Raw genomic sequence first — 57,671 nt, forward strand, 5'->3', positions numbered from 1 at the left:
TCCATTAATAACGTTTAGCACGCCAGCAGGAATCCCCGCTTCGTTTGCTAAACGACCCAGCTCGGTGGTTGCTAAAGGTGTTTCTTGGGTAGGTTTTAATACAATAGAGTTACCTGTAATCAACGCAGGTCCAATTTTACGACCAGCCAATGCCAGCGGAAAATTCCACGCAGTAATACCAACAACTACGCCACGCGGCACTTTATGAATGTATATTTTTTCATCTTCGTTATCTGAAGGTAAAATATCGCCTTCAATAGTAAGTGCATGGTCGCATGCATAGTCAATAAAAGTCGCTGTTACGTCGACTTCCATTTGTGCAACTGATAGCAATTTACCTTGCTCTGCAACAAGCATTGGTGCAAGAATATCTTTATTTTCACGAATTTTATTAGCAAACACGCGCAATATATTTTGACGTGTGCGAGCTGTCAATTTAGCCCACTTTTTCTGGCCTACATTCGCTGACTCAAGTGCATACTGCGCATCTTCTATACAGCCTTTTGGTATTTCACCAATTTTTTTACCCGTAGAGGGGCTTAGTATTTCAATGATGCCGCTCGCTTTAGACGCAACATATTCACCGTTTATAAAATTTACATTATTATGGAAGTTCATTGAACTATCTCCCCATCCATCCGCCATCAACCAATAAAATAGCGCCGTTTACATAACTAGCAGCCTCAGAAGCCAAGAACACTGCGGGCCCTTTAAAGTCTTCAGGATTTCCCCATCGACCTTGTGGAATGCGCGCTAAGATGGCTGCATTACGCTCTTTGTCATTGCGTAATGCTTCAGTGTTATCGGTATCAATGTAACCTGGCGCAATGGCATTTACATTAATGCCTTTACCTGCCCATTCGTTAGAAAGCGCCATAACCAATTGCCCAATAGCACCTTTACTAGCTGCGTAACCTGGTACTGTAATACCACCTTGAAAGGTAAGCAAAGAAGCTGTAAAAATAACTTTACCCTCGCCATGTTCTATCATTTGTTTGCCTATTTCGCGGCTTAAAATAAATTGAGCATTTAAGTTAACTTCAATCACTTTATCCCATAAATCATCTCCATGCTCAGCCGCAGGAGCACGTAGGATTGTACCTGCATTATTGACTAAAATATCAATTTTAGGAAAATCGCTTTTAACATCATTAATAAAAGAATAAAGCGCATCACGATCACCAAAGTCACATTGATAGGCTTTAAAGTTTCGGCCAAGAGCTTTAACTTCTTTTTCTACTTCTGAGCCTTCAAGCTCTAAGCTTGCAGACACACCAATAATATCAGCGCCAGCCTGTGCTAAACCTAGTGCAATACCTTTACCAATACCGCGCTTACAACCTGTAACAAGGGCTACTTTGCCTTCTAAGCTAAATTTTTCTAACATATTATTCATTTTAATACCTTTATAATTTTTATTATTGTGGATTACATTCAACAAGCGCTTTCATGCCTTCTGGATTTCCATCCATACTCGAAAATGCACTACCAATATCAGTTAACGAACTAACCGAACTAATAAAAGGTTTAAGATCTATTTGGCCCGATGAAATTAACTCTATTGCCCAATCAAAATCTGCCGCTTCGTATACGCGCGCACCTAATAACTCCAACTCTTTCCAAAAGAATTGAAATAAATCGATTTCAGGTTTAACACTGTGAATAGCCACCATGACTATACGACCCCGACGCCCTGATATTTCGGTCATAGCCTCTATTGCGGGTTTTACGCCTGATACTTCAAATACAACATCTGCACCTTTTGTTTGCGTCCAGCTATCTACATAGGCAGCTAAATCTTCTTCAATGGGATTAACCGATTTAACACCTAGCTCATTGGCAAAAGCACGGCGGCTTTCGTTAGGCTCAGACACGAGCACTTCTGCACCAACACTTTTAGCAACCGCAGCAACTAATTGCCCAATTGGCCCGCCACCAAGTACAACCACTTTCTCACCCGCTTGTAAGCGCGAGCGTCGTACATCATGGCACGCAACCGATAACGGCTCTATTAATGCGCCTTGTTTTAAATCAACGCCTGCTGGTAATTTATGCAAAGTACGCGCTTTAACTGTCCAGCTTGACTGAAAAGCACCTGGCGTATCTATTCCCATAAACTTTAAGTTTTGACAAATATGCGTATGCCCTGCATTACACGTAGGACAATCGCCACACCAATCTAATGGACGTACTACCACGTTTTCGCCTACAGCAAAGCCTTCAACGCCTTCACCTATTTCTGCAACAACACCTGATATTTCATGGCCAATTGTTTGCGGAATAGACACTCGTTGATCCATTACGCCGTGGTATATGTGCATATCTGTACCGCAAATACCAACGTATCCAACACTCAATCTAATCTCACCCGCTTTAGGTTTAATAGATGTGCCTTCAACAATGTTAAATGACTTGTTACCTATATATTGTGCAGCTTGCATATTTTTATACCTTCAAGAATGTTTAATTAAATAGTAACCAAGTAAAGCATCATTAAAACAATGCCGATACGAGGAATATCAAAGTGAACTATCATACCTTGATATGGTTTATTGTTAACAATCTACACCTAGGTATGTTGTTTGTAAAGCCACTATCAAAATTTAATATAACTTTAGAGCGCAAAAGCCAATACGTTAAAAAGCATTAAGAATAGTTATTAAAATTTACTTGTATGTTTTAATATCAACATATATTGTCAACAATTAACACAGTGTAAAGAGGGACAATAATGATTAAAAACAAAAAATCTGCGCTTAGCGTAGTGATTATCAGCGCTCTAAACTTAGCGGGATGCAGTCAAAACATACAAACACACACGCCCAGTAGTAAAACAAATAACAACGTAGTCTTTTCTGACGTATCTGAACAAGCAGGTTTAATAACACAAAAAAACTGGAAGTATGGCGGCCCTACCATTGCCGATATAAACAGTGATGGTCATTATGATCTGCTGCTAACAAATCACGACACCACCCCTATTCGTTTATTTATGGCAAATGGAGATGGCACATACACACTACAAAACGATATTTTTCCACGAGCAGATCTACACGGTATGTCGGCCGGTGATTACGACAACGATGGCGATCTCGATGTACTTATTGCACTAGGCGGTGGAAATGGCACCACACCTCAACCCCAGCGACTACTTAAGAACAATAATGGTAAATTTGAAGATAAAACTGTTGAAGCTGGCTTATCTAAAATGGGGGCTCGCGGGCGCTCTGTGCGCTGGGTTGATGTAGATGCCGATGGTGATCTTGATTTTATACAAGTAAACGCCGAAAAATTAATTCACGAAAACTCACCACGCAATATCATTTTTGAAAATCTCGGTAATGGAAAGTTTACTTATCACCCATCAGCTACTTTTGAAAATATAAAAGCCGAGCGTGTATTATTAACCGATTACAATAACGATGACATACTCGATATTTTTGCTTTTGATGGATACAACGATTTAACTATTTATCAAGGTAATAACGACTTTACCTTTGCCAATGTTACTAAAGATCTATTAGGTGCAAATAGTGAAGCCTACAAAGGCACGCTCGCAGTTGCACAAGCTGATATAGATAACGACGGCGATATGGACTACTACCTTGCTCGCGGAAAGCTAAGCTACGCTATCGCTAATAACAGTCTATCGTTTAATAAAGGCAGCAAACGGCTAGACCTGCGTGATGAAGGTAATAAAAGCCACGATGGCATAACACTCATTACCGACAACACAAACTCAGGAAGTCTTATACTAAGTGACTTTTATCACTTCCCGCGTGCCAAGCTATTAAGCCAAATGGATGTATACATAGGTGAGAAAAAAGAACTAATAAATACACCTAGTAAAAACACCACCATTAGCCAGAAAAAAGCGCAAGGGTTTCCAACTAAGCTTGATAAAACCGGCTGGTACATTGGGTATTTAGGGAATAATAAATGGCGAGTGGAATGGGTACTTACCGACAACCTTGCATGGGATGTACGCGCATCATTCAAAAATGTAAAAAACTATCAAAGCGATTGGCAACCACAAAATCTCGCCCTTCCTGATGTATTACTACGTAACGATAATGGTAAGCTGGTTGATATTTCATCTAAATTAGATGCATTAACAAACAGTAATAACTGGGGAGTTGTACCCGGCGATTTTAATAACGACACAAAAATAGACTTTATGGTCTATCGCTTTGGCGAACTAAAAGAGCGAGTTGCTGATGTTTTACTCATTAACCAAGGTGATTACAAATTTAAAGCAACAATCACTCACAACGCTGATACCGAACGTGGCTTAGACTCACACGGCGATATGGGAGCCGCATTTGACTTTAACCTAGATGGAAAACTCGACCTACTAAGCGGAGATGAAGATAACGGCCAATGGCATTTATATAAAAATACCACTGAGTTAAGTCACGCCCACTTCACCCTTATTAGAGTTGGATACTCAAAAAGTGGGGTTGATCCGTATGGTGCAAAAGTACAAATTAAAACAGCAACTGCGAACCAATATCAAGTTATTGGCTCACAAAGTGCTACTCACTCGCAAAGCTTACTTAATATTGTGCATTTTGGATTAGCACAAGCTGATACGCTTTCATCAGTTGTAATTACATGGCGAGATGGCAGCCAAAAAACGCTCACTAATGTTAAGGTAGACTCACTAATAAAAGTGGGAGAATTTAAGTAAGTCCTGTTTAATATGTACTAGCTCAGGCTTGATCTGACAGTTACCCATTTTTCTAATGATGACTGTTAGTTTAGATTTGAGCTAAATTATTTTCTGCCCAAACCGTTTTTCCATCCAGTGATGTTTTAAGTGGTGTTCGACCGCAACATACTTTCCCTTGATGAGTCCGATCATTGTTGTAGTAATCCATCCATTCGTCCAGATCTTTTTATAGTTCTTCCTTAAGCGTATAGCTAACAATTGAACGAACACCACTACCTGAAAAAAACACGCCTAATTTACGAAGCTCATTGCTGCTTCTATGATGGCCGTGAGCAGGATAGTCAACTGCATATTTAATGACGGCTTGCTCTGTTTCTTCGTCAACGCGATTCTTTATATTTAGTGTACGGTGGTTCTTTTCGATTAACGCATCAATCCCCCCTCATTAACGAGTTCTTGATAACGATAAAATGTATCTCGTGATACGCCCATGACTTTACAGGCTCTTGATACATTGCCTAGTTCTTCAGCAAGGTTAAGTAAACCGGCTTTGTGTTTTATGGTTGGGTTGTTAGTGTGCAACATGAGAGTTACCTTTTTGTTTGTTTTGATTTAAAGATTCGACACCTTTATCAAAACGGGTAACTCTCACTTTTTCAAGTTGAATTGTCAGATATTGTCTGAACTAATACATATAAGTTAACTTAATATATTTTTGCCTTTATTCTCTTGTTGATGAATAGTTACTGGCCATCCTGGATACTGATTACTTGCTTTACCATCGGCTATATCTATTAAAAACTTATATGCTTCCATTGTGTATGTCAGCTTTTCAGAATCAAATGTAATAAAGCCAAAACCACTCCCTTTCTCATGTGCCTTTACATAACGATTACTGGATTTACCAACCTGTGGATTTCCTACCGCATAGACATAAATCTTATTACCGAAAGTGTCATTATATTCGCCAGTTTCGCCAAGGCCGTGTGCTGGCCGGTTTTGGTAAGGCATGCTCATCGAATCAGGTTTCCACCATCTTGGCCAACCGGCAGAAATAGCTGGCGTACAAAAAGCCCAATTGCTATCTCTTTGCTGGTTTACGCCATATTGCGATAAAGAACCTAAATGGGTATCTCCACAAATATGTAACGCCATAGAGTCACGCATTGCGTCAATTGCACGGTTACGTGCAGATGCAGGCCAACCACTCGAATCAAAATCATATTTCAAGAAGCGATCAGGTAGGGGCTGATGAGTAGAAATAGCAGCAAACACCGTTTGACTTAATACCGCTTTTAATTTATGCCCACGCCAATCATTACCCCACTTTATAAGAAAGTTCTCTTGGCGGTTTCCTAACAGGTCTAAGCCGGGGGGATTGAATATAGGATTATAAAAAAGTGGGTCTTCATCTTGTCCCGTTTCGCCAACCGCAACATTAATACGCTCTGGGCCACTTTTCCATTGTCTGTCGGCAAGAATCGCAAAACCGACACCGCCATATAGCATAGTGCCATAATACGAGCTAATACCATTAGTTGGCGTTGGATCATAAGGATCTGGATTATGGTTGAGAGTGGTTTTATGTATCATATTTATCACGCGTGCAGAATCAATATAACCACCTAATGCACTTGCTGAAGGGTCTTTGGAAATGTTTTCCATCCTTGCACCACCTTCCCCCCACAAATTACCTTGGAGTACATCATGATCATCGGGCAAACAAATTGTCGGTTGATTACGCATTACCTCTTTGAAAGCCAAGCCAAACTGATAGAATTTGCGTAAGTAATTTAAAATCGCTAAATTATCTGGAGTACGAATTACACCAAATCCGCCATGACTTTCATAAATTTGATCACCAGAAAAGAACACCAAATCGGGGTTTAGTTTTTCGACATTTTGAGCAACAGGTTGGTACGGAAAACCATAATCATTTTGACACGTGAGCGCGGCCATTCGTAATTTTTCACTCGCTGGGTTCGCTTTTATAATCCCTGAATATATATCTGGGGTTTGTGTACCATCTGTGTGTTTTTCACGGTATACAACCCGAAAAGGCGTATCGCGTGTTTCATCCCAATTAGCAATACGAAAGGTCGCCAACCAGCCATCATGGTCTATGACTTGCGAATCAATAGCGAGCCACTGATCATCACGCTGTATTTGTAGTTCTATTTGCTGATTATCTTGTTCACCTATAGGCCCTGTGTAAGCACTCAACTTCATCACAAAGCCTTCATCACTCAATGTATCGTTTAACGAATACATAGTCCAAAGTATCGGACCAAACGCTTGTTCATCTATTACTGAAAATGCTTCACCTTGCATGGTCCAATTACTAAATTTATATCGTGCGCCCAACTTGTCTTCAGGTGCATTTTCATATGTGACGGATGGAATCGAAAAGTTACTCACCAACGCCACATTGCCTAATAATTCAGTGGCTGCAGCCAAATGAGTGAGAGTACCTATCACTTTTCCTGACGACGTTAAACTAACCGTTAACTCTAAAGCCATGGCACCTGATTGAGGTGTTCCAGTCAGCGTTAAAGTAACAGCTTGATCCTCTATCGGAATCGATATAGGCACGGTGTTATTGCCTAACACTAAATCGTTGTTTTTAATACCAAGGTCATAACCCTGCTGTACAAAACAATTACTACGGTATTCATTTAATTCACTTTTAGCACCAAGACGAATACCCGCGCCACCATCGTTGCTGTTTTGCTCTAAGCGAGACACTTGCACCGACATTGTAAAAGATTGGTCAAGATGCGCTATTTGGTGAGTGAGTGAATGAACACTACGATTACCACCTCTACTTCTACATTCAGCAGCACCATTAACTACGCGCCAATCCTCCATTGGATTAGCCCAATATTGTTTTCCAAGCCATACTCTATCATACGTTTTATACCAATTATCATGATGAGATTTAGTACCGCGGGTAGTTGTTGAAGCCACTGTCCCAAAACTGCTAGTGCAACCAGAAATTCCTGTAGCAGCAACACCAGCAGCAAGCATTTTGAGGACTGAACGACGAGATATGTTTTTGTTCATAGTTTTAATCTCACAAATCAAATATTGTTAACAGTAAACAAACTATATTTGATTTTTTACTAAAGATCAGCATTTTTTTTTTCTAAAAACGGTTACAAATTGATAAAAGTTAATTGCAAGTATTATCAGAGATGTTTACCTAGACACTAAATATTTTAGCTAGCTTGTTATAAAAAGGTATTATTGCAGATAGTTTTCTTAACCCGCCCTATATAAAGCTTTGTTTAGATAACCGATTAGAGCTTCCCACTATGAGAAAACTACAGTAACAATTTCTAAAATGAGATAGATTCTCCACTTTCAGTTAATAAATTTTTTGGGCTTGTTTATAAGTCATATCGCCTTTTTCTACAGCGTCGACAACTTGCAATTTAAAGCCTAATGAATAATCTCGTGTGTTCTTTTAATCGGTGTGTTCTTTTAATCGGTGTATTATTTGACTTGGTCATAATAAGTCCTAAATGTGTAAACACATTTCAGGACGAGACAAGTAACAAAAGCCAAAAAGCCCGCAGAAATGCTGCGGGCTTTTTATTAGATTAAAAATTTAGAAATTAATACGGGTATTAAGTCTCAATGTCCGGCCTGTTTTATATGCGTAAACAGTACGTGATTTAGTTGCATCGCCTTCAAGCGGGCTGCCTTCAGAAAACGTTTGGCCACCAGCATTTAAGAAACGACTGGTAAAGTATTGTCTTACGCCTTCGTCGGTTACATTGGCAACTTGTAGTGATACCGTCATGTAGTTATTTACTTTATAACTTGCAGAAAAGTCGAGCGTTTTACGTCCCTCTTCCCACAGCGATCCGTTTTCCCATGAGCGTTGTACTAGCTGATCGGTTGTCCCTTGGTAAGATAGACGTAATTGATGACCATCTTTTTCCCAAAAACCCGTTACGTTGTAGCTATGCTCTGGCGTATAGGCAACCGCCAATGAAGGAATTTTTACATTATTATCAATCGATGATACTTCTTGATCGTACTTACTGTCTTGATATGTATAGTTAGCCTGCAAGCCAAGGCCGGACCAAATACCCGGTAAGTTATCGTAGGTTTGCATGTATTGAAGCTCTAACCCTTTAATACTTGCCCCTTTACCATTTTTAATTCGGGTGGTGTTAAATTTGGCACACATTTGCTCTAAGTCGCCCGAATACATCCACTCTTTTTGATAATCCTGGCCACCTTGAAAACGCTTAGGCATACATTTTTCTAAGCTATCTTGGCCTGCAATAAGTACTAAATCGTCTGGGTTATAAGATTCGCCCTCTTCGAGTCCCACTCCACGTAGGTCATCCATGTAGGTAACAATCGTTTCAGACTCTTCAAAGTTTGTCATGTCTTTATAAAATAATGATGCTGCTAATAATCCCGAATCGTTGAAATACCATTCATATGATAAATCAAGGTTTATTGATTCAAGTGGATCGAGTTTAGGATTGGTAAGCGTAATTGAGTTGTTACGGTTTTCACCGCCCCATTGTGTTTCTCTTACTTTAAAACCAGGGCGAAGCGAGTCAATTTGCGGGCGTGCCATTGTTTTAGATGCTGCAAAACGAATAATGGTGTCTTCACTTTGCAAGTAGTTAATATTGATACTGGGTAAAAACAAATCGTAGTCGTGCTCACCAGTTACTGCAAACGAGCGTAAGCTTCTGTCTTCTGTTGGTAATAAGTTTCCATTTGCATCAAATTTACGCTCGCCATATATCCAGTTTTTTTCGGTTGATACATCAGAATGGCGCCATAACCACCACTCAGATTCATTTGGATTACCACGTACAGCGTTAGGATCATGACACGCGCCTTGAGCAGGAATAGCCACATCGTCTGATTTATCAATAGTGCCTTTTGTGTCGTAGCCTAGACCATCGGTTCTCGACCAGCGTATTTCTTCGTTGTAATCTGCACCATAAAATTGCGTTGCAGCACACAGTGGTAAGCTAGTATCACGCAACTCTGCTAATTTAAATGGGTCCATTAAACGAGCATTATTTGAAGGGTCAAATGCAAACTGTACACCCGATGCACCTTGCACTTCTACAGTCGTTTTTACATAACGCACACCCACATCACCTGTAACACGTCCATCTGCTAATTCAAAATTTAGCTTGGTGTAAAATGCTAAGTTATCTAGCTCTGTATTGCGAGTGTTTGAATCGTCTGTGGCAAAAGCAACTTCTGGACTCCCTAAAGCTACTTCAAATGCTTTAAAAGCCGAAAATCGATTCCACCCATCGGTTACATTGTCGCGGCCATAACCTAAATCAGCCATAAAATCGTCAACAGGAAACCCTTCACCGTTGGTTATTAAATCACCAGAAATATCTCTTAAACCGCTACCAAGTACTGCAGGTTGGCCTGTTGCAGGGTTTATAACTACAACCCCCTCGCCTACACTATTAAAGGCACCTTGCTGAGCATCTACATATTTTGTACGTTTTGACCATTTTGCACCAAATTCAATTGAGCGTACATAGCTTGTGTCAAGCACGTAATCAAAATCGACAAAGAGCGATTTTTGTTCATCTTCGACTTCGTTGAGGGTTCTGCCCATGTACGATAAATGCTGCGCTTTTAGCTCATCCGGATTAAATCCCGTGGTGCTGTAGTTATCCCATAGATTTGTTGGGTCACCAAAAGTGTCGTTTTCGCCGTAATCAATTAAGCCGGTGCCTGTAACTAATTTACACGGACCGCCTGCTGTACAGTCATAACCAACAGGCTCCATATCCTCTGGTGGCACATTTACTAAGCTCCATGCACTAATATTGGCAAAATTTTGCAGTGCAACGTACACTGAGTTTTCTGGTATTTGCTGCGTTTTAGAGTACCCAACGCCAGCTTCCATCGAAAATGAGTCACTAAAACCGTGATTCATATCAAGTGAGTAAACTTGGTTTTTATTTTCAAATTCACCTTCTGACTGCACTAAACCACCGTTACCAAAGCGGTTGATAAATTTAGTAAATGTATTCGTTTTTAAATCAATGGTACGCCAGCTAGCTTCAGGATCAGTAAATTTAGCTGTCACGCCAGAAAGGCCTGGGTCTTCACCTTCAACTAAGTTTTTAGTTTCCATTGAGCGCGTATTAATACCATGCATTGAGTTATTAACATCTTGTTTTGCAAGGTTTGCGTTAAAGTTAAACTCTGTGTTTTCACTTGCTCGCCACTGCAAACCTAAGTTAATACTGGTGCGGTCATTTTGACTATCAAAAAGCTGATAATTAACTAAACGAGGTGTAATACCTACCGCATTTTCAACAACGTTGCCATTTGTATCTGTTGCTAAAGGCGACTGAACTGCTGTCCACTCTGTAGCAGAGTATTGGTCTTTTCGGTATTCGTTAGTCTCTTTAACTGCAGTAAAAACCACGCCAAAGGTATCGTCAAAAAGCTTTTTCGACATCGTACCCGATATTTTATAATTTTCTTTATCAGATAAATCGTTGTACCTACCTTCTAAAGTCATAGTGGAAATTTCATAATTTAAATCAAGCGGCTTTGTAGTCGAAAGATTGATATTTGCGCCTAGCGAACCCTCTTCATGATCTGCACTCGGTGTTTTTACCACTTCAATTTTAGATAAAATATCGGATGAATACTGCGATAAGTCTACGCCTTGGCTAAAACCTGTAGAACCTAATTGCACACCATTCATGCTAATATTGTTTTGTTGTGAGTTAGCACCACGCACAGATATTCGTGCACCTTCACCATCAACGGATTGTACTGATACACCAGTTACACGCGAAAGCGCATCAGCAATATTTTGATCGGTAGACTTACCTATATCTTCCGCGTTAATCGAATCAACAACGTTTTCAGCAAAACGCTTATCATTAATAGATTTTTTAAGACTGGCGGCTAACCCGCTGACTTCAATTATTTCAATATCGGCTTCTACTTTCGGTTTTTCTTGTGTGCTTTCGTCTTGCTTGGCGTAAACCAATTGTGTTGCAAGTACTGCAGCTGTAATCGCGCTCAACTTGAACGCTTTGTTGATGATTGTCATGTGTGTTCCCTTTCTAAGGTATTATTATGTTGTCAGGTTAATCTTTTGTAAACAATAATATAATAACCAAACAATTGTCAACTGTATTTTGTTAACAATATTTATTTGATTATAAAAAACCAACTTAATGCGTAAGCATTAAATTGCTCTTAAGTAACAGTGTTAAAGTAAATATTTACACAGAGTTTATCGTCAATAGTTCTAGCCTAATCAAAATTCTTTTATATACGGCCAACCAGTAAACTGCTTTTCTGTTGATGGATCTGTATTCCACTCCCAGCACTCTAATTGATAATATTTTTTTGCATGGTTTATTTTAATAATTCCATAACCTTCACTTTTTAAGTTTCTGTCAGCTAAAAACTTACCCCACGTTGTATTTTGTTTAGCAAAAAGTTTATGCGTAACTTTTGGGTTAGCTGCCGCTAGAACTCGCATTTTATTGCCAAACGTGTCGGTAAAATCACCGGTGTTTTTGTCGTTGTTTCGCTGATTTGGTAAAGGTGCGTAGGGTTCAAACCATCGCTGCCAAAATGCTGCGCTAGCTGGGCCTGCAAAAAACAAGCTGCCATCATCAAAGGTATTTATTCCTTGGTAGGCAAGCAACCCGAGGTGTTGATCTCCCGCAATTACTAATGCGTTAGCGTCACTTACTAGTTTTACTGCGCGTGTACGCCCATCAGCCGGGTAGCCATTTGCATCGTAATCTATTAATGCTTTGCCATTTTCATCGGTTTGAGGCGACCCCCACATGGAAGCTGTAATACATATTTTAGGTTTACCCGGGTGCATAGTTTGCCAGTCTTTTAAAAAGGCTTCTTGGCGTTTACCTAATAACTCACCCGTTGTGGCAAGCTTATTAGCTTTGTAGTCAGGTGGCGTTTTAAATTTACGATCCTCAACCATCGCAAAACTAATACCGCCATATTCAAATGCAGCATAACTAACCGGAATATCATATTTTATCGGTGTGGGATCGTAAGGGTCCGGATTATGCCCATTTTGCATACGGTAGATCATTCTAACAAGGTCTTTGTCCCACTTATAACCGCCGTCTTCCTCTTTTAGCATATCGGAGTGATCGCCACCATCGCCCCACAAGTTACCTTGCAGCACATCATGGTCATCAACTAAAACAAGTGTAGGCTTATCTTTTATACTATCGGCAAACGCCCAGTACCATAAGTACCATTTATATAAGGTATCTAGTTTGGCATCTTTGGTGTGGCGACCATAGCGAGTCGGGTATGTTTCGTAGTACTGATCGCCACAAAAGACATACATATCAGGGTTATGGTAATTAGCATTTTCTACAAGTTCAGTGTGAGGAAATAAAATATTGTCTTTGGTGTAACGTCCTAAATCGCGCTCGCTACTAATAAGGCGTGTGTAATGTGTGTTGTCTAAGCTTTTAGAAGTAGGAATAATACAAGAGTACAATGCAATCGTGAATTCTTTAGTATTTTGTGGGTCCTTAGCAATAGTGCCAAAGTATAAAGTGTCTTCAGGCTTTTGTGGGTTAACAATTCTGTATTGAGCTTGTTTTAAATAGTTCCAATTACTTAACCTAAACCTTGCTACAAACCCATCTTCAATTTTTGCTGTGCCTGCATGCTGCCAATCCAATTGGTTTTCAAACTTATATTGCAGCTCTACGCGTGAAAATTCTTTAATATTAATAGGCATTAACTGACAAGATAACTTGAGGACCTGTTTATTAACGCTATACATACACCCCATAACCGGGCCTAAGGTATTGGCATTATTTAGAGTTATTTTACCGCCACCGGTTTCAATATCACTAAACCCCCAACGTGCGCCTGCTACAAAAGGCTCTGAGGAGCTTAATAACGAAATCCCCCCTTGCAGTTGATCTGCGGGTACTTTGTGAAGTACTGCAAATCCTAACTCCTGGGCTGTATTTGTGTTACTTGCCACAAGACGAATATCAAAATGGTGTGCATCTATTGGGTCTAAATGGCAATCGAGTGTTATTTTATCGCCGCTTTTATATTGTTGTATATTAAATGGAGCACGATTAATAATAGTAAAATCAAGCGCTTTGCTTTCATCATCAAACTGTCTAAATGATAATTTACCTAAACTGTCAAAGGCGGCAATTATTCCGCCATTTTCGCCACCAGCTCGCTGTGCTAAAGCAGCACCTTTAGCTGATAGCTCACCTTTGCCAATTCCTAATAAAAATCCACAAAAGCCCTCTTCATTCGGTGTTAAATTGCGTACGGTGGCTTTTATACGCCCACTTTGTAATGAGCCATTAAGTTGCCTGGTGAGTAACGATACAGTACGCGCTTCAAAATCTTTTCCTTCTCGGGTACATAAAAGCTCATTACCTATACGCTGCCAATCTTGTAGTCTGTTGCCCCAAAAATGCTTACCAAGCCACACCTGCTTACTAAAATTCGTATTATCTAATGGCGCAGTTGAGGTTAAGTCACCTCGGTATGATGCAAATAATCCGCTGCAACCACTTAACAGGCTTGAACTTAGTAGACCAGCGCTGAGTTTTAAAAAACTTCTCCGTTTCATTTTAATCACCTTTATTATTGTGTGTGGATTAGGGCGCCTTGTGTAGACAGTGCTTTACATAAGGAAGTTATACATTTGGATAGCCATTAGGGTTATTACTTTGCCAGCGCCATGTGTCTTTCATCATGTCTGCGAGGGTATATTGACATTGCCAGCCTAAAACAGACTGGGCTTTAGATGAATCGGCCCAAAAGGCAGCTAAGTCGCCATCTCGGCGCTTTACAATGTCAAAGTTAATATCAACTCCGGTATACTCAATAAATGCTTTTACTATGCCAAGCACAGAATAAGGAGTACCAGTGCCTAGGTTAAATGCTTCATATAGACTGTGGTGTTGCTCGCCAAGCCATTTAAGGGCTTTAATATGACCATTGGCTAAATCACTAACGTGTATATAGTCACGCTCACATGTACCGTCTTCAGTAGGGTAATCGCCTCCAAAAATAGCTAATTTGTCACGTTTACCTACAGCAACTTGAGCAATAAAGGGCATTAAATTGTTAGGAATACCTAATGGGTCTTCTCCTATTTGGCCGCTAATATCTGCGCCAATAGGATTAAAGTAGCGCAGGCTAGCTACTTGCAAACCGGTATTTGAGGCGACTATTTCTTGTAGTATTTGCTCAATCATTACCTTTGTTTGCCCATACGGGCTTGCTGCACGCCCTAGAGGTAAACTTTCGGTATAAGGCACCGATGCGCCTTGTCCATAAACTGTAGCTGATGAGCTAAACACGAGTTTATCAACATTATATTTAAGCATGCATTGGCATAAATTTAAGGTAGACACCAAGTTGGTATAATAATACTCAAGTGGTTTTTCTATGGATTCGCCTACCGCTTTTAAACCTGCAAAGTGAATAACCGAATCAAATTTATGCTCGCTAAACGTGGCAGACAACTTATCGTTATCAAGTAAACTGGCGTGAATAAATTCAACTTTTCGCTTTGATAACGCTTCTACGCGAGTTAGCGATTCACGACTCGAGTTACTTAAATCGTCTATTACTACTACGTCAAAACCATCTTTTAATAAGCTTAAAACAGTGTGGCTGCCAATATATCCCGCGCCTCCTGTTACCAGTACTTTTTTCATTAGATTGTCCTTATGCTCTTATAAGTGATACACCAGCTGAAGGTACGCTTGTGTAAATCGTTTCTTTTAATCCTGTTTGTTGCTCGTACTGCGTTTCAATAGCACTAATTACATTCTCTACCAAAAAATTAGGAACAAACGCCACTACACAACCACCAAAGCCACCGCCCGTCATTCTTACGCCGCCGTGTTCATTAATTACTTTTGCGATAATATTCACAAGAGTGTCGATTTGGGAGGTGGTTATTTCGAACAAATCACGCATAGAGGCATGGCTTTGTGCCATTAGTGTACTTAGTTTGGTTATATCGTTATTACTAAAGGCTTGCATGGCTTCTAATGTGCGCGCATTTTCATACACAATGTGCTCTACACGCTTGGCTACTTCAACGCTTAATGTATGTTTTTTTGCCTCAAACTCATCAATACTTACATCGCGCAAGCTCGGTTTAGACAAAGCTTCTGCCCCTGCATAACATTGCTCTCGGCGTAAGTTATATTCGCTATCAAGCAAGCCTCGTTTAACGTTTGAGTTAACCATTAAAATAGTCATCTTTGGGTCAATGCTCACTTCAATTAAATCAAGTGAGCGGCAATCTATACCCAATGCTTGTCCTTGCTGACCACACGCCGATATAAGCTGATCCATAATTCCACAGTTGCAGCCCACAAAATTGTTTTCAGCGGCTTGTGCAATTTGAGCTATGTCTTTTCGCTCAATAAACAATTCACATAAATGATTAAATGCATAAGCAATACCTACCTCAAGTGCAGCCGATGAACTAAGACCAGCTCCTTGCGGGACATTACCTGTGATGCATATATCGCAGCCACTGAGTTTATGATTTCGTTTTTGCAGTTCATCAACTACGCCGCGAACATAATTACTCCACGTTTGCGTACTGTGGCTATTAAGCGGTTTATTTACTAAAAAGTTGTCAGTTTGGTTATCGCAATCAAGTGCAAGTACATTTACTACATCGTCTGTTCGAGGGGACACAGCAATGTAAGTAGCGTATTCAATGGCACAAGGCAGTACAAAACCGTCATTGTAATCGGTGTGCTCACCAATTAAATTAACACGCCCTGGGGCTTTGACAACAAAGTCGGCATCGCGTCCAAAGTGGTTTGAAAAAGCTAACCGTGCGCTTTGTTCAACATTCATTTAGTGTTCTCTTTATAATGCGTTAGTGATTGTTTCTTCAAAATAGTGGCAGCTTGCTCGGGTGTAATATCACGCTGTGCTTCGGCCATCATTTCGTATCCAACCATAAATTTTTTAACACTGGCTGATCGTAGTAATGGCGGTAAAAACTGCGCATGTAATTGCCAAAATAAGTGGCTTTGACCATCATAAGGCGCGCCATGCCAGCCCATAGAGTATGGAAATGAACACTGAAATAAGTTATCGTAACGAGTTGTTATATTTTTAATAATTTCAGCTAGACTACTTTGTTGAACGTCTGTCAGCTGTATCATTTGAGTAATCGCAAACCGAGGCAATAGCAGTGTTTCAAATGGCCATGCAGCCCAATAAGGCACAACCACCAGCCAATCATCGTTTACACAAACCACGCGTTCTTGCTTTTCAATTTCACGTTTTGCGTAATCAAGCAGTAAATTACTTTTATACTTTTCGTAATATCGTTTGAGGTTTTCGTGTTTACGCGCAACCAAACTAGGTAATTTATTTTGTGCCCAAATTTGACCATGTGGATGTGGGTTAGAGCACCCCATTACAGCGCCTTTATTTTCAAATACCTGAACCCATTTGTAAGTTTTTGATAACTCTACGCATTGCTCTTGCCATGTGCTTACTACATTTGTAACTTGCGAAACACTAAGCTCTGGTAGTGTTTTTGCATGATTAGGCGAAAAACAAATAACACGCGCAGTGCCACGCTCTGTATGCATACTAAATAGGGGATCGGTTTGCTCCACATCAGGCACACCTTCACGCAAGGCGGCAAAGTCATTAGTAAACACAAAGGTGTTTTTGTAATCTGGATTTACTTCACCGTTAATACGCGTATTGCCTTTACATAAAAAGCAGCTTTCGTCGTATTCTGGTTTAACCTCAATATCTACACTTTCTTCTTGACCTTGCCATGGGCGTTTAGCCCGGTGTGGCGACACCAACACATATTCATTTAATAATGGGTTTAAACGCCGGTGTGGATGCTCTGTCGGGTCAAATTGATTTTGTTGCTCACTCATTCTTTACTTTCCCTAGTTACTGTTTTGAAAGGTACCGGCGTCGAGCACTTGCTTACGAGGAGTAAAACGACAAATATAGTTCCAGTTCCAACTGGCATCGTATTTATGGCACAATCCCCAGCTAATTCCAGGTGCTGGATTTTGCTCAAACCCTTGCGCTGGTCGATATAAGCCTATCGCTTCTGGACCGCCTTTTATATGCGCCATAATTTCAAAATTAATACCGTCCTGAGCAAATTGAATGGTGTTTTTTTCAGGGCCATCGGTTGTTAGCAAACTAGCAATACCCCCTTTATAATTCCAAACAACGACCTCATGACCGCTATTTGAAATAGGGTTATAAGGCGATTTAACATAAGGACCTAATACATCATCAGCAATAGCAACACCGTGTTTTATTTCACGACCACCAAAGTTCATTCCTTCACCTTGGGTTTCGCCTTTGTAGTACAAGTAAAATTTATTATTAAAAAATACTAAACATGGGTCGTGTACTTTATGACTATCAAAACTACCTTTAGCTGTTACGGCAAAACGACTGTCTTCATCACCAAGCCATTTACCATCTTTGCTTGGGCTTACAATCGGTTTTGGTGATTTTATCCACGGCCCAAATGCAGATTCAGAGTGAGCTATTGCAATATGTTCGTACTGACGATTTGTATAAGGTGTTTGTACTGTTTGATAAACCAAATAATAATGACCTTGGTGTTCAAACACTTCAGGCGTAAAAATTGCTCTGTCGTCGTAATCACCTGGTTTACCTGGGCTTACAGCTAAGCCTTGTTCTTGCCATGTAATACTGTCTTTTGAGGTCGCATGCCAAACTTGCGTTAAATCCCATGGAAATACTTTGTCATTCGGATTAGTAGAGTTAAAACCAACCGTTTCCCCCTCACCTTTGGTGTACCAACAATGGTAAACACCATCAATGTATAAAACAGATGAAGGATCGCGACGTATAACCCCTTCTTCATAGGCAAAATCACCCAGCAACGGTTCTATATCAAATTCTGTAAGCCACTGCGGGCCATATTTATCGTAGCCACGCTCTATTGCACGCTTACTTGCTAAACTTAATTTTTTATCAGACATGTTAATTCCTTACTTACCTAGGCTTATATTTAGCGACTGGTATACGTCAAGAGGTAAAATAGCGCCTTGATGCTGCACAACTTGTGAGGCAACACTGTCAGCCATTTCTAATGCATTTTGAGGGTTTTGTGCGCACATTCTGGCGGCTAAGTAGGTTCCGGCAAATGAGTCACCTGCCGCTGTACTATCAACTTGCTTTGCAGCGGGTGTAAACGGACATGACGCTTTAAGATCATCTTTGCAATAAACCTGCATCCCGGCACTACCAGCTTTAATAACAATTTCGTCGATATCAAATTGTGTACAGTACTGAACAATCTCTTCAATGCTTGAATGACCGAATAACACACGGTGATCATCAAGACCTGGTAAAACTACATTACTAAGCGCATAAGCACGCTCTAGCCATTCAATAGCGTGGCTTTTTGATTGCCACATACGCGCGCGATAATTAGGGTCGAACGCAATTGTGCAGCCTTGTTTTTTAAGAGCAGCTAATAATGTGAGTAAACCTTGTTTAGATTCATCATCTAAAATACCTAAACTAATGCCACTGAAAAACACCCAGTCTGATTCTTTCAAACCTAAATTAAATGGCTTTTGAGTATATAAACTCATCATATGCTTCGCTGCTGATTGATTACGCCAATAATCAAAGCTTCGCTCACCATCAGCATCCGTTGAAATAGCGTAAATACCCACGTTATAGTCTGCTGTTGTAATCACGTTTTGTGTATTAATACCTTCTTGTTGCCAACATTTGAGCATATTGGCACTCAGTACGTCGCTACCTACAGCTGTAAATAGCGCGCAATTTAGTGTGTTAGCAAAACGCTTTGCATACACAAGAGCATTGTAAGTATCGCCCGCAAATGACTGCTTGCATTCGCTAATACCTGTTGGTACTAGCTCAACCATACATTCGCCAATAGCGAGTAAAGTACTCACACACCCTCCTGTACTTTTTTAGTGTGTAGGCCTTCTAGGTAGACTTCAATTTCTTCTATCGATTTATTTTTAGTCTCTGGCATAAACTTAAATAACAATGCAAAGCCGGCTACACCCGATACGGTATAAAGTAAAAAGATGTTTGCAGCGCCTAAATTACTTAGCTGCCATGGGAAAAACTGCTGAACAAAATAGCTAATTACACTGGCTATAAATGCAAAGGTAGGAATGGCCACACCTCGAATACGAGTCGGGAATATTTCAGAAAATATTACCCACATAATTGGCCCAATCGAAAAGTGAAAGGCTGCAATAAAGCCCGCTATACCAAATGATATAAGTGGCGCGTTTATAGTTGCTGCGCGTGAAATTAAATCGCTTTCAAATAATTGCTGTTGCGAAGCTGTAAGTACGCTCGCTAAAGCCTGCTTAAATTCAATATCACTGTGATACACGGTACCAATTATGTGCTCCAGTCCTGTAATAGAGTTTAACGCTGAAAACGAGGTTATATCTTCAGCCGACAAACTATATTCTGCCTGGCTAAAGCCTAAATAACACATAAACAAACTAATTGTTGCAGCTGCTAATCCCCAAATAACAAGGGGTCTGCGCCCTAACTTATCTATCAAAGCAATAGCTACCACAGTAAATACAATACTGACTAAACCAATTAAAACAGCGTTAAAAAAAGCAGCATCAGTGCCGACTCCCAGTTGTTCAAACACCGTTGGAGCATAAAACATTATGGCGTTAATCCCCGTCACTTGCTGCACAATAGCAATAGTAAAAGCAATAATGACAGCTGTGCGAACACGACTTTCGAGTAGTTGTTTAAATGAAGAAAAATACCCACCTGTTTCGCTGTAATCAACCAAGCTCTCTTTAATACTCTTAAGTTGCTCTTGGGCCAATTCAGTATTTTTATTTAAACGATGCAAGATAGTTATAGCGCGTGTTTCGTTGCCTTTCATAACTAACCAACGCGGGCTTTGGGGAATAGTAAATAATAATAAAAACCATAAAATAGCAGGAATAATCTCAACGCCTAGCATCCAGCGCCATAAATTATCTTGTACATTCCACTGTGTTACCCACTCAAAATTACTGTGAGCTAAATCAACAAGTAAGTAGTTAGCAAAATACGCTGCGGATAATCCAACAACAATATTTATTTGAATCATAGACACTAATTTACCACGGTACTTAGACGGTGCAACTTCACCTATATACATAGCAGCGACCGATAAAGACGTGAATGCTAATCCACCTATAAAACGAGCAGTAACTAATAGCTCGTAACTTGGCGCGAAAACCGATGCAATTGCCGACAGTATGTATATAAACGCAATGCCTATTAAGGTATTTTTTCGGCCAAACATATTGCATATGTAACCGGTAATGACTAAAGCAAATAGCACACCAAAACCAGGCGCACTTACTACAGTGCCTATTTGGATGTCAGATAAATTAAATTCTGCAGATACAAAACGAACCGTACCTGAAATAAGAGCAGCGTCTAATCCAAAAATAAAGCCACCAAAGGCGACGATAAATGCAAAGAAAAACACATTACGTTTGCTACCATTCATACTTCTATCCAACTTTGTTGTTATCATTGTGTGTTGCTTTATATAGAGAATAAAGCGAGTGCTAGTGTCAAAACCCAACATTGTTAACAATTAACCATGAGTAATAACTTCGAGACTATTTCAAAATTAACGCACTTGCAACATCTATTTTAAGAAATCATGCTTTAACTTAAACTCTTTTACAATTAGCATTAAAAATTAGTTAAACAAAATCAAAAGTTTATTATAAATAACACATAAAAACAAAAATTGCATATTGTCAACAATATTCAATTTGGTTTTTTTGTTGTATGGTATGTTAAATTGTAATTAAAGGTTGAACAGCAATGAAATATAAAAAGAACATACTACTCACATCGCTCTTACTTGCGCTAAGTGCCTGTAACCAACAAGAAATCAAGGTTGAAAAACCAACCAATGAGCCTACAGAGGTTAATTCAGCAGATACATTAATGTATTTATTTGCTGATGCTGCACACACACAGCTAACCCCAGTTCAATACAAAAGTAATGCAGCCACTGTAAAGGCAGAAAACTCTGTATTAGATGTGACATTTCAATCTAAGAAAAATTCGTACGCTAGTATTGTTTTTTCACCGGAAAAACCTTGGGATTGGAGTGAATTTAGTGATTTTAATCTTGCCTTTGAATTGGCAAACCCAGGAACACACTCTGTACAAATTTATTTAGATATCTCCGATATTGACGGTGCTAACTATACGCGTAGCGTTAATGTGCCGGTAGGTGGATACAACACGTATTACGCAAAACTTGACGGCCACGACCTTGCAACGCCCGATGGCAAAGAAAATGTAGAACTTAACTTTACCTCAGGACTTCGTTCAAACCCTGATACATGGGAGTCTGATGAGGTACAGTTTATTTCTATGTGGGGTAAAAAAAATCTTAACTTAAAAGGCATCGCTAAAATAGCAATTAGCGTGCAAAGTACATTGCATGACAAAGAGCTGGCAATAAAATCTATTTCACTTCGTAAAAACCCTCAATTTAATACTGCTTTTTTAACCAAAATTGTTGATGAATTTGGCCAAAATGCCAAACAAGAATTTTCAGGGAAGGTACATTCAGAAGCCGAGCTATTGAGCGACAAAAAACAAGAAGCAGCACAGTTACTTTCTAAACGCCCTACTAATCGCTCACGCTTTGGTGGCTGGGCAGAAGGTCCAAAATTAGAAGCTACTGGTTATTTTAGAACGGCTAAATATAATGATAAATGGTCATTAGTCGACCCTGATGGCTATTTATACCTTGCAACTGGAATTGATATTATTCGTCTTGCAAACTCAACCACACTAACTGGTTACGATTTTGATCAAGCATTATTGGCAAAACCAGCGGATGCAGGGGTAACACCTGAGGATTCAAAAGGGTTAAACCAAGTAAATAAAGAAGCGCTTAAAAGCCGCTTTGTAGCGTCACAAGTGCGTAAAAATTTATTTGAATGGCTACCTGATTATAATGAGCCTCTAGGTAAACATTTTGGCTATCGTAAAAGTGCGCATTCGGGTCCGTTAGAACACGGCGAAACATATAGCTTTTATGCAGCTAATTTAGAGCGTAAGTACGGACAAAATAATACAGATTATATGCAAAAATGGCGTGAAGTGACTCTTGATAGAATGATCACATGGGGCTTTAGCTCACTGGGTAATTGGACTGATCCGAGTTATTACGATAATCAAAAAGTGCCCTACTTTGCCAATGGTTGGATTATAGGTGATTTTAAAACCGTATCAAGCGGAAACGATTTTTGGGGAGCCATGCCGGATGTATTCGACCCTGAATTTGCTGTGCGTGCCAATGAAACTGTAAGTGTTGTTGCAAAAGAAGTTAAAAATTCGCCTTGGGCAGTAGGCGTATTTATTGATAACGAAAAAAGCTTTGGCCGCCCTGATTCCGTTAAAAGCCATTATGGTATTGTTATTAATACCTTAGGCCGTGATGCTAAAACAGTGCCTACTAAAGCTGAATTTTCTCGCTTAATGAAAGAAAAATATACTGATGTCGCTAAACTTAATAAGGTATGGCACTTAAACTTAGCCTCATGGGTTGAGTTTGACAAAGGTGTAACGGTTGATATAAAAAATGAAGAACAACTGAGTGATTTTGCTATTTTACTTACAGCCTATGCCGACAAGTATTTTAGTGTTGTAGATGCTGCTATGGATAAATACCTGCCAAATCATATGTATTTAGGTGCACGTTTTCCGGATTGGGGCATGCCAATCGAAGTGGTTAAAGCATCTGCTAAGTATGTAGATGTAATAAGCTTTAATGCATACAAAGAAGGCTTAAGAGAAGATAAATGGGCATTTTTATCACAATTTGATAAACCAGCAATTATTGGCGAATTTCATATTGGCGCATCTGACTCGGGTTTGTTTCACCCTGGGTTAATACATGCAGCTAACCAGCAAGACAGAGCAAAAATGTATACAGATTACATGAACTCAGTCATCGACAACCCTTACTTTATTGGCGCACATTGGTTTCAATATATCGACTCGCCAATTACTGGTAGAGCCTACGATGGCGAAAACTATAACGTTGGCTTTATTAGCGTTACAGATCGCCCCTATACTGAAATGGTTGAAGCAGCTAAAGCAATGAATGAGTCTATGTATGAACGACGTTTTAAAAAATAATCGTAAATACAGCCATTAATTGTACATTTATTGGTCTATTGTAATGTGTTGACAATAGACCATTCCACTTTTTTTATATACACTGAGATAAGTACATGATCTTGACTAAATTAACAAAGCTTATTAATTAATGTTAGGGTCAGATAAAGTTAATCAAATTTAGGAATAAATATGGCTGGTAACAGAGCAACTAAAATTTTATCTGTAAAAGATCAAATAGCTGAGCAATTACGCTCAGATATAATCTCTGGTGAAATGCCACCACAAACTAAGTTAAATGAAAAAGAGCTGGCAGAGCGATTTGGTCTTTCTCGCGGCCCTATTCGCGATGTAATATTACAGCTTACAAAAGAAGGTTTACTTATTTCTCGCAATAACTGTGGTGCGTCTGTAAATAGTGTTTTAGAGCCTAAATTACAACGCTTAATGATAAAACTTCGCCGTAGTATTGAAGAGTACGCAATCACTGAATTAAACGGTAATTTAACTGATCAAAACATTGCTGAACTAGAAGGCATTTTAGCATCTTTAGAAGACGCGCTCGATAGAGAAGATTATACCGAAGTAACTAAAATTGATATTTCGTTTCATCAGTATTTAATATACCAAGCTGGTGGCGAAGAACTTGTTAATATTTGGTACCCGTACGTAATGCGTATGCGCTTAAACTATAAGCGAATTACTTCAAGTTCTGAATGTGTAAACGAGCACCGCGCTATTTTAGAAGCACTTAAAGCTCAAGATAGCGCCGCAGCAGTTAAAGCAGTAAAACATAATATTAAGTAACGTACTTTCGAAGTCATTTTGATACTCCGCTATATAAACTAGCGGCTATGAAGTCATAAGGGCGTGTTGATCTTTGTAGATTGAAATTTTTTCAATCTAGGAGCCGATTTAATCGCGGCCCGAGATTTGTAGTCTAGTGGGCTACCGAGCAAAAGCTCCGCGTCCAGCTCACGCCCTTACCATCATCCACATCCATGTAGGTAAGAAAGAGTAAATCGCTCTCGTTTATATAAATTTCAGTTATAAAAAACTACCCTTTATTTATTACATTAAATGCATGAACACTCAATATCACTGAACGAGCTTTACACGCATTGAAACTGATGCGCTACGCCCTAAATTATCAACCACTCTTACGTCAAATTCGCCTACTTGCGGGTGCCAGAAAAAAGGCGTATCTCGCTCTACTTTACCTACAAAACTGTTATCTACAAACCAGTATAAAATACGTGAATCTGTATCTGTGGTTGCACTAAAAGGCAGGCTTTCTTGCTTTAATTTACTGGCTCTTATCGTGTAGCTAATTAAGTTACTCGGAGATGTAATAGTCGGTGCTGAGCCTTGTGTACTCGTGTTATTAATTAAGCATGAATCTAAATAAGGTGGAGGCTGGCGTTTAACAATGCCTGCTTGTTTAAATAATCTGACTAAGTCAGATGGCCAAAATTCATAAACTGCTTTTGTCGTTGTAAATTCATCATACTGACAAGCACGTAATCCAGATGCTTTATCAATATAAATTTCACGATGTACATCCGATACTTTAATTGGCGACTTACCTGGAATAAAAAGCCCTTTTTCTGTTTTAGGGCAATGCACATTAGGTAAATCACCTGTTGTTGAACAAATATCTACTTCTGTAATATTTAAACCACCTGGCTTTATATTGCCTTTGATTAAGCCGTAACTATCTAATGAACGTATTATTTCAAAAAATAAAGGCGCGGCTGCTTGTCGCCCAATAAAAGATGGGTGCCCTTCTCCTGAAAAATTACCAACCCATGTAGCTAAAACATACGGGCCAACAATACCTACTGACCATGCATCACGAAAATCAAATGAAGTACCTGTTTTCCAATATACAGGGTAAGCTTGCCTTCTTTCTTTTTGAAATGAGATCTCATCAACTGCACTATTTTTACTTAGCATTTGTAAAGTCAGGTAGGCTGCCTCAGGGCTGATGAGTTGCTTGATATGTTTGTTTGGGTTGTTTGGGTTGTTTGGGCTGTTTGGGTTGTTTTGGTTAATAACAGCGGCGTCTTTTTTTAATATAACTTCATCCTTATACACCCCTAAATTAGCTAACATGGCGTATAACTTAACGAGCTCTAGCATCGTTACTTCACTGCCGCCCAGCGCAAGCGCTAAACCATAAAACTCTTTAGGCTGAAGCTTTTTAACATCGGCAGCAACGAGTAAATCGTATAACCCCACTTTTTGTAAGCGATACATCAAATTAACGGCAGGCACATTACGGCTCAACACGAGCGATTCAGTAGCTGATATAGGGCCTAAAAACTGTTGATCGTAGTTCTCTGGTGTATATCCTCCAAAGCGTTTGGGGGCATCTTTTACAAGCGTTAATGGATGAATTAACCCTTCGTCTATAGCAAGCGCATAAATAAATGGTTTAAGGGTTGAACCTGGCGACCGTTTAGCTCTTACACCATTTACTTGACCGCTAATGTCATTATTAAAAAAATCCACAGAGCCTAATTCAGCAACTACTTCCATAGTTTTATAATTTAGTAAAATAGCAGACGTATTACTAAGCCCGTCTCTTTGCCTACGATTAATATAATTTTTTGCATGGCGCTGAAGTAAGTTTTGTAAATTAAGGTCTATCGACGTTTTATATTCTCCCGGCTTTAGATGCGGGTACTCGCTTTGTAAATTATTAATAAAATGTGGGGCTTCAAAAGGTAAGTCTGAAGAGGCATATACCTTTATCGGTAATTGCATAGCTGCTAGCCAATGTTTATCCTCTGGATATTTTTCAAGCCAACGAGTAAACAGTTTTTTTCTTGTTTCTAGCAATACCAATTTAGCCGACTTTTTAATGGGATTTCGTTTGGTTGGGTTTTGCGGAATTAAGCTAAGTAATAATGACTCAGGTAAATTAAGATCAATGGCTGGTTTCTTAAAGTAAATTAAACTGGCTGCACCAACACCTTCAATATTTGATCCATAAGGCGCTAAATTAAAATACGCCTCGAGTATTTGGTTTTTACTGTAGTGTCGCTCAATTTGTAACGCTCGAAGTATTTGTTCTACTTTTCCAAAAATAACATGCGTGTTCATCCCAAAGTGCAACCGGGCTACTTGCATTGTTATTGTTGAGGCACCAACTCGGTGACTTCTTTTAATATAGCTAGTATAAAACGCATTTATTAAAGCAATAAAATCGACACCAGTATGCTCATAAAAGTCTTGGTCTTCATACAATAAAGTCGCTTGTTGAACGCTCAAAGGGATTTTATCTATTGGCGTCCATAATCTATATCTATCGTCTGCGGCTAAATTTAAACGAAGTAATTTACCACTGCTATCGTAAAAAGCCGTTGAGTAAGCATTAGGCTGAGTAATATCAGGCTTTGGAGTAAATAAATACAACAGCACTGCAAGCAGTGCTGTTGTAAAAAAAGCCGTTTTTATTATAAAACTAAACTTTTTATTTAGCGGCGGTAACATCAAAACGACCCGATTTTGAGTGCGCTTTAATACTTAAATCATACATAGATTCAGCATAAGCCGATGGCACTACAAAGCTGCCAGATGCAGTAGCCTTAACTTTGTAAGTCAGCTCAGTCATGCTATCGCCAAAGCTGCCATACAATATAACGCGATCCTCTCGTATATCTTTATAGTCAGAGGTCCAGCGGTTATAGCTATTGCGAACGCTGTCTCTGAGCACTTCAAAGCCACCAGGTAGCAAATCAATAACAGCAACATCCGAAATATTTTTACCCGTTGTACTACGCACTCGTAATACAACGTTTAGCTCTTGACCTTGAACAGCGGTGGTTACAATATTACCTTTATCGTCTTGGTATTCTCTGACAACTTCTAAACCATTACTTAATGACTTTTGTGGCACGTTTGTATCAAAACCAGCTTGGCTCATCATGTAAAATGAGCGAGGTGGCGCTAATACATCAAGCGTTTTAACGTCATTTAAAAACGAGGCTTTAGGATAAGGTGCATAAGTTACGTCTAATGCCTTTTTATCTGCCTTTCTCGTTGTTGCCATTATTTTTACATCTTCAGGCTGGGCTTGTGATAACGCAACTTTTGAGTATGCCGTCATAGCAAGTACAGACCAAGCAGACGACAACGTGTTGTAGTCTCCTTTAAAAATAGGGTCAACTACAGTAAACAAATCATCTTTAGTTAACTGCTTTAAGCGAGCAGGAAAATGTTTTGATAACAAATAAATATACTGTCCGTCGTGAGCTAGACGAGAGTCGTAAGCGCCCCAATTATCGTGTTGCGTATTTTGCCCAATTTTATAGCTATTGATCAGTGCTTGCGCTTTATCGCTTGCACGTAATAGCTGATAAGTTGCGCCCATAAACGCGGACGTTATATCTTGCTGCCATATTTTGCTATTACTCGCATTTACGCTTTTTTCTAAATCAGATAAGTAATTAGTTGTTACCTCACCTTGTCGTGTTAGCAAATAAATAGCATAAGCGCGGTTTCTGTCATTCATCTCTAAAGATCCGCTCGCTATACTGCGCACACCTTCAAAACCACTGTTCCACATATCATAAGGTATTGCGACGCCCGCTTCTTTTGCATCTAATAAAAAATGCATAACATAAAGAGAAGAATAAATAGATGCACTAGAATTACCCGGCCATAACATAAATCTACCATCAGGTAACTGACGTTGACGAAGGGTGTCTATTAAGTTGTTTATACGCTCATGTTTATAAGATACGTCGCCCATATAACTTGGGTGTTCTAAATAACTCAGCACCGGAAACACACTACTCACCACTTGCTCGGTACACATATGAGGAAAGTTATCTAAATAACTAATAAGACCATCAACAAGGGCTAACGGGCTTTGTGAAGCGGTAATATTATTTTGTGCTAAATTAGGATATAGCTGTCTCGAAACCGCTATTTCTTTTTTACCTGATTCACTAAAGCCACTTTCAAAGCTACTAACAAATGCAACCGCAGGGCGTACACTTAACGTAGCCGTACGTTGGCTAACATTGTCACCCGACAGCGCAGTAAATGTAATTGATGCAGCGCCAAGCTTATCGAGCACTTTTACTCTAAACGTTAATGTGTCTTCTGATTTTTCATCAATATTTAGCGTTAGTTTTTTATCACTTATTATTTCAATGTTGCTTGAAGCAAGCGCTTCTACCGTAATTGGGAGTTGTTTACCTGAATCCTCAACGCCATTGGCAATACCAAGTACAATATCAAACTCATCGCCTGGTGCCGCTGTCGTTAATACATTAGGGCTTAATACAAAGGGCCCTTTTACAAGTGTTGTACTTTCTTTAACACCAACACCCTCGTCATTTACGGCAATCGCAATTACACGTACCTGACCTGTAAAAGTATCTGGAATAGTGAACGTATGTTTTTTCGTTTTAGCATCAGCCGATAAAATACCAGACCAAAATGCGACTGGTTTTTGTACCTTACGAGAAAACGGGTTAAGTTGCTTGCTCTTGCGGTTCATTGCCATTGATTCAGCATAACCACCACCGGCAGCTGCAAGCTCTTGCACTAGTTTAAATTCAGGTAAAATAAGATCAACAATTTGCATAGTGCTAACTTCTAATGCACGTTTTTGTAAGAAGTGATTTAACGGCTTTGGCGTCCGATAATTCGCCACTTGTAAAATACCTTCATCTACAGCAAATAACAGAACACGTGAAGGTGATTTGGCACTATATGAAATGACTAAATCGTCACCTGGTTTTACTTTATCAGGTATGTTTACGTCAAAATCTATTGCGCGTTTACTACGATCAATCGCAAATGGTTTAACTGCGTAGCTTAATGGGCTTGTAAATATTTCTTTCGATTCAAGGCTTCGAACAAATGAAACATTAACATACGCATTGCCTTCTATTCCTTTAGGTAGCGTTATTGTTTGTATGCTACTTGTTGTTTTACTCTCAAACCATTTAAAAGCGTGTACTTTATTGGTTTCAATTGTAATTAAACCCGAGCCAACATAAGGCGCTACAATACTTATTTCAATTGTTTCGCCCGGTTTGTAATCCGGTTTATTTAATTTAACTTGCAGTTCAGCATTTTTTTCAAGCTTACCCGCTATGTTACCCGTACCGGTTACCGTAAACGATACTCTACTGACGGTATTCCCTTTGCCATCAACGAGTTCTACTAAGTAATCACCTGGCTCAGCAGTGGGTAATTCGTAGTCTGCGCCATCTTGTTTAATGTAAAACGGATTGCTTGATACCTGTTTGTTTTTTCTAACCGATTGGTACTTATAAGTGCCGTTATTTTGTTGCACCAACGTAGATACATATTGTTGTTCTATTAAATTTAGCGATAAATCATCACGCGCAACTTGCTCAGTTTCTGAATTAATATTAATAAATTTTACAACACGTTTTGACTCTTTTGATATGTAGCTTAAATCGCCATCGGCTTTATAACCAACTAATTGCTCAACTGGCGAAACAAGCACCGAGCTGCTTGCGCGAACACTTTTACCACCGCCTTCTTCATACCCTTGTACTGCAAAATTTAACTGATAAGTACCTGCCTCATAGCGGGTTAAGTCAATATCAAACTCTGCCTTGCCTTGTTCATCAGTTTTGGTTTCGGTTAATGATTCATTACTGTGTCTAATATTTTTCCCTTCACTGTGGGGATCAGAAAACACATAATCTTTGTATTCATTAAAGTAAAAACCAGCTGGAGATAAACGTAAATCAGCAGTAACACGTCTATTTTGAGCAGGTGTACCAAATAAGTTTTGAAGGCTCACCAATGCTTTAAATTTTGAGCTGTTTACCCACCCCTTTGCAGATGACTGAGAAAATTGACTGCTGATTTTCAATCTATCGGGCACAAACTCTTCAACTTTAAACTCAGTACTGCCTAATTGGTCGCGGCTATTATTATTTTTAATAAGCTGGACCGATACATAATACGTTCCAGTGTTGGCGCTATTTTGTGTTTTAAAGTCAAAATCAAGCAATCCGTACTTATCCAAGCTCACACGTTTATTATAAACAGTTGCCCCTTTAGGATCGGTAATTATAAGTTCAAGCGGTATATCGCCCAGTTTTGTAAAGTTTTGTTGCTTCACAATCGTGGCAAGTTTAACGCTATCGCCTGGTCGATAAATTCCACGGTCAGAAAAAACAAACGCATCTATTTTATTACTACCACTGAGCCCAGAACTTACACCGCCGGTATCAAACCGAGAGTAGTTAACCATTCGGGCATAGCGATTATAAGGAATAAAAGACATGTCACTTTTAGTTTCTACTACAAAAGCAACGGGAGTTTGATCATCAGTAAACCACTTTGTGTTGTCGAAAAATGTGTGCCCCTCAGAATCTGTTTTAGTATTTAAAATAACTAATCCGTTTTTACCCAATAACGACACCTTCGCTTTTGCTACCGGTTTTCCTGTTTCAATAGATTGGACAAATATATCGCGAGATCCATCTGCATTATTTTTTACCAAAATACCTAAATCAGTAATAAGGATAAGTCGTTTTTCTTGGGGTCCATATACGTAATTATCTTTTGTATTTAACGCTTGAGCATTTATAAAAAATAAGCCTAAACCAACTGACTCATTATACTTACTACTCAAATCAATAGATGAATAGACCGCTTTTTTAGGGTGCTCCGATTTTAAATTAACTTGTCTGGTAAAAATTGAACTTATGTTTTCTTCTGTAAAGTAATAATTATTAAATTCTGGATTAGAAATATCACCACTGGTTTGACTTATAAGGTGGTTAATTTGATTGGCTTCTACCCTACCTACTTTAACTTGAAGTGCGTTTACACCACGGGTCAAAAATAACAATTTATGGTCACCATTTTTTGATAATATAGACCCTTTAGACATAATATTTACTTGTGTCGGATACGCCGGCGTATCTAAAATAGTGTCGTATTTATTCACCATTGTAAATTCACCCGTCGACTTTAATCCCTTATCAATCGCGATATAAACTTGCTGGTTTTGAGGGGCGTCAAACGTAAAACTGTGTAACTTAGTTGTATCTTGCGCGGTAGGAATCGCATTTAACTTAACTTTTTGAGATTGCTTAAGCACTGCATCAGTAACCTCTCGTGGACTACCGAAGTACTTATAATTACCTTTTGAATCTTTAGTCGGTAATACGTAAGCAATCGTTTTACTAATCACATCTTGCGATGAAATATCGTCTGTGAAGTCTAAAACAAGTGTTTGTTCGGGCTCCCCTTGCGTATTTTTTACCATCAACACATTGGCCGTATTTACTCTAAAAAAGCTATTTACACTTGGGATCAACACAGCGTCTTTAATCTCTACTGTTGTTTTAGAAGGACCCATAACCGGCTTTACACCGCTATTAAGCACAAAATACAGATAGCTTTCGGTATCTTGAATACGTATTTGCTCTGAAGTAATGTAAATCTCTCGTTGATGTTTGTCGTAAGTAACATCAAATTTATATTGCGCGAGTTCGTTCTTGCCATCTTGATCAAGTGATTGAGTCAGCTTTAAATTATTTTTTATGGTGCTTATATCTGTTGGGTAAGTCGCTTTTAATGTTGCAACCACCTTGTGACTTTTTTTAACGTTAGGATCTTGATAAAAAGCGAGCGAGCTAAGTGTTAGTTCAAAGTTGGGAGTTTTAAATACATGCTCATTATCGCTTAGGTGTATATCGCTTTTAAAAATAGACGAATCAAAACGTACTGTATATTCTTGCCCTGCTGACCAATCTTGTTTTGGGATAAATTTAAGCTGGCTTTCACTATTCCAAGACCACTGTCCAATTAGCTCTGGCGTGACTTTTATACCTGTGGGGATCACTTTGCCAACAAGCGCAAGCTTGGCCACAGAGTAAGACACTGCATCCGTGTTTTCTACATCATCTAAAACAGGAGCAAAATCAATATAAAGCGGTTCAGGGTTTAAAACATCAGATAAAGTGGTAACAGCAGGTGTAGAGTGAGTTGCTTTGTAACTAATTGGCTGTGGTAAGGAAAGAAAAAAACAATAGCCTGCTATAATTAATATCAGCATTAGCACGGCGCTAAAAAATGCTGTTTTGCGCTCTTTAGCAAACCTAAGCACATTATTTATAGCAGTAATTAACCATTTCGGTTTATGCCAAATAATGACACCAAATACATTTAAAATAACAAAAAATGTGGTCAGTAAAACCCACACACTGCCAACTGCTTTTTCGGTTACATTTACGTTGCCAAGTAAGCTTGCAACCAAACTAAACAAACCCGTTCCTATGGCTGAAAAAACAATACTCATAAATAAGCTCGCTATTTTGGGAGCGAGTTTACTTTGTTTAAGATTAACCTCTTTTGGGTTAGCCTCTTTTGAATCGGTTTTTGTATTCACGTTCAAAATCCTTTTTCTTTATACTGCAATATCAATAAATGAGAGAACTCATACTTATAATCTGATTATTTATATTCTTGTGGGACGAAACGGTAATGCCCCGTAATTTTAAAATCGAAAAGCATGTCGCTTTTTTCAGGTCCTCGTCCAATATTATGAACAATTAATGGATTCCCTGTGTCTTTTGCTAACTCATTCACAACCATACCAATATGCGGCAAATTACCTGGCAGCATCCACGTTACAATGTCACCCGTTTTATAGTCGTTCGCGTTATTTGATTTAGTGAGCACTTGACCATGATTTTTAAAGTAAGCCTGTAAGTTTGGCACTCGGCGGTGATCTATATTTTTATCAGGTTTGGTTAAACCCCAAATACGCTTAGAGGGATATAGCTCAAAGCTTTTTAGCATGTCCTCATGCACAAGCTTTTGCAAATCAATACCTAAAAGTCGATATGATCGAATAACAACATCGGTACACACCCCAACATTAGCGGGCACATCGCCACCCGGATAAGCAATAGAGCGATAAGACCCATCGTAGGTAACGTTATGTGTTGTTCTTTCAAGCAGCGCTGCAACAATATCGTCATCAAACGATGCCGCATAGGCATTTACACTAAGTAAGCTCAGTAAAAAAACAGTAAAGCGTGTCATATGCAATCCTTTGAAAATGTTAATTAACTACAACGCTTGAACCACGTGTTCAGGCACGTTTATTTTCTTGCCATTATTTGTAAAGTGCTTATCAAGACCATACGCCATTACTTCAAGTGGTGCAGCATCATAACCAACCTGCTGAATTTCGGTTATGTAACGCAACATAAAAGCCTCGGCGCCAAGTTCACTCCATTGGGCTACGTGAACAAGTTCATGAAAATGCACAGCTAAATTATCAGCCACGTAAAGAAGCATGTAGTAAGTGTTTTTGTATGTAGTACCAGCCGCATCCATGTCAATAAAATCGCCTAGCCCCATTTCACGCAAAAAAGGAAAGTTAGGTTTGGGTATTTCATCGACAATAACGTAAAAGGCATTTTTTAAAAATTCAGTAGGATAAAACCCAGCAAACTCACTGGCAAATTTTTCACAGCTAATTCTTTGGTTTTTATATTTAATATTTGTTACATCAATCCATTGTTCTATTTGTTCGAGCATGTCCATTCTCTTAATCATCAATGTTTACTGGCTAGACATTTCCCATTGCGATACAAGCCGATAAGTTAAATGATACCAAAACCAAGGCAAATAATCGAACTCCAAAACCTAAGAAGTGAACACATAATAGTCTCGAGTTGTAGTTCATTCCTTATTTCATAGGTATGAGCATTAACTAATTCACACGAACAATCAGTGGGTGTAAGTAACGCTAATTAATAAAAAACTTATTTTAAATCGTGTAACCATTTTACTAATTTTTGAACATGTCCGCTCGAACATATAATTAGATGACAAGCTTGTATGTAACCCTTTGAGTGCAGAACGTTTAGTGTTTCTGCAGATAGTAGTTGTAGTGTATCTGCGGCAATAGAATACAAGCCATTGTAGCCTTGTGTTTTGCCATTTGGTTGAGTGATGTTTAGCTGCACTGCTTCAATTAAATCGTGTTTTAGTAAGGTATTGATAAACGCGGTTGTGCGTTCGCCGCCGTTCATAAGCTTAATTAGCTGCTCACTCACATTAGTTAGATAAGCAGTTGGCTCTGAATTTTCATCAAATAATTGTACCCCTTCGCTATTACTTACTCTTGGGTGCTGCTCGTTAATTGTAACGGCTAACTGGGTTTGCTCACTATTATTTGAAAGCCTATTACCTACGCCTAGCTTAAATGGTTGTCGCTGAATGTGTAATGGCACGTAAGTAGCTTGCCAGATATCCTTTTGTAAAAATAGATTTTGTCCCTCATCAAAACCGGTTAAAGCAAACAGCTCAAATTGCCCAGTCTGATTATTTTTCATAAAATAGACTGGGTAGTCTAATGCAAGTTGAGAAAGCTCATCGGCAACAACCGGAATGTAGTTTATTGCCTCACCGTACTGTGCACCTCGCTCAGTTTTAATGCGAGTGTACTTATGTGTATTTTTATCGAGTAATACTGAGTTTGTCATAGTGTGTCGCTCTTATGTTTTAACTATATTTGCTGCATACCAAATTGATTAATTTGCACTAATAATTCTTTATTTGTAGGTAATTTATTAAGTAATTTTTGGGTGACTTGCTGGTTGTTATTAACAAGCGCAATGGCCTTTTTAAAATAACTTTCTGAGTTGCCATACAGTTCGCTTGAGCCTGTAAACCCCATGCCATACATCACATATTGATAGCTTGCTGCTGGAAACACTTCTTGTGAATGATCAAAGTGGTTATCGCTTGGTGTATGAAATTCCCAAAGTGATAAGTTATCTTTTAAGCTTTGTGGAATAGTACTTTGATGACAGTGCGCTTGCCAAAATGGGCTGTCGGTTCGTTTACTCAACATATAATGCAACTTTAAAAAGTCGATTATTCGCTCCCATCGATAACTAAATGTGCGGTTAAAACGCTGCGCAGTTATATTCATTACATGCCTATTGGCCGGAAATTGCTGGGCAACAAAATTGGCTGATATTTCTACCAGTAATAAAGCAGAGGCTTCCAGTGGCTCCAAAAAACCAGCTGAGAGGCCTACTGCGACACAGTTTTTATGCCAAAATTTTTCACGATGTCCTGGTTCGAAACTAAGCTTTTTAACTTTGTATTCGCTTTGCTGATCTTTATTAATATTTAAGTAATCAAATAATTGCTGCTTAGCATCTTCATCACTAATGTGTTTACTAGAGTACACATGCCCTACTCCACGGCGTGTTTGTAACCCTATATCCCAAATCCAGCCAGATGTTTGTGCTGTAGATAAAGTATGCGAGCATATTGGTTCGTCATCTTTGTATGGCATGTGTATGGCAAGCGCACTATCAGCAAATAATACATCTTTACAAGATTTAAACCCCACCCCTAAGTTCTCACCTAGTAATAACGATTTAAAGCCACTGCAATCAATAAATAGATCCCCAGCTATCTCTATTTTATTATTAAGGCTAACGCTTTTAATATCGCCATTTGTGCAATTGTTTACACCGACGACAGTGCCTACAATGTGTTTAACATTAAGATTATTAATGCAGTGGTTTTTTAAGAATGTAGCGAATAAGCCTGCATCCAAGTGATAAGCATAATTTGCTATTGCACTAAATTCGGGTGTGGTGATTTGTTTGGGAGCTAATCCGCTTTCGCATATTGATTGCTGCGCACTTACATACTGGGCAAAAGGAAGTTTTGGCTCGTTTTTAGTTAGCCAACTAGTAGCTAAGTTATGTTCATACATCCCTGTTGGTAGTTCAAGCGGGTGATAGTAATAGTCGTCTTCTTCACCTGTAATCCATTTGGCAAACTTGGCGCCTTGTTTAAACGACACATTACATTTTTTAATAAACTCACTCTCACGTATTCCCATATCTTTAAGGGTTCTTCGCATAGTAGGCCACGTCCCCTCACCTACTCCCACTGTTGGAATATCAGATGACTCTAACAGCGTTATATTTATTTTTTTACTGTGATGCTTTTGTAAATAAGCTGCAATTATTCCTGCACTTAGCCATCCTGCTGTTCCACCGCCGACTATTACTATTGATTTAATATCATCGTTCATAGCAACCTCGTTAGTTAAAAGGCAAAAACGACAGCGCTGAGCTGTCGTTTTGTATTATTTGTCAAAAACTAACTTACCATTTAGCACTTAAGCCAATGCTAAAGCGCGGACCATATTGCTCAGCAGATACTAATTGCTCTGCAAAACGACCATGGCGGCGTGTTGTTTCATTAGTTAAATTAAGTGCATCAAAGCTAACACCCAAGGTGTCGTTAATGGTGTAATTAAAACTAAAATCTAGCTGACCGTACGCCTCTGTAAATGTAGGCTCAGTTCCCAAAGACAGTAAGAAATCATCGCGCCAGTTATAGGCTAAACGAACTTGGTAATCATCGTTTTCGTAAAAGCCGACCAAATTACCTGAGTCGCTTAGTCCTGCTAGTGCAATTGTTTGGTCAAAATCATACGGTTTAAACGATTCATCGCTATTAACTATCGTATAATTAGCAACGACGCCAAAGCCTGTATCAGGCACCATGTACTGCGCATTTAATTCCCAACCATCTACTTCACGATTTTGAAGATTATCTGGCGTTGCAATATCAAATTTAACAATCGGGTCTGACGCTTGGCTTAAACATGCTGGGTTAGGTGTATCTGAACTATCAGGACAACCAGGGCGGGGGTTAACACTTGGATCGCGTAACGGCTCGCCATTTACATCATTTAGCGTACCTTGCACTACGCCTGCACCAATGAAGTTTTCAACAAACTTTTTAAAGTAACCAACCGATGCATAGCTTCCGTCGTCTCCATACCACTCAACTGAAAAATCAAAGTTATCTGACGTAATTGGCAATAAGTTAGGGTTACCTTGCGATGCATTAAACGGTCCTTCAGGACGGGCATTAATGGTAGTTGATGGGAACATACCACCAATACCTGCACGGGCTAATGTACGACTATATGAAAAACGAGTTTTAAAGCCGTCATCTAAGTCGGCGCTTATATCAAAGTTTGGTAATATACGTGTATAACCACCTTCAAGCTCCTGCGGTGTTGCTGTTGCAGCAAATACAGGGCGAAGTTCTTCAGCATGACGATAGTTAAAAGCAACAACCCCAGGCTTGACTGAATAACCTGTTACATCGGTGTCTTCGTAGCGCACACCGACATTCATATCAATTGGAATATCGTTAAATTCGGTTTTAAGATCAAATGATACATATATCGCGAGCGTTTGCTCCTCAACCCCATTTGTAGAAATATTTGGCTCAATAAATAATCCTTCATCTCTGACAATATCTACAAAATCGTTGGCACTGTAACGTGGAATAAATGGAAATAGCTGATCCGAACCTGAAAACTCATCAGCAAAGTCACCTTGTTCATCAAAGGTTAGCCCTAGGTTGTCTAGGGGAATATCGACAAATGAAAACTGCTCAGAAAGATAAGTATCAATTTGGTAATCGGTATACATTACACCAAAATTAATAGCGCTGAGTGCCCCACTCTTCAAATTCTCCCATTGTCCACTTGCATGATACTGCTTAATGGTATTTTTCATTTCATAGCCACGGCGCTGATATAAATCAGATACGATATTAGCAGGATCGTATGCACCGCCTGGCAATGTAGAGTCATCGACAGTAATACTCGGAATATCACCCGAAAAGTTAGCACCAATTGATTTAACAGAACCCGGTACATTTTTTAAGTTAGCAATCGTTTCGGCAGTATCTCCATCAGGGTTTGAGTGCGATGTAGAGTTATGAGCGTCAAACGTAAGTTTCAATGAATCGCTGGCTTGCCACGCTAAGTTAAGGCCTAGTGAATCATTTTCTTTTTTTTCGTAGAGTTCCCACGCCCAAAAATTCAACTCATCATTTGCATTTTTAATATCAACTAACGTACCGTTGGCATCAGTTGTACCGGTTGGATTATCGAACCAAAATGCCATTTTATTTGTGTTACTAGTTTCTTCAAAGCGCGATAAAGTGTAATCAAGCGTAGCCGTTAAGTTATCACTTGGAGCATACTGTAAAACCAGCTGCGCATTTTGACGCTCGCGCTTAGTTTCAAATCGCTCCATTTCTGGCGTCCAAGGTACCCAATAAGTACCAGTTGGATTAGCTGTTGTATCAATTGCACTGCTATCTACTCCTGTGGGGTTAGCGCGATTACGTACCCAGCCTTGCGATGTACCTACGCGCTCTCGGCCACTTTCTCGCTCTGAATGCGACAGCGCAAGTAAAACACCAAATGTATCGTCTGCAAATGTTTGGCTAACCATTCCCGAAATTTCAGGTGTTAAATTAGAATCTTCAGAGCTGGTATCTAATATTCCTTTTGCATTAGCAAAGGCTTTAAAGCCATCAAAATCAAACGGCTTTGCTGTATTTATATTAATGGTTGCGCCAATCCCTCCAGAGGCTACATTCGCTTTACCTGTTTTATAAACAGACACACCCGATACACTTTCTGCTGCTATTTCTCTAAAGTTAAAGCTGCGCGAAACCCCCGCTTCTTGCAATACAGAAGAGTTAGGCATTTGGCGGCCATTTAAGGTAACAAGGTTAAAACCTGGACCAAAACCACGGACACTAACTTGGTTGCCTTCATTGTTTGCACGGTCGATTGATACACCACTAATACGTTGCAGCGATTCAGCTAGGTTAGTATCTGGTAACTTACCAATATCTTCAGCTGAAATAGCATCTACCACGCCCGATGAGTCTTGTTTTATTGACGCAGATTTACTTAATGCGCTTCTAATACCAGTTACTTGGATAACTTCAACATCACTTTGTACAGTTGTCTCGTTTTCCTGTGCGGCATAACTTACAGGAGACGTTATCAGCATTGCTGCGCAAATCGCATTTAATTTAAATTGTGTGTTAGTCATTTTTGCACCTAAATATTGTGTTTATTACGTGTAATCGTTGACGGATTATTTACGGGATGCTTATTGTTATCATAATATTGTTAACAATTAACTTTACAATAAATTAGTTTAGCTAACTAAGTCAAACAAATTGACCATTTATTTTACAGTTAGCGTTGGTTTTTTATTCGACATTGTAAGCAAGCAGTAAAGTACTGAGACTTATGCATGATTGTTGAGCGGGTTGCTTCCTACAAAAGCGCCAGTTGGTATTAGCGCTCTAATAACGAGGTTATTTTTTGGGCGGTATTTTTAAGCTCGCTAATTACACTGTGTTTATTAGCGTGAGTGTTTAGGGTTGAGTCAAAAGAAGAAATGGTCAATGCAGCTATTAAATTTGCATTAGGCTTGCCAATTAAGACACTAAAATCGTGTACTCCGGCGATAAGTGGATTGCTTTGCATTATGTGCCCTTGCACTTTGATTGTGTTTAGCTCATTTAATAATGCTTTATAGGCGTCTTTACTAGCACTGTAAATTTCATCGTGTTCGATAAGCATTTGCCGCACTTCGTCATTACTGTTAGCTAAAAGCAGTTTACCCGCGCTTGAGCTACTAAGTGGAAATAAAGCCCCCTCTGCAATACTCAAATGCATAGGGCTTTTGCTACGCGCTTGCACTACCACCATAGCTTGGCTTTGATAAAGCATACTTAGATGACATGACTGTTCAATATTTACAGCTAGATCTTCCATATGTGGCAAGGCCGATTTTAGTACATTATCCATTGGTGAAATACTTCGCGATAAATTATACAACTTTAATGACAAATGATATCGACCAGAGGTTTCAGAGCGAATTAGATAACCGCGTTTTTCAAGCCCAACAAGTACTCTATAGACTTCGTTAGGTGTTTTTAAAATACCAGCCGCTATCTCACTTTGTGTACAAGGCCTTTTATTTTTTGCTAAAAATTCTAATATATCCAACCCCTTATCTAAAGCAGGAACTGCATATTTAGTTTTTGATTTATCGTTCATTTGTACTTATTTATGCCTTTTAAAATTGATAAACAATACGTTTGTTTATATATAAATTTAAAACTTTTATTTAGCTTGAAATTTTCAATAATAATTTAAAATCAATAACTTAATAAAACAAAACCCATTCATATATGAATTCTATATTTTTATATAAATTACGCTTGACCTAAATGCTTAACCGAGCAATCATTGTTAACAATATACAACTGTAAGAGAAAATGGAAATATATTTATGTCACACACTTATTTAACACCACAACAAATAGCTGATTTTCACCGTGATGGTTATATTATTGTCAAAAATTACTACAGCGCTGATGAAATTGAGCTATTACAACAAACTGCTTTTAATGACGATACACTCTATGAGCGAGCATGGGACAAAAAAGACGCCGACGGCGCTGTAAGTAAAGTCTGTTTATGGCAAAAAACAGGCGACGATTTATACAGTATGTTTTCTCGCGGTCGTCGTTTAATTGAAGTATGCGAAACACTTATTGGCGAAGAGGTGTACCACACCAGCACTAAAATTATGATGAAAGAACCATTTGTAGGTGGCGCCTGGGAATGGCATCAAGATTTTGGCTACTGGCATCGTGATAACTACATGCTTTATCCAAAATCAATTAGCTGTATGGTCGCCATTAATAAAGCGACGCAAGAAAATGGTTGCTTGCAAGTACTTAAAGGCTCACATCATTTGGGACGATTAGATCACAGTAAAACGGGTGACCAAAAAGGCGCCTGTTTAGAGTTTGTAGAAGAAGCAATGAAGTACCATGAACTTATCAATGTAGAACTTGAACCAGGTGATGTACTGTTTTTCCACTGTAATTTACTGCATAAATCAAATCAAAACCGTGCTGCAGAACCTCGCTGGTCAATGATCAGTGCTTACAATGCGATTAGCAACCAACCATTTAAAGAAAACGAAGCTGTTTATTACCCTTTAAATCGCGTTAACGATGATGCTATTTTAAATTTTAAAGCAAAAGAACGCACTTAAAGTAACCTTCTAGCCTAAACCAGCTTATGCATTATAGCCCAATGCATAAGCTGGTTTTTTTATATGGAAAATTCTGTATGTTAACCTCAGAGCAAAAACACCTTATACCTCACGCTACTCCTAAAAATGACGAAGACCCGCACGGGAAAATAATTGGCCAAGGTCAATTTAAATACAAAATAGACGCCCACTGGGGGAAGTTAAACCCAAATAAATACCCTATAGAAAATTGTCATGCGATGGTGATGGACTCACAAGGGAGAATATTTATGATCACCGATAACACGACTAATAATATTTTAGTTTATAGCCAAAACGGTGAATTACTTGACGCTTTTGGAAGCTCTTTTCCTGGTGGACACGCTATAAAAATTGTAAAAGAAGGCGAGCAAGAATTTTTATACGTTGTAGATAGTGGCTGGATTGTTAATCGCCACTGGGATGGTCACAGCACAGAGCAATGGGATAGCCCTACTAACAATGTCATTCCACAGGCTGGCTTTATTTCCAAAATGACCTTAGATGGCAAACTGATTTACAGTATTGGCCATCCACAAACGTGCGGTGCTTATAAACCCGAGCAACCTTTTCGCCCTACTGATATTGCCATTGCCCCCAATGGGGACTTATACGTAACCGACGGTTATGGTAGCGACTTTTTACTGCATTATGATAAACAAGGCCGCTATATAAACCATTGGGGCGGTCACCATAATGATGACGAAAATTACAATTTACACAACACCCACGGTATTGAAGTAGACTTACGCGATCCATCAAATCCCACATTAATAGTAAGCTCTCGTTTTGAGCAATGTTTAAAAGTATTTTCGTTTGATGGTAAGTACCTTGATAGAATTAGCGCTAATGGGGCATATATTGGCGGTCCCGTGTTCAAAGGCGAACTATTTTATGCACCTGTTTGCTGGTCGCATATTGACAATAAAAATGCTGACGACTCTGGCTTTATTAGTATATTTGATAAAAATAACACGCTCATAGCTAATTTAGGAGCACCGCAACCCCAGTACATAAACGGTGAACTACAACCGATGCAAAGTAACGGGGACATTTTTAATCACGTGCATTGTATTTGCGTAGATCAAGACGATAACTTGTATGTTGGCCAGTGGAACTCCTCTAAAACATACCCCATTAAATTAATAAAACAACCATGCTAAGTTTAACGCTCTGAGAAAAGTGTTTATTTTTAATAATGAGTACCTTGTACTCATTGTGAAGCATAAAACTCACAGGCTTAACAGCAAAAATACACCTAAAGCCATTTCTCGCATATTTAGTATTAGTTTATTTGTATCGTGTTAGGTGGTTGTAGCCATACTAGTGAACTACCCATCGACGCCACTACGTGTCGATCAATCGGCTTCTACAGTCTAGCTTTTGAATGCTAGGCTGCTTCTTTTTTCTCAGATCCAACAGCAAACTTCGATAGCTCGAAGACTTTTATTTTATTAGCTGCTTTCCGCTGAGAAGTGGGATTAACCCTTGCGACGATTCCAGCCGCTATTAAGTCTAACTCACCTGTGTTCGCTATGCTTTTAGCCGCTGAAAGGTCGCGATTTTGATTCGCTCCGCAAGCCACACAAATGAAATGTCTATCGTTCAATGTTAAAACATGGTGCTGGCCGCATTCTGCGCAAATCCCAGTCGATTTTTCAAATCGACCAATTTCATGATAGAGCTTGCCTTCAAGCTCAGCCTTGTATTTTGAAAGCTGAGTTATCAGAGCCATCACATTGTCGGCCACCATGCTGCCATTGAATTTTTGCATCGCTTTTACGTTTAAATCTTCAAACACTAAAATGTCATTTCCATTGGTTATCTGTCGTGAGATTTGGTGTGCAAAGTCGAGCCTTTGCCTTGAGATTTTACCGTGTAATTTATTGATGCGTTGTTTTGTTTTGTGCCAGCGATTTGAGCCTTTATTTCGGCGAGCAAGCTGACGTTGCAATTGATTTAATTTTGCTTTTGATTGCTTTAAAAACTTTGGATTGTCGCCCACGTAGCCGTTCGAGCCAACTACCGTTTGCTTTGAGTTAATGTCAAAACCTGTGATTGTTTTTAAAACGCGAAGCGCTGTTTTGCACTCCACTTCTTGAGTAATACTGCATTCCCATTTACCGTGGCGATACTGAATAGTTACCGTTTTGATTTTGCTCGCCAGTTCGCGATGTAAAATGATAGGCACTTTACCAACTTTTGGAATACTGATAGTGCCATCTTCAATACGGATGCAATTAGAATTGTTTACCACTCGAAATGAATCGTTGTGAAGTTTTTTCTGTTTGTATGAGATTTTATGCTTTGGAAAGCGCTGCAAACGGCCTTTCGAGATTGCGTTCTTTAACGCTGTTTCTAAGTCGCGAGCAACTTGCTGAGCTGCTGCCGAGTCAAAAGATTTAATCCACGTAAACTCTTCAAAAGGCTTTATTTCCTTAAGAAGCGAGGCCATATCTTTGTAGAACAAGAATGTTTTATCGAACTCATATCGACGCCTATTTTCAGATAGCAATAAGTTCCAAATACCACGCGCTGTCGCGCCAAACTCTATGAGTTTAGCTTCTTGTTCTGGCGTAGGATTCAGTCTGTAATTGTATCTAAGCGTCTTGTTCATATACTGTATAGACTACTGTATATGAAAGGGTTGTCAAGATGGAATATGAAACTAAATCACACTGCAACTATCTAATAGCGTTACATTTAATCTTAGTTGTGAAATATAGAAGGCAATTGCTACAAGGTAACTTAGGTGAATGTGTAAAACAAAAAATCTCTGAAATTGCAGAGCGCTCAGAATTTAATATTGAAGAGATCGAGGTAGACAAAGATCATATACACATATTGCTTACGATTTCCCCGACCATTTGTGTTGCGAGTTATGTTCGTAGAATTAAACAATCAACGACACAAAGCCTATGGTCGAGATTTAAGTAGTTGAAAAAGTAATTCTGGATCGAGAAAACCTTTTGGTCTGACGGGTATTTTGCTTGCTCAGTTGGAAATGCTTCTGCTGATACAATTCGAAAATACATTCAAGATCAGGGCTAGTTATTCCGATTCATCCCATCGACGCCGCTTCGCGTCGAACAATGGGTTTTCTCGGAAAGATTCGATAAAAATAAAAAACTGCGAATCTATTATATAGATAAACCCGCAGTTTGTTTATTACTTAACCTTTATTACACCTTTTTAGCGAGTAATACGTTTACTCATTTTAAAGTTTTGTAGTGTAAGTGAACTAACAGCGCCGCCAGTGTCTGGAAATGTCACTTCAATACTATTCGTTTTTGCAAGGTCGCTATAAGGTACCGGTATTTCAAGTACACCAAAGAAACGTTCGCGTCCTAACCCTCCATTAACCTGGTCGTACCCTCTAAAATCAGTAGGTACAGCGACTTTATTACCATTAACAGTAACCGTAGGTGTAAGCGACTTACCATGAGGACGACCAACACCTAAGCGTAATACTGCCTCGCCATTAGTTCCTTTATCAACGTTATTAATTGTAAAAAACTGAGTTGAGTTAGCAACAATATCTTTAACCACAGCACTTGCGTAGTGCTTAGTTTCTTGATTAATATTATTAATTATCACATTACTTTGATGACTAATTTTAATGATCATCGTTGACTCTGTGCCCAAATTAACTAAATCAGGTAATACTGTACTATCGTTATCATCAAGGACTGGTTTACCTTGAGCATCAGGATGTAAATGCTTAATGTTTACGCCAGTAACGCTATTAGAACCACCGCCTAAAACACTTAAATCAATATTGGTTGGTGAATTTTCAAGGCTGTTTAATACCAAATAAACATCTTTGCCATCAACATAAGCATCTGCTTGTATATCCAAATCACTCGCCCAGCTATCGATTCGCGTCCCTTTAATATCTGACCAAAGCTGGTAAAACTTAACCATTTCGGTGTAAACCCACTGCTCGCCGGTTTCACCTTCTCCCTCTTTAGCTTGACGTAGTAAACGCCAGTAATACGGAATGGTATCGCTTATACGGCCCCACTCTGCTTTTAATGGAATAAACGGTATGGCTTTATCAATACGGTTAGGCCTTTCCATAAAGCTCATAAGCATAGAGCTCATTGCTTTTAAACATAGCCAATCACGTTGCGGTGTCCATTTAGTGCCAAAAGACCCTTGCAGTTGCGATCCATATTCCGAAATGACTATTGGTTTAATACTCCCCCATTTATAAGCCATGTATTGCTCAACCATATCAAGAGTCGCTTCCATGTTACTACCTTTACGGTATTGCTCTTGATGTTGACCACCAGGGCCGCCTGGAAAGTTTGGAAAATCGTATAAGTGCATCGAAATAAAATCCATTTTATCTCCTGCAATATCTAGAAATGCCTTGTCGCGTTGCTTCCAATTATCAAAATAGTTTGCCCCTTTTTCATAATCAGGAAATGCCACTGTAAAACCGCCTACTTTTACATCGTTCAATGCTGAATTATTATGAACTACATCTGCAACTGAGTTATGTAGCCTAAAGATGTCATATAGACTTTCTTTGTCATAACCTTTATGAGGAAAGTCGTGTAGTTCAAATAGTGGCTCGTTCATAACTTCAAGGTATGTTGGGCGCTTTTGACCTAGAGTATCTGATGCGCCAGCTTTAAAGTACTTTTGTAAAAACTGCGCCATATAATCACCAAGCGCGGTGCCTAGTGGTTCGCCGGCAGTATCAGTTTGCGAAAAAGACCAGTTTTGGTTACCAATTTTAGTACCATCTGGGTAATAAGGGTGCTGCTGTGCTGCGACAATTAAATCACTGTTACGCCCTTCATGCTTTCGCATTGCTTTAGCTTCATCTGTGGTAATATTGGAGTAATTCCATTTAACACCGCCACCATTAGTTGTAGCCGTTACCGCACTTGCATAACCTGGTTTAGCCGAATCTTCTGGTAACTGTGTTAATTGATATTTCATGCTGCCGGTATCGCGGCCAAAATATACATCATAATTTTCTAAAAAGTTCGTCATTAAATTAGGATCAGCATTAGGCGCATTTAAACTTTGAGCATTATTTCCAAACCAGTCACTTTCGGTATTAGATGAGTGCAATGTAATAAACTTACGACGATCAAAACTATCAAACTGACCCACCGCATGCTTAGTATCAATATTAAACTGTACCTTGACTGTATCGTTACTAACGTTTGCACCGCTATTTACTTGTTGCTCAACAACAAACTTACTTTGATTTGCACCACACTGCGATTTAACAACTAAATTACTACCGTCTGATGTGTTAGTTGGTTGAACACATTTACCTCCTGATACATGCTTAATAGCATTAGCCGACGTTTTAGTAAACTTCACTCGGTTATCAAAGTCACAACCCGACCACAAAACAAGTTGCTGTCCATCGACGGGGTTTGCTAAGCCGCCAGGGTGGACGCATAAACCCGACTTAACGTGCTTTATACTCCCACCAGATGTCCAGCTAAACCCTGCTGCATCACCGCTACAGTTATTGTTTAATACTACTTGAGTACCATTTACTGCATTATCAGCGGTTCTAAAACACATTTGTGAAGACGTTTGTTTAATAACAGTGCCAGCGTGTGCATTAAAAACGCTTGAAAGTAATAGCGCGCTCGAAATCGCGCAATACAATGAGCTTTTTTTCATTTTTTGTTACCTATCTTGGTGTGAAAATTAATCCTTTGTGTAAAGGCATCGAATTCACAATCAATATAATGTTAACAATTAACTGTATGCAACAATGAATTAATGATTTGTTCAAATTCCACACTTTAGTACCATAAATAGGCACGTGAATTTAAAGTTTAAATGAACAACATGAACACAATATTTATAGTTACAAATAATAGTCACTTATAACACACACGACAAAAAACAACCGTAAGCATATGTTACTAAATACTTTTTAATTTATCGGCATGAAATAAGTACAAGAATTAAATTTTTATATATGCACTTAGTTTTTTAAGAATATATTTTTTTACGACAGATTCGAATTGATATTTTAGAGGTTAAACTGTTAACAATTATTATATTTTATACTTAGACATTTAAGTAAATTGGAAGTTTTAATGAATGTAATTATTAAGATGGCTGGTCTAATTTGTTAATAAAGCAGTATTACCAAAACATTAACGAGTTTAGTTATGCACCCAGATATACAAAACAATCTTAAAATAAGACCTGCTCACATCGCCTCATTTATTGTGTTTTTATTAGTATCTATGTCTACACTTACCGCCAAAGTGTACGCCACAGATGCTGTATGGCCTTCAAAAACCACTTACAAATATGCAAACGTAAATGGTAAAAAAATATTTTATCGAGAAGCAGGCAAGCAACATGAGCAAACAATTGTACTTTTACATGGTTATCCGTCGTCATCACATAGCTACCGTGAGCTTATTCCGCTTTTATCTGGGCGTTATCATGTGATAGCACCTGATTATTTAGGCTCAGGTTATAGCGACCGCCCAAACCCAGAAACTCAAAAATATACATTTGAGTTACTGGCTAGATATGTTGAAGGACTACTGACAACGCTTAAAGTAAAGCGCTACAGCCTCTACATTCAAGATTTTGGAGCACCTGTAGGCTTTAGAATGCTGTTAAGTAATCCTAATAAACTTGATGCACTTATTGTACAAAATGGTAATGCGTATTTAGAGGGGCTAACCCTACCGAGGCAAGCATTTTTTAAAGCCGCGAATGAAGATAGTTCGAAAGCTCAGCAAGATAAAATTTATTCGTTCACGTCTGAACAAGCCATTATTAATAAGCAGTATTTACGAGACGTACAAAGTAACCCAGAAGTGATGAGCCCAGATAGCTGGACGCACGATCTTCACTTTTTACAAACCAAAGCCGATAGAGTAATTCAAGTGCAATTGCTACAAGATTACTACAACAACCTTCTCGACTATCCAAAGTGGCAAGCTTATTTACGCAAGTACCAACCACCAACGTTAATTGTATGGGGTAAAAACGACCCAGCATTCATAGCCGAAGGCGCTAAAGCATACTTAAAAGATGTACCGAACGCTGAACTCTATTTACTCGATTCAGGGCACTTTAGCGTTGAAGAAAAACCAGTAGAAATTGCAAAGTACATTATCGACTTTATGAATAAGCTAGCTCAATAGTAAGCCTTTTATTTTGGTTTAGTATTTATAGCGAACATAAAAAAACGCTGAGGGTATAAACCATCAGCGCTTTATTAAGCTCAAGCTAAATCCACAAAAATCACATTTAATATGGATAAGTTATACTTTTATGTATTTAACCTTCTTCTTCAATAAGCGACTCTAGTAGGTCGTGTATTTCAGCTTTAAGCTCTTTGTCTTCAATTTTATTGGCGCTGACTTTAGCATTTTGAAGGTTTTTAATAGCTTCATCTTTTTGGCCAAGCTCAAGCTGTAATGTAGCCATTGAAAAAGAAACCGACGACATGTGATCTTTGTTATTAATCGCAATCGACTTTTCTAATGCTTTTTCGTAAGTAGTAATTGCCTCTTCTAACTCTTCGGTAAAATCAGCTAAAGTTTCCCATTGTACAGGGTGATCTTTTGAGGTGTTTTCGTTTTCAATACAAATAGCTTTTAATTGAGCAAATAACGACTCAAACTTTTCACGGTTATTTTTGTTAGCCGCCGCCATTAAATCTTCTGCTAGATCATGTACCGCTTTATATACTTTTGTATTCATCATCACTGGTTATCCTTTAATGCAGCTAAACTCATTTACTCACTCAATTTAGCTAAAATGTATCATTACAGTCATTATAAAACGTATTTAAACAACTGATTTATTTAATTTGGTGTATAGCGTAATAATACATTAATAATGAACATCGCGTAGGCGTTAAACACTCTGAGATTAAACTTTATCGCAATTACTCTTGGTAAACTTACACGCTGAATAAACTTGCAACCCAATCCAACGTAAAAATGGTCGTAAAGACTTTAAGTGCAATGACAACTAAAAATAATAGGATGATTGCCGCTTTGGCTTTGCTACTTTTAAGATTGTTCCAATACAATAGCTTTGCATTAAATTCTGTTTTTAACTTAGTGACAGCCTCCTTCATAATAACGCCCTGCTTAGGTATCTGCGCTCAGCAACATTTAACAATCACACAGTTGCTCAAGCGGGGTTTGTAATATTTTTCGCTACCTTTAGAGTAAACCATTAAATAAAGCCTGTACTATATAAAATGTAACAAAGGGTTTTAACTTAAGTTATTGTATCTAACTATTGTTTACACACCCAAAAATTAAAGGATGGGTAAATTCAGTAGAGCGTTAATAATAAATTTGGTGCTACACTAATAACTAACTTAAACTCGTTAACAGCCAACCAAATTAGCAAATTATGAAAGAATGCAACCAGTGTGGTAAATGCTGTATTAAATATGGCGGCGGCGATTTAAGCGCAACGAAAGAGGAAATAGATTTATGGGAGCTCTTTAACCCCGAAATTTATGAATACGTTAAAAACAACGAAATTTGGTTTGACCCAAAAACAGGCTTAAGACTTCAAGTGTGCCCATTTTTAGAAATTGCGCCTAAAAAAGATCCTCTCGCTAAAAATATGTATACCTGCAGTATTTACCTCGACCGCCCAGAGGACTGTCGCCACTACCCAAGCCTCATTCCTGAAATGATCAGAGACGAATGCGAAATGATTGAACCTATCGACATAAAAAATCAAACCAGGGCTCAACATAAACTAGATATACTTATGATTGATAGTCGGTAACTCTCTTTTAAACTGCAACAGGTTATTGGTTATTTTTTATTTTTAAATAAGAGTAAACGTGTATACCAACAACCTATAGCCACAACAATAGAGCCAAAGCAAATTACAAATAAGGGTATTATAGGCTCATTCCATCCCATTGGAATAATTATAATAAATGGAGTTACACTCGCTAAAAGAACCATAGGTAAATTAAAAACATTAAATTTTTTTAATAAAATTGATATTGGTACCCCATAAACAAGTAGTGCGGGATAAACATAAAATAAGCTTCCGCCAACCATTAAGGCATCTGTTTTCTTTTCGGCCAATAGCACAAGTAAATATAATACACATAAAGATCAATCACTAATGCATACGAATTATGCCATCTATTTTTAAAATTTAATAAGACTTCTGTGATAATTAAAGATTGTCTATGAATTTAAAAAGCGGACGAATAACAACTAAGGCCACTAATAATTAGTGACCTTGCTTTTTATATCATAACAAATAGTTAGTTTTTTAAATTAAATATCATCACTGTACTCAAACGCTTGGAGCGTCACGCTGCTAACAAATCCGCCATCATCAGGATATGTAACTAATATTGTATTATTGGTTTTTAACAGCTCGTTTGGTACTTCGATTTCTAGCATACTAAATACTTGTGGGCGAAATACTTGCTCATCACCGGCATAATCGGTTGGTACAGTAACTAAAGTGTCATTTACTTTAACGATAGGTTGTTGAGCTAAATCATGCTCTCTACCAAAACTTAAACGCAATATACCTTTACCATATTCACTTATTTTTACATCGTTAATGTTAAATTTAAGCGCTGTATTGGCTTTAATTGCCTGTTTGTAGGTTGTTGCATAGTATTTATGCTCGTCAGACTCAGCAATAATTTTTATATTGTCGCTGAACGTATATTCAATAATTACTGTGGCTTCTGCGCCTATGTTAATGCTTTTTGGTAACTCATTTTTTACACCAATATTTTGTGATGTTGTTGTAAGTGTTGGTTCACCATTAGCAAAGTGCAAGTGCTTAATTTTAATGTTATTAATCGGATTGCTTGGTAGCTCTGTTAAATTTAGCAAGGCGCTATTAGCACTTGTTTCTAAATTACTGATAATTACATATGCTTTGTTATTGTTTACATAACTATCTACTAGTAAGTCGGCTTCGTTTGATTCAGTATTAACACGTGTGCCATTTACATCTGACCACAATTGATAAAATTTAATAATGTCGGTGAATACATATTCATCGCCTGTTTCACCTGTTTTTTCGTCATTGTGGCGTAGTAAGCGCCAAGCATAATCGCGTCCCTCATTACCACTCCACTCTGCTTTTGCTAAACTAAATGGAATGGCTTTAAGTATGAGATTCGGTTTAGCCATAAATTGCATCATCATAGGGCTAAACGATTTCATAGTTTGCCAGTCATTTATTGCAGTCCATGGCGTTGCTTCTGTTTTATGGTCACGCCCGCCGTATTCCGAAATCATGAAAGGTTTTACCTTACCTAGTTTAAGCTTTTCGTATTGCTCCATCATATCCATAGTGGCTTCTATACGGGCTCCTTTAAAGTTAGCAACGCCTTTATCGCGGTTTAAGTAGCCAAAGTCATAAAGGTGAATCGAAAAATAATCCATGTATTCACCGCTGGTATCTAAAAATAGCTTCATTCGCTCATCCCAACGATTGAAATTGTTATCGTCAAACCATGGAAAGGCAGTGGTGTACCCACCAATCTTAATACTTGTATTAACTTTTCGTATGCCTTGGGCTACTTCGTTATGAAAAATAAATGTATCGATAGGCTTACCATGATGTACATCAACAAGTTCGTAAAGTGGCTCATTAAGTATTTCAAGGTATTGTGGGCGTGCTGGGCCTTTGTTCGGTCCTTGGTTGTCATTTCGATAAAATTCATTTACAAAATGTCCCATGTATTGACCCACGGCATCGGTATTAGCAAAGCTCCATTCGCCTTTGCCTTTATGATTACCAATCCAAAACTGATTAATTTGCCCGCCTATCATTACATGGGCTCTATTGTCGTATTTATGAAGCTTCGACAACGTTTTACCATAATAATCTTCGCGAGCAGTTTTGCCATAAGCAGCGATACTCTCAGGGCTTGCGTACCCTAGATTATTTGGGTTTTGCTCAACTTGAGTCGCGTAATACGGCATAGAACCGTTATCACGACCAAAGTACACATCAAGGTCGTTAAGTAAGTAGTCGAGCTTATCTTCTTCCCCCTTCCAATCGGTTGTTGTTAGCATCGAGTGCATAACAATATATTTGCTTCTATCAAAGGTTGATAGGCCGTCAATACTTCGCTTTACGTTTAAATTTACGGATACTTCTGGCTGTGCGACTAAATTGCTTGATGCAGTACATGCAAATGCAATTAAAAGTGAGCTAATGACTTTCATGGGTTATTTCCTTATTTTAATTGTGTGTGAGTTTTGCTTTCTAATTGAGCAAAAAAGATCATAGTTTTAGCTACATGTTCGTGCCAATACTCCCAGCAATGGGTGCCTGCAAAAATATCGAACGTATGAGGAACATTTTCATCAACTAGCTTTTTTGCAAGCGCAGTATTAGCACTAAAAAGTACATCGTCTTTTCCGCAATCAAATCGCAGTGGCGGTAATGTCTTTTTATTCGCGCTCAATGTTTTAAACACGTCGCCTTTGTACTTATCAGTGGTTTTTTTTAGTGGCTTTAGAGTGTGTTCATCAACAAAGTGATTAAAGTCGTCAAGCTCAGTAATTGATGAATGCGCTGATATACCGCTAAAAATAGTTGGATGCTTTGCACCTAAACATAATGCTCCATACCCTCCCATTGAAAGGCCCGTAATATAAATATTTGATGAGCTCGAGCACATTGGTTGAGTTTGAATAACAGCGCTAATCACATCATCAACTATCCATGCTTCATAATCTGCATTTTTAAGTGGCAAATACCCGCTGCCCTCGGCGTGCGCGCCATCTGATGGCATCACTAATACAAACTCGTTAAGGCCACTGCTACGAAGCTGCTGATACACTTTATGTACGCCCCCTAGCTGGCTCCACACCCAGTGGCTACCATACACACCATGCAGTAATACAATTATAGGTACATTTTTATTACTGGTTGCTTCTTGGTAAATGCTTATATCACCTCGCCCTTTTAAGTGGCTGCTATACGCGGTTAGCGTTACAAAGTTATCAGCGGTGTAGCTGCTATTTGATATTTCTAAACGATGAATTGCCATTTTATACTCCTTTAATCATCAAACACGACGACACCTTTAGCGATACGCCCTGCTAGCATGTCGTCAAAGCCTGTTTGTAACTCATCTAACGAGTAAGTTTTTGTGACTAGCTCATCGAGCTTGAGCTTTTTTGCGTCATAAAGGTCTAGTATTTGAGCAAAGTCGCGCTTAGGATTACATTGCCCGTAGAGCGGATTTATATAAATTTTATCCCACTCAAATAGTTCGCAATCAAAATCTATTTTTTGCTCAATGCCACTCACTTGTACCGCAACTCCCGCGCTGCGTATTAATGCTAATGGCGCTGAACCAAGTGCCGGCACTGCTGTACACTCAAAGGCATAATCGGCTCCGCGACTATTTGTTAGCGCTTTAACTTCGTTTATCATGTGAACTAAATCAGGGTCATACTTTTTAGCAAGTACGGTATGTGTAGCACCAAATGCTTTAGCTTGTGTTAATCGCTCCGGTGACAAATCAATTGCTATTATTTTAGCGGCGCCTGAAATTGCAGCCCCTTGTATTGCATTTAGTCCTACGCCTCCACAGCCTAATACGGCCACTGAAGAACCTGCTTTTACTTTAGCTGCATTAACTACTGATCCGTAACCGGTCATTACGCCGCAACCAACAATACTTGCACTTGGAAAAGGAATGTCACTGTGTATTTTTATAACTGCAGCAGCCTTAACGACGGTGTATTCGCTCATCGTACCTAAATGAAATGAGCGCTCTAAGCTATTGCCATTATGCTCACACGCTTGTTTACCTGCGTGTCCGCATAAACCATTGCCAGTTACGGGGCTATTTACTTCACAAATGTGTAAATTACCCTCTTGGCACTGGAAACACTCACCACACGGAATTGCCCAATTTAGTATTACTTTATCGCCGATAGTAAATTCCGTTATACCTTCGCCCAACTCAACAACGGTTCCTGCGCCTTCATGACCAATGATAAATTTTTTATTCCACGTTTTAATTGAATCCCAATCTGTATGACAAATACCTGAGGCTTTTATTTTAATTTTTACTTCGCCAGCACTTGGTTTTCCGACATTAACGGTATCGAAGAAAAAACCGCCTTTTCCATCTGCAATTGCAGCTTTTGCCTTGTACATGTAGACTCCTAAGTCTCTAAATATAAGTATTATGTTATGAAGCAACCGACAATTTACTGTGAACCGTTTTGTATAAAAGACGGTTACGATTTCGAAATTCATCATGTAAGTTATCTTCAGCACGATAGCTATTCATGTTTTATGCACTTTCATCAGGTGCATGAATTTATATTTTTTGAACAAATTGACGGCACTTATTTTTATCATCAAGGTGAATCGATTCTTTCTGATTTTGAGGCCGTTTTTACACCCGCTATGGAAACCCACGACTTTGCTTTAAATCCGCGCCCTAAATCTTGGTATATTGTGCAATTTATGCCTGAACGCCTTAATAATCAGGCCTTACAAGAATTTATAGAATTACTAAAAACTGGTTTGCATTTAAGCTTTAGCATTGAAATACAAAAAAGGATTCATAAGTTGCTCGCTTGGATGCTTAGCGAATTTAACGAAAATCCTAAAAGTAAAACCTGTGCTCAACTGTTTGATAGCTTAATCACTATGGTGTGCGAATATGGTAAAAGCAGTTTATCTAAGCAGCAAACGTCATTAAGTAGCTCAGCAAGTTTTAAAAAGCTTGCTCCGGTAATTAATGAGCTTAAAACAAATAACGGCCTTAACCTGTCACTTGAGCAAGCCGCAGCCCTTTGCCATTTATCACCTTCGTATTTTTCAAGGGTATTTAAAAAGCACTTTAGAGTGCCTTATTCCGACTACCTGATTCAGCACAAGTTATATAATGCCGCACGGTTACTCGGGCAAAGTAATGTTTCGGTGACTGATATATCTTACGATTTAAGCTTTTCTAGCCCGTCGTATTTTATTAAGCAGTTTAAACATCACTTTAAAGTGACTCCGCATCAGTATCGACAGCAGTTACGCCTGAAATAACTGAGGTTTTGCAAGTGCTATAGTCAAATTGTTCAATACCTGTTTGTTTACCTTTAAACCTTGCTTAATAGCCTGTGTGCCAAGTACATAGGCCTTTGCATAATTAACAGCTTCCACACAAAGCAGTGTGTCGTTATTAAAGTACCAAAGTGAAAATTGACCGGGAGCTTCTTGGCGCTTAATAATCTCGTTATAGCCTTGTGATAAACCTACTATTTGTAATTTATATTCGTATTGATCTGACCAAAACCAAGGGAGTGCAGGAGCTGACGTATTATTTTTAGCTAAAAACTGCGCAGCAACTTTAGCTTGGTCAACTGCGTTTTGTATCGACTCAAGTCTGATCCAACGATTATAAATTTTATTAAAATGAATAGTGCAATCACCAATTGAGTAGATATCAGGGTGTGATGTTTGGCATACGTCATTTACTTTTATGCCTTGCTCAACCACCAGCTCAGCATCTGTTGCAAGTTGTGTATTTAGCCTTACACCTACGCCAATTAAAATAAAATCGGCGGGATACTCACTGCCATCACTACATTGCACATAATGTTTATTGTTTGTGTGCTTAATTTGTACAATATCTTTTGCTGTTTGCAGGTCTACCCCCTTCGTTTTGTGTAAATCAGTTAAAAAGTTAGACATAGCAGATGATGTGACTCGCGATAGTATTTTTTCTTGTTTTTCGATAACCGTTACTTTAGCGCCAAGTGCAATAAAGGATGACGCCGATTCAAGGCCGATATAACCTCCACCAATAATCACCACTTCTTTGTTAGTGCTTGCACTTAGCGCTTTTTTTATTGCTACGGCATCACTATGTGTTCGCATTGCGAAATATTGAGAGGTGCCATATTCATCTACAGTTTCACTAAGGCCTTTAATGGGGGGTATAAAGGGCGAGCAACCAGTCGCGATCACTAATTTATCAAAATCTAGTTGTTTATTATTTTTAAGAGTCACTGTTTTGTTTTGCTTGTTAATTGCAGTAACACGCTCACCTAAACATAAATCTATATGGCTATCTGTGTAGGATTTTTGCACCTTTAAAGGTATTGATTTTACCTCTAACGATTGCAGCGTTTTTTTAGACAGCGGTGGCCTGTGATATGGCAGTTCAGGATCGCTATCGAGTAACGTAATTTTACCCAGCCAACCTTGCTGGCGTAAGTTAAATGCAAAGTTAACGCCGCCATGGCTTGCACCAATAATAACAACGCTTTGCTGCAGTGAGTTTGGCTCTAATTGTGTGTTTTGCATAATGCTGTACCCGCTTTTAATTGGCTACTCTGAAGGTCATGCCATCAATATTTTCAGACACCTCAATTTGGCAACATAAACGGCTGTATTGCGTTACGTTATCGTCCAGCTCTAGCATGTCGCTTTCTATCTCATCGGGTTTACCTACTTTTTTAAAGTCATCCGGTGTTAAGTAAATATGACACGTTGCACACGAACATACACCGCCACAATCACCATCAATACCAGCAACACCATTTGCTGATGCCAGTTCCATTAGCGAGCCACTGTCGCCCTCTACTTCAACTGCATCGTTTTTTTTGGTTATAAATATTACTTTCGCCATCGTATTAATCCTCTACTTTTACTTGTTGCTGTATTTATTTAACTATTTTCTACGGTGTTTTTATTTTGATTTAAAGCTAACGTGCAGACTGTTAAAGCCTACCTTTCTTGAAAACTCACCGAGTTTTTCAATATTTTCATCTGCTTTTATTGTCTCTATTTGA

Annotated in this window: 38 protein-coding genes and 2 pseudogenes (2 of these 40 cut by a window edge); 9 read left to right on the top strand and 31 right to left on the bottom strand. The window is 38.8% G+C overall.

Annotated elements, in window-relative coordinates; genetic code table 11:
- The 3 genes in view from aldA to I6F45_RS14950 are tightly spaced (at most 31 nt apart) and all read right to left on the bottom strand, a layout consistent with a single transcriptional unit that may run on beyond the window.
- Positions 1–618, bottom strand: the 5' portion of a protein-coding gene (gene aldA, locus I6F45_RS14940; RefSeq protein ID WP_165727484.1) for an aldehyde dehydrogenase. Its footprint begins 831 nt before the window's first position; 618 of the gene's 1,449 nt are visible here — the first part of the coding sequence; the start codon lies at positions 616–618; the stop codon falls past the left edge of the window.
- A gap of 4 nt (positions 619–622) precedes the next feature.
- Positions 623–1,387: a 2,5-didehydro-3-deoxy-L-galactonate 5-reductase gene (locus I6F45_RS14945; RefSeq protein WP_033016439.1), complete on the bottom strand. Its 765-nt coding sequence runs from the start codon at positions 1,385–1,387 to the stop codon at positions 623–625.
- A 31-nt stretch (positions 1,388–1,418) separates the two neighbouring features.
- Positions 1,419–2,441, bottom strand: coding sequence for a zinc-dependent alcohol dehydrogenase (locus I6F45_RS14950; RefSeq protein ID WP_165727483.1), 1,023 nt, complete (start codon positions 2,439–2,441; stop codon positions 1,419–1,421).
- 290 nt (positions 2,442–2,731) lie between these two features.
- Here I6F45_RS14950 and I6F45_RS14955 point away from each other — a divergent pair, with 290 nt between their 5' ends.
- Positions 2,732–4,690, top strand: a complete 1,959-nt coding sequence (locus I6F45_RS14955; protein ID WP_165727482.1) for a CRTAC1 family protein — start codon at positions 2,732–2,734, stop codon at positions 4,688–4,690.
- A gap of 70 nt (positions 4,691–4,760) precedes the next feature.
- On the opposite strand, the pseudogene I6F45_RS14960 reads toward I6F45_RS14955, so the two are convergent.
- The 10 genes and pseudogenes from I6F45_RS14960 to I6F45_RS15005 form a co-directional block, all read right to left on the bottom strand.
- Positions 4,761–5,257, bottom strand: a pseudogene (locus tag I6F45_RS14960) (helix-turn-helix domain-containing protein).
- A 114-nt stretch (positions 5,258–5,371) separates the two neighbouring features.
- The gene (locus I6F45_RS14965) at positions 5,372–7,735 is read right to left on the bottom strand and encodes an alkaline phosphatase D family protein (RefSeq protein WP_165727481.1); all 2,364 of its coding nucleotides are present in this window, start codon (positions 7,733–7,735) and stop codon (positions 5,372–5,374) included.
- Positions 7,736–8,282: 547 nt separating this feature from the next.
- On the bottom strand, positions 8,283–11,753 hold the full coding sequence (locus tag I6F45_RS14970) for a TonB-dependent receptor (RefSeq protein ID WP_165741745.1): 3,471 nt from the start codon (positions 11,751–11,753) through the stop codon (positions 8,283–8,285).
- Positions 11,754–11,963: 210 nt separating this feature from the next.
- Complete coding sequence (locus I6F45_RS14975; RefSeq protein WP_165727479.1) at positions 11,964–14,303, bottom strand: alkaline phosphatase D family protein; 2,340 nt, start codon at positions 14,301–14,303, stop codon at positions 11,964–11,966.
- A gap of 67 nt (positions 14,304–14,370) precedes the next feature.
- Positions 14,371–15,399: a UDP-glucose 4-epimerase GalE gene (gene galE, locus I6F45_RS14980; RefSeq protein ID WP_165740990.1), complete on the bottom strand. Its 1,029-nt coding sequence runs from the start codon at positions 15,397–15,399 to the stop codon at positions 14,371–14,373.
- 10 nt (positions 15,400–15,409) lie between these two features.
- Positions 15,410–16,564 carry a galactokinase gene (galK, locus tag I6F45_RS14985; protein ID WP_165727477.1) on the bottom strand — a complete coding sequence of 385 codons (1,155 nt, stop codon included), beginning with the start codon at positions 16,562–16,564 and terminating at the stop codon, positions 15,410–15,412.
- On the bottom strand, positions 16,561–17,616 hold the full coding sequence (locus I6F45_RS14990) for a UDP-glucose--hexose-1-phosphate uridylyltransferase (RefSeq protein WP_166419029.1): 1,056 nt from the start codon (positions 17,614–17,616) through the stop codon (positions 16,561–16,563). The genes galK and I6F45_RS14990 overlap by 4 nt, the downstream gene beginning before the upstream one ends.
- Positions 17,617–17,628: 12 nt before the next feature.
- Positions 17,629–18,711, bottom strand: a complete 1,083-nt coding sequence (locus I6F45_RS14995) for a glycoside hydrolase family 117 protein (RefSeq protein ID WP_165727475.1) — start codon at positions 18,709–18,711, stop codon at positions 17,629–17,631.
- 9 nt (positions 18,712–18,720) lie between these two features.
- Positions 18,721–19,659, bottom strand: a complete 939-nt coding sequence (locus I6F45_RS15000) for a sugar kinase (protein ID WP_165727474.1) — start codon at positions 19,657–19,659, stop codon at positions 18,721–18,723.
- Positions 19,656–21,251: an MFS transporter gene (locus tag I6F45_RS15005; RefSeq protein ID WP_165727473.1), complete on the bottom strand. Its 1,596-nt coding sequence runs from the start codon at positions 21,249–21,251 to the stop codon at positions 19,656–19,658. Before I6F45_RS15005 ends, I6F45_RS15000 begins: the two co-directional genes overlap by 4 nt.
- A gap of 326 nt (positions 21,252–21,577) precedes the next feature.
- Between I6F45_RS15005 and I6F45_RS15010 the strand changes: the two genes are divergently transcribed.
- Positions 21,578–23,917, top strand: coding sequence for an agarase (locus I6F45_RS15010; RefSeq protein ID WP_197160960.1), 2,340 nt, complete (start codon positions 21,578–21,580; stop codon positions 23,915–23,917).
- Positions 23,918–24,088: 171 nt separating this feature from the next.
- Positions 24,089–24,703, top strand: a complete 615-nt coding sequence (locus I6F45_RS15015; protein WP_149605600.1) for a GntR family transcriptional regulator — start codon at positions 24,089–24,091, stop codon at positions 24,701–24,703.
- Positions 24,704–24,994: 291 nt separating this feature from the next.
- Here I6F45_RS15015 and pbpC read toward each other — a convergent pair whose 3' ends face one another.
- From pbpC to I6F45_RS15055, 8 genes are all read right to left on the bottom strand, one after another.
- The gene (gene pbpC, locus I6F45_RS15020) at positions 24,995–27,394 is read right to left on the bottom strand and encodes a penicillin-binding protein 1C (protein ID WP_197160962.1); all 2,400 of its coding nucleotides are present in this window, start codon (positions 27,392–27,394) and stop codon (positions 24,995–24,997) included.
- Positions 27,375–33,299 carry an alpha-2-macroglobulin family protein gene (locus I6F45_RS15025; RefSeq protein ID WP_197160964.1) on the bottom strand — a complete coding sequence of 1,975 codons (5,925 nt, stop codon included), beginning with the start codon at positions 33,297–33,299 and terminating at the stop codon, positions 27,375–27,377. Before I6F45_RS15025 ends, pbpC begins: the two co-directional genes overlap by 20 nt.
- 65 nt (positions 33,300–33,364) lie before the next feature.
- Positions 33,365–33,958 (bottom strand): DUF1287 domain-containing protein, encoded by a 594-nt coding sequence (locus I6F45_RS15030; protein WP_197160966.1) that lies wholly within the window; start codon positions 33,956–33,958, stop codon positions 33,365–33,367.
- A gap of 27 nt (positions 33,959–33,985) precedes the next feature.
- On the bottom strand, positions 33,986–34,465 hold the full coding sequence (locus I6F45_RS15035; RefSeq protein WP_197160974.1) for a hypothetical protein: 480 nt from the start codon (positions 34,463–34,465) through the stop codon (positions 33,986–33,988).
- A gap of 221 nt (positions 34,466–34,686) precedes the next feature.
- Positions 34,687–35,409 (bottom strand): SapC family protein, encoded by a 723-nt coding sequence (locus I6F45_RS15040; RefSeq protein ID WP_165740626.1) that lies wholly within the window; start codon positions 35,407–35,409, stop codon positions 34,687–34,689.
- 23 nt (positions 35,410–35,432) lie between these two features.
- The gene (locus I6F45_RS15045; RefSeq protein ID WP_165740625.1) at positions 35,433–36,986 is read right to left on the bottom strand and encodes a tryptophan halogenase family protein; all 1,554 of its coding nucleotides are present in this window, start codon (positions 36,984–36,986) and stop codon (positions 35,433–35,435) included.
- Positions 36,987–37,059: 73 nt separating this feature from the next.
- Positions 37,060–39,831, bottom strand: a complete 2,772-nt coding sequence (locus I6F45_RS15050) for a TonB-dependent receptor (RefSeq protein WP_165740624.1) — start codon at positions 39,829–39,831, stop codon at positions 37,060–37,062.
- 251 nt (positions 39,832–40,082) lie between these two features.
- Entirely contained in the window at positions 40,083–40,850 is a 768-nt protein-coding gene (locus I6F45_RS15055) for an IclR family transcriptional regulator (RefSeq protein ID WP_166419038.1), read from the bottom strand.
- Positions 40,851–41,085: 235 nt separating this feature from the next.
- On the opposite strand from I6F45_RS15055, the gene I6F45_RS15060 reads away from it, so the two are divergent.
- Positions 41,086–41,859: a phytanoyl-CoA dioxygenase family protein gene (locus I6F45_RS15060; RefSeq protein ID WP_007378079.1), complete on the top strand. Its 774-nt coding sequence runs from the start codon at positions 41,086–41,088 to the stop codon at positions 41,857–41,859.
- Between the two features lie 77 nt (positions 41,860–41,936).
- Positions 41,937–43,040, top strand: a complete 1,104-nt coding sequence (locus I6F45_RS15065) for a 6-bladed beta-propeller (RefSeq protein WP_165727464.1) — start codon at positions 41,937–41,939, stop codon at positions 43,038–43,040.
- 227 nt (positions 43,041–43,267) lie between these two features.
- On the opposite strand, the gene I6F45_RS15070 is transcribed toward I6F45_RS15065, so the two are convergent.
- Positions 43,268–44,494 carry an RNA-guided endonuclease InsQ/TnpB family protein gene (locus I6F45_RS15070; protein WP_197139627.1) on the bottom strand — a complete coding sequence of 409 codons (1,227 nt, stop codon included), beginning with the start codon at positions 44,492–44,494 and terminating at the stop codon, positions 43,268–43,270.
- A 38-nt stretch (positions 44,495–44,532) separates the two neighbouring features.
- Here I6F45_RS15070 and tnpA point away from each other — a divergent pair.
- Positions 44,533–44,928: pseudogene (gene tnpA / locus I6F45_RS15075) on the top strand (IS200/IS605 family transposase).
- Between the two features lie 141 nt (positions 44,929–45,069).
- Here the strand turns inward: tnpA and I6F45_RS15085 are convergent.
- On the bottom strand, positions 45,070–47,535 hold the full coding sequence (locus I6F45_RS15085) for a ricin-type beta-trefoil lectin domain protein (RefSeq protein WP_165727463.1): 2,466 nt from the start codon (positions 47,533–47,535) through the stop codon (positions 45,070–45,072).
- Between the two features lie 500 nt (positions 47,536–48,035).
- On the opposite strand from I6F45_RS15085, the gene I6F45_RS15090 reads away from it, so the two are divergent.
- The gene (locus tag I6F45_RS15090) at positions 48,036–49,031 is read left to right on the top strand and encodes an alpha/beta fold hydrolase (RefSeq protein WP_197160968.1); all 996 of its coding nucleotides are present in this window, start codon (positions 48,036–48,038) and stop codon (positions 49,029–49,031) included.
- 136 nt (positions 49,032–49,167) lie between these two features.
- On the opposite strand, the gene I6F45_RS15095 is transcribed toward I6F45_RS15090, so the two are convergent.
- Positions 49,168–49,596, bottom strand: a complete 429-nt coding sequence (locus tag I6F45_RS15095; protein WP_007586178.1) for a hypothetical protein — start codon at positions 49,594–49,596, stop codon at positions 49,168–49,170.
- 663 nt (positions 49,597–50,259) lie between these two features.
- On the opposite strand from I6F45_RS15095, the gene I6F45_RS15100 reads away from it, so the two are divergent.
- Positions 50,260–50,646: a YkgJ family cysteine cluster protein gene (locus I6F45_RS15100; RefSeq protein WP_007586180.1), complete on the top strand. Its 387-nt coding sequence runs from the start codon at positions 50,260–50,262 to the stop codon at positions 50,644–50,646.
- A 29-nt stretch (positions 50,647–50,675) separates the two neighbouring features.
- On the opposite strand, the gene I6F45_RS15105 is transcribed toward I6F45_RS15100, so the two are convergent.
- The 4 genes from I6F45_RS15105 to I6F45_RS15120 all read right to left on the bottom strand — a co-directional run bounded on the left by I6F45_RS15105 (position 50,676) and on the right by I6F45_RS15120 (position 55,029).
- Positions 50,676–50,957 (bottom strand): hypothetical protein, encoded by a 282-nt coding sequence (locus tag I6F45_RS15105; RefSeq protein ID WP_197160976.1) that lies wholly within the window; start codon positions 50,955–50,957, stop codon positions 50,676–50,678.
- A gap of 198 nt (positions 50,958–51,155) precedes the next feature.
- Positions 51,156–53,078, bottom strand: coding sequence for a beta-agarase (locus tag I6F45_RS15110; protein WP_166113100.1), 1,923 nt, complete (start codon positions 53,076–53,078; stop codon positions 51,156–51,158).
- A gap of 11 nt (positions 53,079–53,089) precedes the next feature.
- Positions 53,090–53,908 (bottom strand): alpha/beta hydrolase, encoded by an 819-nt coding sequence (locus I6F45_RS15115; protein WP_165727460.1) that lies wholly within the window; start codon positions 53,906–53,908, stop codon positions 53,090–53,092.
- Between the two features lie 11 nt (positions 53,909–53,919).
- Positions 53,920–55,029 carry a Zn-dependent alcohol dehydrogenase gene (locus I6F45_RS15120; RefSeq protein WP_007586186.1) on the bottom strand — a complete coding sequence of 370 codons (1,110 nt, stop codon included), beginning with the start codon at positions 55,027–55,029 and terminating at the stop codon, positions 53,920–53,922.
- Between the two features lie 36 nt (positions 55,030–55,065).
- Here I6F45_RS15120 and I6F45_RS15125 point away from each other — a divergent pair, with 36 nt between their 5' ends.
- Positions 55,066–55,920, top strand: coding sequence for a helix-turn-helix transcriptional regulator (locus I6F45_RS15125; RefSeq protein WP_231609674.1), 855 nt, complete (start codon positions 55,066–55,068; stop codon positions 55,918–55,920).
- Here I6F45_RS15125 and I6F45_RS15130 read toward each other — a convergent pair.
- The 3 genes in view from I6F45_RS15130 to I6F45_RS15140 are tightly spaced (at most 60 nt apart) and all read right to left on the bottom strand, a layout consistent with a single transcriptional unit that may run on beyond the window.
- A complete protein-coding gene (locus I6F45_RS15130) occupies positions 55,906–57,183 on the bottom strand; it encodes an NAD(P)/FAD-dependent oxidoreductase (RefSeq protein ID WP_197160970.1) in 1,278 nt (425 codons plus the stop codon). The two genes, I6F45_RS15125 and I6F45_RS15130, sit on opposite strands and share 15 nt — an antisense overlap.
- Positions 57,184–57,199: 16 nt before the next feature.
- Positions 57,200–57,508, bottom strand: coding sequence for a 2Fe-2S iron-sulfur cluster-binding protein (locus I6F45_RS15135; protein WP_166113097.1), 309 nt, complete (start codon positions 57,506–57,508; stop codon positions 57,200–57,202).
- Between the two features lie 60 nt (positions 57,509–57,568).
- A protein-coding gene (locus tag I6F45_RS15140) for a cytochrome P450 (protein ID WP_197160972.1) crosses the window boundary here: on the bottom strand, positions 57,569–57,671 show its 3' portion. Its footprint extends 1,070 nt past the window's final position; the window shows 103 of its 1,173 coding nt (coding positions 1,071–1,173); its start codon lies off the right edge, out of view; its stop codon occupies positions 57,569–57,571.

The organism is Pseudoalteromonas sp. SWYJZ19 (assembly GCF_015864375.1).
GTDB classification, from domain to species: Bacteria; Pseudomonadota; Gammaproteobacteria; order Enterobacterales; family Alteromonadaceae; genus Pseudoalteromonas; species Pseudoalteromonas arctica.

What these genes read in the sequence shown, in the direction of transcription:
- I6F45_RS14945 (WP_033016439.1), bottom strand. Translation starts at nt 1,387, where the DNA reads ATGTTAGAAAAATTTAGCTTAGAAGGCAAAGTAGCCCTTGTTACAGGT.
- I6F45_RS14950 (WP_165727483.1), bottom strand. Translation starts at nt 2,441, where the DNA reads ATGCAAGCTGCACAATATATAGGTAACAAGTCATTTAACATTGTTGAA.
- I6F45_RS14955 (WP_165727482.1), top strand. Translation starts at nt 2,732, where the DNA reads ATGATTAAAAACAAAAAATCTGCGCTTAGCGTAGTGATTATCAGCGCT.
- I6F45_RS14965 (WP_165727481.1), bottom strand. Translation starts at nt 7,735, where the DNA reads ATGAACAAAAACATATCTCGTCGTTCAGTCCTCAAAATGCTTGCTGCT.
- I6F45_RS14970 (WP_165741745.1), bottom strand. Translation starts at nt 11,753, where the DNA reads ATGACAATCATCAACAAAGCGTTCAAGTTGAGCGCGATTACAGCTGCA.
- I6F45_RS14975 (WP_165727479.1), bottom strand. Translation starts at nt 14,303, where the DNA reads ATGAAACGGAGAAGTTTTTTAAAACTCAGCGCTGGTCTACTAAGTTCA.
- galE (WP_165740990.1), bottom strand. Translation starts at nt 15,399, where the DNA reads ATGAAAAAAGTACTGGTAACAGGAGGCGCGGGATATATTGGCAGCCAC.
- galK (WP_165727477.1), bottom strand. Translation starts at nt 16,564, where the DNA reads ATGAATGTTGAACAAAGCGCACGGTTAGCTTTTTCAAACCACTTTGGA.
- I6F45_RS14990 (WP_166419029.1), bottom strand. Translation starts at nt 17,616, where the DNA reads ATGAGTGAGCAACAAAATCAATTTGACCCGACAGAGCATCCACACCGG.
- I6F45_RS14995 (WP_165727475.1), bottom strand. Translation starts at nt 18,711, where the DNA reads ATGTCTGATAAAAAATTAAGTTTAGCAAGTAAGCGTGCAATAGAGCGT.
- I6F45_RS15005 (WP_165727473.1), bottom strand. Translation starts at nt 21,251, where the DNA reads ATGAATGGTAGCAAACGTAATGTGTTTTTCTTTGCATTTATCGTCGCC.
- I6F45_RS15010 (WP_197160960.1), top strand. Translation starts at nt 21,578, where the DNA reads ATGAAATATAAAAAGAACATACTACTCACATCGCTCTTACTTGCGCTA.
- I6F45_RS15015 (WP_149605600.1), top strand. Translation starts at nt 24,089, where the DNA reads ATGGCTGGTAACAGAGCAACTAAAATTTTATCTGTAAAAGATCAAATA.
- pbpC (WP_197160962.1), bottom strand. Translation starts at nt 27,394, where the DNA reads ATGTTACCGCCGCTAAATAAAAAGTTTAGTTTTATAATAAAAACGGCT.
- I6F45_RS15030 (WP_197160966.1), bottom strand. Translation starts at nt 33,958, where the DNA reads ATGACACGCTTTACTGTTTTTTTACTGAGCTTACTTAGTGTAAATGCC.
- I6F45_RS15035 (WP_197160974.1), bottom strand. Translation starts at nt 34,465, where the DNA reads ATGGACATGCTCGAACAAATAGAACAATGGATTGATGTAACAAATATT.
- I6F45_RS15040 (WP_165740626.1), bottom strand. Translation starts at nt 35,409, where the DNA reads ATGACAAACTCAGTATTACTCGATAAAAATACACATAAGTACACTCGC.
- I6F45_RS15045 (WP_165740625.1), bottom strand. Translation starts at nt 36,986, where the DNA reads ATGAACGATGATATTAAATCAATAGTAATAGTCGGCGGTGGAACAGCA.
- I6F45_RS15050 (WP_165740624.1), bottom strand. Translation starts at nt 39,831, where the DNA reads ATGACTAACACACAATTTAAATTAAATGCGATTTGCGCAGCAATGCTG.
- I6F45_RS15055 (WP_166419038.1), bottom strand. Translation starts at nt 40,850, where the DNA reads ATGAACGATAAATCAAAAACTAAATATGCAGTTCCTGCTTTAGATAAG.
- I6F45_RS15060 (WP_007378079.1), top strand. Translation starts at nt 41,086, where the DNA reads ATGTCACACACTTATTTAACACCACAACAAATAGCTGATTTTCACCGT.
- I6F45_RS15065 (WP_165727464.1), top strand. Translation starts at nt 41,937, where the DNA reads ATGTTAACCTCAGAGCAAAAACACCTTATACCTCACGCTACTCCTAAA.
- I6F45_RS15070 (WP_197139627.1), bottom strand. Translation starts at nt 44,494, where the DNA reads ATGAACAAGACGCTTAGATACAATTACAGACTGAATCCTACGCCAGAA.
- I6F45_RS15085 (WP_165727463.1), bottom strand. Translation starts at nt 47,535, where the DNA reads ATGAAAAAAAGCTCATTGTATTGCGCGATTTCGAGCGCGCTATTACTT.
- I6F45_RS15090 (WP_197160968.1), top strand. Translation starts at nt 48,036, where the DNA reads ATGCACCCAGATATACAAAACAATCTTAAAATAAGACCTGCTCACATC.
- I6F45_RS15095 (WP_007586178.1), bottom strand. Translation starts at nt 49,596, where the DNA reads ATGATGAATACAAAAGTATATAAAGCGGTACATGATCTAGCAGAAGAT.
- I6F45_RS15100 (WP_007586180.1), top strand. Translation starts at nt 50,260, where the DNA reads ATGAAAGAATGCAACCAGTGTGGTAAATGCTGTATTAAATATGGCGGC.
- I6F45_RS15110 (WP_166113100.1), bottom strand. Translation starts at nt 53,078, where the DNA reads ATGAAAGTCATTAGCTCACTTTTAATTGCATTTGCATGTACTGCATCA.
- I6F45_RS15115 (WP_165727460.1), bottom strand. Translation starts at nt 53,908, where the DNA reads ATGGCAATTCATCGTTTAGAAATATCAAATAGCAGCTACACCGCTGAT.
- I6F45_RS15120 (WP_007586186.1), bottom strand. Translation starts at nt 55,029, where the DNA reads ATGTACAAGGCAAAAGCTGCAATTGCAGATGGAAAAGGCGGTTTTTTC.
- I6F45_RS15125 (WP_231609674.1), top strand. Translation starts at nt 55,066, where the DNA reads ATGAAGCAACCGACAATTTACTGTGAACCGTTTTGTATAAAAGACGGT.
- I6F45_RS15130 (WP_197160970.1), bottom strand. Translation starts at nt 57,183, where the DNA reads ATGCAAAACACACAATTAGAGCCAAACTCACTGCAGCAAAGCGTTGTT.
- I6F45_RS15135 (WP_166113097.1), bottom strand. Translation starts at nt 57,508, where the DNA reads ATGGCGAAAGTAATATTTATAACCAAAAAAAACGATGCAGTTGAAGTA.